The sequence below is a fragment of the Sulfuriferula sp. genome (assembly GCF_054605375.1).
Genome location: NZ_JBTSEG010000014.1, coordinates 1 through 47,935, shown reverse-complemented (window position 1 = coordinate 47,935; position 47,935 = coordinate 1). Strand labels below are relative to the sequence as shown.

The following is a 47,935-nucleotide window of genomic DNA, read 5'->3' as shown; positions in this document are numbered from 1 at the left end:
TTCAAGGCCGAAGCGCTGCAACAAATGAAGCTGAGCCATCCGGATGCTGCGGTGCTGGTGCACCCGGAGTCGCCCGCCACCGTGATTGCGCTGGCCAACGTGGTGGGCTCCACTACGCAGTTGATCCACGCTGCACGAACCTTGCCCAATCAAACCTTCATCGTCGCCACCGATAACGGGATTTTCCATAAAATGCAGGCCGTCGCACCCGGCAAAGTCTTTCTTGAGGCGCCCACGGCGGGGTCAGGTGCAACGTGTATCAGTTGCGCGCATTGCCCATGGATGGCCATGAACGGATTGGAAAAACTGGCGCAGGTGCTGGAATCCGGAGATAACGAAATCCATATTGCCGAACCGGTTCGCACCCGGGCCGTCCACTCCATTCAGCGCATGCTGGACTTTGCCGCACAGCAGCAGATTGCGCCCCAGATGCGCGGGGCGGCCTGATTTGGCACATCACCTCCGGATGCCGCGCTGGCATCTCATCGCCGCGTTGCTGCTGGGCGCGGTCAGCGTGTTTGGTTTTGCGCCGTTTTACATATTTGTCATTCCGCTGTTCAGCCTGGCGGGTTTGATCTGGCTGTGGCGTCATCAACCCACCGCAGGCCAGGCCATCCTGAGCGGGTTTTTATTTGGCCTGGGCTATTTCGGCAGCGGCGTATCCTGGATTTATATCAGCCTGCATACTTACGGCGCCATGGCCTGGCCGTTGGCGCTACTGGCAACGAGTCTGTTCTGTGCGTTTCTCGCCTTGTTTCCCGCCACGGTGGGTGGCCTGCAACATTATTTGCGCAATGCCGGCATGGCGCGCTGGCTCTTGGCTGTCCCTGCATTATGGATGCTGACGGAATGGGTACGCGGCTGGATATTTACCGGATTTCCATGGCTCGCAATCGGTTATTCGCAGGTGCCCGGCAGCCCGCTGGCAGGTTTTGCCCCATTGTTTGGCGTATATGGCGTATCGCTGTTGCTGGCATTGAGTGCGGCGGCATTGGCGCTGGGGCGCATGCGATTTGTACTGATGGCTGCAATACTCTGGCTGGGCGGCTGGGGGTTGGGTCAGATTCACTGGACCCAGCCGATTGGAGCCCCGCTTGCAGTGAGCCTGTTGCAGGGCAATATCCCCCAGGACATGAAATGGCAGCCGGAAAAGGTGGTGGACACGCTACGCGACTACCGTGCAATGGTGGCCGACAGCCCGGGCAGGCTGATCATCCTGCCGGAGACCGCCATTCCGGTATTTTACGATCAGGTACCGGCCAGCTATTTGAATGACCTTGCCGAGACGGCACGCGCCCGTGGCGGGGATGTCCTGGTCGGCATACCGGAGCAACTCCACGATGGCCGCTATTTCAATAGCGTAATGAGCTTCGGGACTGCCTCCACGCACACTTACCGCAAGTTTCATCTGGTGCCATTCGGCGAGTACATCCCGGCGAAATGGTTATTTGGATGGATTATCGATGTGCTGCATATTCCGCTTTCCGACTTCGCACGCGGCGACGCCTATCAGGTGCCGATGCCGGTGGCAGGCCAGCATGTCGCAGTGAATATTTGCTATGAGGACGCGTTCGGGGAAGAAATCATCCATCAGTTGCCACGCGCCACGTTACTGGTCAACGTCAGTAATGATGCATGGTTTGGTGATTCGGTAGCCCCCTGGCAGCATTTACAGATCTCCCAGATGCGCGCCCTGGAAGCCGGCCGCTACATGCTGCGCGCGACCAATACCGGCGCCACCGCCATCATCGATACGCAGGGCCGGGTGCTGCATGAACTACCCTTGTTCAGCCGCGCCACGCTTAATGGTTCTGCACAAGGGTATCAAGGCGAAACCCCTTTTGTAGCGTGGGGAAATCACGCTGCGTTACTGCTGGGTACACTGATGTTGGTTGCCGCCGCAATAGGCGTGTCGCGCAAGAAAACACAGCACCGGGTTACGAGGCCATCTTGACCCTTGTCATATTGCGTCCACCGCGTTTGGCCTCCAGCAAAGCGCCATCCGCACGAATCAGCGCCTGATTTTCAGCCGTATCCTTCGGGCTGTATTCGCTCAAACCACCGCTCCAGTTAAGACGATGCAGCACACCGGGTGTCAGTTCCAGCACTGCGGGCAAATTGCCGCGCAGACGTTCTGCCAGCTCGATTGCACGGGGCAATGGTGTATTCGGGAAAATCACACAAAACTCATCCCCACCCAGGCGAGACACAAAATCACTGCCGCGCAGATGTAATTTGAGCACTTGTCCAAACTGGACAATCAACTGGTCGCCTGCATCATGACCATAGGTATCGTTTACATATTTGAAATTGTCGATGTCGATAATCAACAGGCTATGCACCTGACCTTGCTGTAGCGTTTTGAATAGCTCGCTTTGCCGGGTTTCAAAACTGCGCCGGTTGTATACCTGTGACAAATGATCCAGGCTGGCCTGGGATTCGACTTCCTTTTGTTTGCCTACAGTGAGCTGCGCAAGCCGGACCAGCATCGCCAACGGCTTCTCGAATTCTGTCAGATTGACTTGATAGGCAGAACGCATCCTTTGCCTGCGGATGTCCGACATCAAGCTGACAATTGTGTTGAGATCTTCACTAATCCAGGCGCGCAAACGCAGATAAACCAGCCACACCATGGCTGTCAGCAGTACCGACAATACCAGCCATACCGTGAAATAGGTCAGAAACTCGGCCACAGGCTGGGGGCTGGCTTTCCATAACGCCAGCTTCCACGAAGTTCCGGTCAATGTAATCTCTCGTGCAACCGGCCCGACCTTGAGACTCTCATCACCGCGACGACGCAATACGGTGTAGGTACCTTGATGGTTATACTGACGCAACTCCAGATACCCTCCGGGTAGTGGCAGCGTATCGAACAGATCTTGCAGGCGAGGTACGTCCTGAGTAAAAATGACGTGGCCCAGCAGGCTTGCGCCATCCATCACCGGCTCGGAGACGGTCAGGCTCATGCCGGCAGCGGTGGGTAGCGCTTCAGGCCCCGCCACAAAACGCATGTAAGCTTCCGACAGTACCGACGCACCCGTGGTCTGGCCTGCCACACCTGGCTCGGGCACCAAAAAGATTTGCGCACCTGGATGAAGCGCATAGATATTCTGATTGCGGCACAGGTCTTCAGTACCGCTTTTTAGGCAGACAATGGTCTGCGGCTGGCGAGCGATCAGCTTCGCTGTCTGATGTATGTCCAGCGCCAGGCCTTCGATTTGCTGGGCAATCACCAAACCTTCCGCCTGGGCAGATGCGGGGTGACGTACCGGGCTCGAAACCCAATATACCGACAGCATGGTCAGTATCAGGGTGATCTCCAGCGCAGCAAAAAGCGCTATGCTAAATCGCGCCAAAGAGGGTTTCATAATAAGGGGCCTGCTATCCATCCAAGTTGATGCTAACGGGTTATTGGCTTGTTTTTATGGGCCAGCGGTTAATCTGTCTCCAGAAACAACAGCAATTAACGTGCCTGCAGCTTAAATTTCTGGATAATCCATGTCTCCACGCCCCTCAACGTGAAGATCAGATCATTGACTCAGTGCCGCCCGGTACTCCCAAAACCGCCTGTGCCGCGTTCTGACGCAGCAAATTCTTCCACTATATTAAACGCCACTTGCACCACTGGCACCATCACCAGTTGGGCGATCCGCTCCAGCGGATTCACGACAAACGTCTGACTACCGCGATTCCACATCGAAACAAACAGCTGGCCCTGATAATCCGAGTCAATCAAGCCGACCAGATTGCCCAGTACGATGCCGTGTTTGTGGCCCAGGCCGGAACGCGGCAGGATCATCGCGGCCAGATCGGGCCGTCCAATATGGATTGCCATGCCGGTCGGCACCAATTCCGTCTGGCCGGGAACCAGTTCTATTGCAGCATCAATGCAGGCGCGTAGATCGATACCAGCAGCGCCCGGCGTTGCATAGCCTGGCAAGTCGTTGTTTAATCGCGCGTCGAGAATTTTGACATCAATCTGGTGCGGCATGGCTTCCCCTGGTTTTGTGTGTATACAGCTGAGCTATATGGGTAATAAGCTGACGCGCCAGTGTCAGCTTGTCGGCTTGAGGCAGCAAATGCTGACCCGCATCGTCCAGCAGCAGCAATTCATTGCCGTCGCTACCGAGCGCATCTTGAGCACGATTTACAACCAGCAGAGGCAGGCGTTTGCGTTGCCGCTTGGCCTCGCCATGCTCAAGCAGATTCTCTGTTTCGGCAGCAAAACCGACACAGAACGGGGCGTCTGCACGGCTCGCTATGCGCATCAGAATATCTTCATTGGGTAATAAATCGAGCGTAAGTGTGTGCTCGCTTTTTTTTATTTTCTGGGCCGTGTAGCTAGCCGGACGGTAATCTGCGACTGCCGCCACGCTCACAAAAATATCCGCGTGATGGGCCCTGCTTTCCACTGCCTGCGCCATTTCTCCAGCACTGGTTACTGACAGCCGGGTGACGCCTAAAGGTGTTTCCCGGCAGGTGACGCCGCTCACCAGCGTCACCTCTGCCCCCGCTTCATAGGCTGCGCGCGCAACCGCATAACCCATTTTGCCCGAGCTGATATTGGTAATCGCCCGCACCGGATCGATCATTTCCAGTGTGGGTCCTGCGCTCACCAGCACACGCAGCCCGGCCAGCAGTTTGGGCTGAAAATACGCGCTCAGACCGGCCAGCAATTCAGCCGGTTCCAGCATCCGCCCCAAACCGGTTTCTCCGCATGCCTGTTCTCCAGCGGCAGGCCCCAGTAGCGTCACACCATCGCCACGCAACTGATGAATATTCCGCTGAGTTGCCGGATTTTCCCACATTTTCTGGTTCATCGCGGGAGCCACCAGAAGCGGACAGGCCCGTGCCAGACAAAGTGTGGATAGCAGATCATCCGCAAGGCCATGGACCAGCTTGGCAATAAAATCCGCACTGGCCGGCGCGATCAGCACCGCATCCACGGCTCGCGTCAATTCAATATGCGCCATGCCGTTATCCACATCCGTATCCCACAATTGGGTGAGCACCGGCTTTCCTGACAACGCCTGGAAGGTTAACGGGGTAACAAATTGCGTGGCAGCCGCGCTCATCGCCACGCGCACGTCGGCACCCGCCTTGATCAACAGGCGTGTCAATTCGGCTGCTTTATAGGCAGCGACGCCGCCGGTGATACCCAACAGTATGCGTTTATGTTGCAAATCCGGCATGATAGCTTCGCGCCGATGCGCTGATGGTTTGAACAATAAGCACATTTTACGGGATTAGGAGGTTGAATGGCGATTCGCGACTGGCCTGAGGATGACCGACCCAGGGAAAAACTCTTGCAGCGTGGCGCGCAGGCGCTCAGCGATGCCGAATTACTGGCCATTTTCCTGCGCACCGGCGTGCCCGGCAAAAGCGCTGTGGATATGGCGCGCGACCTGGTGCATCAGTTTGGCAGCCTGACCCGTCTGTTCGCCGCCAGCCGTGGCGAATTCTGCGCCATTCACGGCTTGGGTGACGCCAAATATACCCAACTGCAGGCGGTGCTGGAAATGGCGCGGCGCGCACTGGGTGAGTCCATGCGTCAAACCGATGCGCTTGCCTCCCCCGGCGCGGTGCGCGACTATCTGCGCCTGGCACTCGCGGGCAAAGCCTATGAAGTGTTTTGCGTGGTGTTTCTGGATACGCAAAACCGTGTGCTGGCGGTCGAAGAGCTGTTTCGCGGCACGCTCACTCAAACCAGCGTGTATCCGCGCGAAGTAGTCAAGCGCGCATTGGCGCACAATGCCGCCGCATTGATTCTGGCACATAATCACCCGTCAGGCGTTGCCGAACCCAGCCGGGCCGATGAGGCCCTCACGCTGGCCTTAAAAACCGCATTGGCGCTCGTGGATGTAACAGTTCTTGACCACTTCGTCGTGGGCCATGGCAGCGCGGTGTCGTTTGCGGAACGCGGATTGCTTTGACGGCAGTCAACAGAATATGGTATAAATCGCGTTTTACCGAATTCAGCAGGGAGGTCATTATGGCCCGTGTATGTCAAATTACCGGCAAGGCGCCGATGTCGGGAAACAATGTTTCCCACGCCAACAACAAGACTAAACGTCGTTTTCTGCCAAATCTGCAGTCACGTCGCTTCTGGCTTGAAGAAGAAAACCGTTTCGTACGTCTTCGCGTCTCTACTGCTGCGCTGCGTACCATCGACAAAAAGGGCATTGAAGTCGTGCTCGAAGAATTGCGCGCCAAAGGCGAGAAGGTTTAAGGGGTAAAAACATGGCCAGCAAAATCCGCGAAAAAATCAAACTCGAGTCCACCGCAGGTACCGGGCATTTTTACACCACCAGCAAGAACAAGCGTACCACGCCGGAAAAACTCGAATTCATGAAATTTGATCCGAAGGCACGCAAGCATGTGCTATATAAGGAAATCAAGCTGAAGTAAATTCGGACTTGAGCAATAAAAAACCCGCTCTGGTAGCGGGTTTTTTATTGGCATTAATGCATCAACTCGACAAACTCCCAACAAAAAGCCCGCCATCAGGCGGGCTTTTTGTTCACCCCGGAATTACCGGGAGAACACACCTGGCTCAGGCATAACAGCGCAGTTTGCGCGAGAATTTCTGCAAGGACTCAATGCCGCTTGATTCGGCACGATGACACCAGTCCTGCAATTGAGCCAGCAACTGCTCCTTGGTGGCGCTGGAACGCGCCCACAATGCGGCCAAATCCTGGCGCATGGCATATACCGTAGCCAGCTCCTTGCTCTGGTTCAACACTGCTGACAAACTGGCTTTATCCTGCTCGCGCAGGTCTGCGGCATCCAGGTGCAGCCAGTGTTTGACTTTTTTAACCATGCCGCCTTCATTAAGCTGGGGCAACGACGTCTTGAGTTTAAGCACCTCATCCGCATACATGGTTTTCACCGAGCGCGTAAACCGGGTCAACACATCATAACGATGAGTGATGATGGCCTGTAGCGTATCCTGATCACAAACTGTCTTGCCTTTGGTCATGCGCACCCGAGGTGCGACTTTTTTAACTTTGGCCAGACCAAAAATTTCCATGATGCGAATATACATCCAGCCAATGTCAAACTCGTACCATTTATTAGACAGTTTGGCCGAGCTACCGTAAGCATGGTGATTGTTGTGCAACTCCTCGCCGCCGATCAGTATTCCCCAAGGCACGATGTTGGTGCTGGCGTCTTCACAAGTGAAGTTGCGATAGCCCCAGAAGTGACCAATACCATTGATAATACCGGCAGCGGTAACCGGTATCCAGGCCATCTGAACCGCCCAGATAGTCAACCCGATAGGGCCGAATAACGCCAGGTTAATCAATAGCATCAGCACGATACCCTTACCGCTATAACGCGAGTAGACATTGTGCTCGAGCCAGTCATCCGGCGTACCAGCGCCGTATTTGTCCATGGTTTCCTGATTTTTTGATTCGGCACGGTACAGTTCGGCGCCCTCAAAAAAGACTTTTTTCAGGCCGAGCACTTGCGGACTGTGCGGATCATCCGGCGTCTCGCATTTAGCATGGTGTTTGCGATGAATCGCCGCCCATTGCTTGGTAACCATACCGGTACTGAGCCACAACCAGAACCGGAAAAAGTGACTGACAACAGGATGTAACTCCAGGGCGCGATGCGCCTGATGGCGGTGCAAATAGATTGTCACGCCGGCAATGGTTACATGGGTGAGCGCCAAGGCTACCAAAACATAACCCCACCAAGGGAGATGTCCTACCAGACCGTTTGCTAATAAATCCATAGTTTCACTTACCTCTAAAAATGGCTGCGAATCGCAGTGCGGAAGGCGCTAAGTAATTCAGGCAAAATAAGCTGACCCTAAAGTAAGCCCTCCACCGCACAATATAACAGAAATACGTCTGATACATTCAACGTTTTGTTCCGGCCTTGGACTCAGCTAAATCCCTATCGCGCCGGTGCCATGTTGAACGCTTGGCGGCCAGGGCGTTATTTATCCCCGCATCTGGAAAAATGTCGCCCGGCAGCGCGATTTCAGGTAACCCGGATTGAATCAGGGCTCGAACGCAACCGCATGTTCCCGGTGACGTTGCCAGTTTGCCGCATAGGCCTGGGCAAGCGCAGGGTTGCCTCGTAATACAAGCAGATTTTCCGCGTTGCGGTATTGCGCCGCATGGGTGAAATTGTAACTGCCGGTAATGACCACCGGCGCCGTATCGGCATCGATGACCATGATTTTGCTGTGTGCACTGCGATGTTCGCCATCCAGATATACCGGTACGCTGCCTGCGGCAATATACTTCACCACGCTGGTGGGGATTCGCTCGGCCTGATCGCTATCAACAATCAGCGTCACATCCACACCACGCCGGTGCGCGGCAATCAGCGCATCGGCGATGGCTCGATGCGTAAAGCTGAACGCCTGTACCAGTATCTGACGACGCGCCTGGTGTATTGCAGTAATCACCAGCGCCCCAGCATCGTCCCCCGGCGTAAATGCCACCTGTATGGTGCCTACAGCGGGCAATACAACCGGTATGTGCCCATCCTGGAACGCCCAGCTGGCATGACTGCATGACCATAGCGCCAGCCAGACGATGGCTTTGCGCATATCAGCTCGCCTCCAGCACCGCAGCAAAAAAACCATCGGTGCCGTGATCCGCCGGGTTCAGCCGCAAATAGTCACCGGTATCAATGGCAATGTGTTGTTGCTGAAGGATTTCGGCTGCATTTTTCAGCACAAAACGGGGATTGGCTGCGATGAACGCTTCCACGATCTGTTCATTTTCTTCAGGCAGCAGGCTGCAGGTGGCGTATACCAGCCTGCCGCCCGATTTCACCAGTCGCGCCGCTGCCGTCAGAATTGCCGCCTGCTTGACGCCCAGCTCAACCACGCTGGTGGGTGATTGGCGCCATTTCAGGTCCGGGTTGCGGCGTAGCGTGCCCATGCCGCTACACGGGGCATCTACCAGCACCCGGTCGATCTTGCCGGCCAGACGCTTGATGCGGGTATCATTTTCGCTGCTGATTAATTGCGGCGTAAGGTTGGACAAGCCCGAGCGCTTGAGGCGCGGCTTGAGTTTCGCCAGGCGTTTTTCGGATACGTCAAACGCATACAGCCGTCCCGAGGAATGCATCAGTGCGCCCAGCAGCAGCGTTTTTCCCCCCGCGCCGGCACAAAAATCCACTACCATCTCGCCGCGACGCGGCGCAACCAGGTAGCCCAGCAATTGACTGCCTTCATCCTGGATCTCGATTTTCCCTTCCAGAAACGGTTTGTATTTGGCCAGTACCGGCTTGTCGGCCAACCGGATTCCCATCGGAGAATAAGGCGTTGCGGTGGCAGTGATGCCGGCCGCGTTGAGTACGCCGATCATTTCATCACGCTTGGCAAGCAGCGTGTTGACGCGCAAATCCAGCGGTGCTGGGCGCAACAGCGCCTGGGCCAAGCGTGTCGCCGTCGCTTCGCCATACACTGCCAGCAAGCGTTCCGCCAGCCAGTCCGGCATATCCCACTGCACCGCCAATGGCTGCGCGGTCAGATCCAGCGCCTTGATTTGCGGCACCATGTCCAGCTCCGGGCCGCGCAGATGCGGCTCCAGCTGGCGCATGTTCATGCCCTGCACGCGCACCAGCCAGGCCAGCGCCAACTGCCGGGGCGTACCTTTGCCAGTCGCAGTCTCCAGCGAGCGCTTGCGGCGCAGCACGCCAAACACCAGTTCCGCGATAAAGGCGCGATCCTTGTTGCCCAGCATCGGGTTTTCGCGGAAATATCGACTCAAACTCACATCAGCCGGCGCATCCAGGGGCAGTATTGCGCGCAATGCGATAATGGCTTCTTCGAGTGGGAGATGGGGATAAGACATTGGATATTGAGTGTGCACGCTGTGAAGGCTAGGCAGTTTAGCCGAATCCATCATTGCCGGCCACGCCCAACTCGATAGTCCATTTGCCGGAAAGGCCTAAATATCAGATAATTCCGCAGCTTAATCTTCTGTCTCGCTCTTTAATTAAGCGATTTACCGATACTGAGGTGCCCCCTTGAAAGACCTGCTCGCCTGCAATATCTGGCTGTATAAAGTATTCCCATTCTTGCGCTGGTGGCCAATGGTCAACCGCGATAGCAGCAAGAGCGATCTGACGGCTGGCTTGACCGGGGCGATGATCGTGCTGCCACAGGGCGTCGCATTCGCCACCATTGCCGGCTTGCCACCGGAGTACGGCCTGTATGCGGCGATGGTTCCTGCAGTCATTGCCGCCCTGTTTGGTTCCAGCTGGCACTTGGTATCAGGCCCAACAACGGCCATTTCAATTGCCCTGTTTGCTTCGATCAGTCCTCTGGCAGAGCCAGGCACTCCCCAATTCATCAGCCTGGTTCTCACGCTCACTTTCCTGACGGGTCTTTTTCAGCTGATTATGGGGCTGGCGCGCATGGGCGCACTCGTCAATTTTATCTCGCACACGGTCGTCATCGGCTTTACTGCGGGAGCGGCAGTGTTGATCGGCGCCAGCCAGATCAAAAGTTTTCTCGGGCTCAACATGGCGCGCGGCCTGCCGTTCCATGAAATTTTGATTCAAGTATTCCTGCAACTGGACAAAATCAATCCCTATGTCACTGCGGTAGGCGCCATCACCCTGGTTACCGGTATGGTGGTGCGCAAGTTGATGCCGAAGATGTACATGATCATTGCCATGGTGGTCGGCAGTGTCGCTGCCATCATCATCAATTATCTGGCCGGCGGCGCAGACATTACCAAGATCAAGACCGTCGGCGCGCTGGCGGCACACCTGCCGCCATTTACGTTGCCTGATTTTTCGCCCACCGCCATCAGTCAGGTAATTTTTCCGGCGCTTATCGTGACCATGCTGGCGTTGACGGAAGCTGTCTCGATCTCGCGCGCGATCGCGGTGAAATCCGAACAGCGCATCGACGGCAATCAGGAATTCATCGGCCAGGGCTTGTCCAATATTTTAGGAAGTTTCTTCTCCAGCTATGCCTCCAGTGGCTCGTTCAACCGTAGCGGCGTAAATTATTCTGCCGGGGCCCGGACCCCCTTGGCCGCCGTTTATTCGTCGCTATTCCTGATCCTGATCCTGATGCTGGTAGCGCCCCTGGCGGCCTATCTGCCCACCGCCGCCATGGCCGGCATATTGTTTCTGGTAGCATGGGCGCTGATTGACTTTCATCACATCCATTCCATTTACCATACCAGCCGACAGGAAACCGCCGTTCTGGCCGTGACCATCGTTGGTACGTTGATCGACCTGGAAAAAGGTATTTTCTTCGGCATCATGCTATCACTGATGCTCTATTTATATCGTACCTCTCGTCCGGCATTGATGGATGTGATTCCTGACCCGGAACCGGACAGCTATCATTATGTGCCCGCAGAAGGCCACCCGGAGTGCCCGCAGTTCAAAATGATCCGCTTACAGGGCTCGATATTTTTCGGGGCGGTCAACCATGTGCAGCAGACCCTGCAGCGCATTGACGAAATTAACCCTCAGCAAAAACATGTGTTGCTGGCTGCCAGCGGCATGAACTTCGTTGATGTGGCGGGTGCAGAAATGCTCGTTCAGGAAGCCAAACGCCGCCAAAAAATGGGCGGTGGCCTGTATTTTTACCGGATGCAAAACGGGGTGCGCGATCTGTTGGTAAAAGGCCACTACATGGATGCCATCGGCGAAACCAATATTTTCTCCAGCAGGTCGCGTCCAATTGGAACCATCTATCCCAAACTCGACTCGGAAATTTGCCGCACCTGTACTGCACGCATTTTCACACAATGCAATATTGCGTTACCTAATGGAGAGCCCCTCACATGATCCGCAAAAACCCCAGCGGCGATCTGCCCATCATTCATGAATCCGCATTTGTCGACCCGACCGCAATTATTTGCGGCAAAGTCATCATCGGCGAAAACGTATTTATCGGACCTTATGTGGTCATCCGTGCCGACGAGGTGGATGACAGCGGCAATATGGAACCGATCATCATCGGCGCCAATTCCAACATCCAGGACGGCGTCGTGATCCACTCCAAATCCGGCGCGAAGGTGCAGATCGGCGAGCATACCTCCATCGCGCACCGCTCTATCGTTCACGGCCCATGCGTGGTCGGCGACAACGTATTTATCGGCTTCAACTCAGTGTTGTTCAATTGCGTGGTGGGCAAGCGCTGCGTGGTGCGCCACAACTCCGTGGTAGAAGGCTGCGAACTGCCGGACGGCTTCCATATCCCCTCCACCACCAACATCCATGCCGATTCTGATCTCAGCAAAATCGAACAGGTCGGGTTCCGCGAAGAAGACTTTTCCGAAGATGTGGCGCAGACCAACATCAACCTGGTGAAGGGTTACAAAAAGCTGCAGAACGAATTCTGATCAGCCCCGGTTACGGTCTGCGAATCGACACGCGGATAGTCTGGTTAGCTGTATTCCTTGTCAGTCTACTTGGCTAGCCCCTGCGCGTTGCTGATCCCCGTCAGGATGCCTTGCATGAGCGCAGAAGGGCTGGGCGGACAACCTGGGACGGCAATATCCACCGGGATCACGTTGGATACACGCCCGCAACTCGCATAACTTTCTCCGAATATCCCCCCGGTACAGCCGCAATCGCCGATTGCCACCACCAGTTTCGGCTCCGGCATGGCTGCATAGGTGCGCTGCAGGGCGGTTACCATATGCCGCGACACCGGGCCGGTGACGAGCAGCATGTCCGCATGCCGCGGGCTGGCGACAAAATGAATGCCGAGGCCTTCCAGGTTGTAATACGGGTTGCTGAGGGCTTGGATTTCGAGTTCGCAGCCGTTGCACGAACCGGCATCCACGTGACGAATCGCCAGCGCGCCGCCGAAGCGCCTGAGGATTTCATCCTGCAAGCGCTGGGCAGTGCAGCGCAATGCGTCATCGGTGCCCGGCGGCGCCTCGGTTTTAATGCCCGACTGGATGATCTGTCTAATGATCTTGTACATGATTTCTCACAAATCGTGTCCGCTATAACTCAAGTTGAACGATTTATTGATGAGTGGAAAATCGGGGACGATATTGCCCAACGCGGCGTGCTCAAGCAGCGGCCAGTTCTGCCACGACGGGTCATGCGGATGCAGGCGGCGGATGCGATTGTCCGCTCCCGTTTCGAGCGCGACAAAAACCTCGCCGCGCCAGCCTTCCACCCAGCCCACGCCAATCGCGTTGTCGGGGGCTTTTGGCAGCGCCGTGAAAATCGCGCCGCCCGGCAACCCCTTCAGAATCAGACGGCAAAGGCGTATTGCCTCGTTCACCTCGTCAAAGCGAACCGTCACCCGCGCCGCGACATCGCCGTTGCGGTGCGTCGCCATCTGCACATCCAGCCTGTCATAAGGTACCGTCGGAAACTGCGCACGCAGATCCCAGGCCTGTGCGCTCGCACGCCCTGCCAGTCCGCACAGCCCGAGGCCGACGGCCAGTTCCGGGGCAACCCGGCCGGCACCGATAAAACGATCCTGCAGCCCCGCGTGGTCGTCGTAGATGTTGTGCAAACGGCTGACGGCCTGATCGAGCACGTCGAGCTCGGCCATCAGTCGAGCGCTGCCGCTTTCATCCAGATCGCTTATCACGCCACCGGGAACAATGCTGTCCATCAGGTAGCGGTGTCCGAACAGCGCCGCGTTGCTGCGCAGCAGGTCTTCCTTGAGACAGGAGAACTGTGCCAAGCCAAAGGCCAGACCGGCATCGTTGCCCAGTGCGCCCAGGTCTCCCAGATGGTTGGCCAGCCGCTCGCGTTCCAGCAGCAGGGCGCGCAGCCACAGCGCCCGCTCGGGCGGCGTCCTATCCACCGCGCTTTCCGCCGCCATCGCGTAGGCCCATGCGTAGGCGACGGTAGAATCGCCACTGATCCGCCCCGCGAGCCGCGCCCCGCTCTCCAGCGTCATCGCCTCAAACAGCTTTTCTACGCCCTTGTGGGTATAGCCCAGGCGCGGTTCCAGGCGCAGGGTTTTTTCGCCTATCACCGAAAAGCGGAAATGGCCGGGCTCAATCGTCCCGGCGTGCACCGGCCCGACTGCAATCTCGTGCACGCCGTCGCCTTCCACGGTGACGAACGGGTAATCCTGCACTGTGGCAGGGTGCACGATGCTGCCGTCGAAATCCTTGCGCAACGGATACTGGTCTGCTGGCCAGGCGCTGTGCCGCAGCCATGGACGCGCATCCTGCGGGTTGTGCGGATAAATGCCGAGCAAATCGCCGAGCGCGCGCTGCATGCGGCTCGCCACCGGGAAAATATCGTCAATGCCAGGATACGCTTCATGGTCGGCGGACAGCGTCAACCACACCAGTCCGGAACGGATGACCAACGCCGCGTGCACGACAAAGCCACGCTGCAGTTCGCGTCGATCGCTTCCCCACAGCGCGACCAGACGCCCGCCCTTGTCATGCACCTGCTGGCAGACCTGGCGCCATGCTGCGGCATCCACATCGCCGTGCCACACCGGTGCCGCACCGGGAAGCGGAGACAATGCAAGGTCAAAATCTTCGATGCGCATGTGGCTCCTTCAACCGATCAACCGCGCTGCCTGGCGGTACCAGTCGGCAAGATACGGCGGGATATACAGTCCGAGCAGCAACACCAGGGCAAGATGCACAAATACCGGAATCAGCGCGGGCGGATGCGGCAGACGCTGGCCCGTCGTTTCGCCGAACACCATTTCCTGCACCCGGGTGAAAATTGCCGCGAAGGCGACCCCCAGCGCGACCAGCAGGAACGGCGTGGCCCAGGGATGCTCATGCATGGCAGTGGTAATAATCAGGAATTCACTGGCAAACACGCCGAACGGCGGCATGCCGAGGATGGCCAAGCTGCCCAGCATCAAGCCCCAACCGATGGTGGGATTGGTATCGATCAGGCCGCGGATGTTTTCGATCAGCTGTGAACCCATTTTCTGTGCCGCATGCCCCACTGTAAAGAAGATGGCGGACTTGGTGAGCGAGTGCACCGTCATGTGCAGCAACGCGGCGAAAGTGGCGACCGCGCCACCCATGCCGAACGCGAACGTCATCAGCCCCATGTGCTCGATCGAGGAATAGGCGAACATGCGCTTGACGTCTTTTTGCCGCGACAGGAAAAACGCCGCGACCACCACGCTGAACAGGCCGAACCCCATCATCAGGTTGCCGGCCAGGTGCGAGCCGAGCGCCCCATCCACCAGCACCTTGCTGCGCACCACCGCGTACAGCGCGACGTTGAGCAGCAAACCGGAAAGCACCGCGGACACCGGCGTCGGGCCTTCGGCATGGGCATCCGGCAGCCAGTTGTGCAGCGGCGCCAGGCCGACTTTGGTGCCGTAGCCCACCAGCAGAAAGACAAATGCCAGCGACAGCACGGTAGGTTCCAGATGGCCTTTTACCTCGTTGAGGTGCGTCCACAGTAGTGCGTTGCCGCCGGCGCCGAGTAGTTTTTCCGCCGCGAAATACAGCAGGATGGTGCCGAACAGCGCCTGCGCGATACCCACGCCGCACAGGATGAAGTATTTCCACGCCGCTTCAAGGCTGGCCGGGGTGCGGTACAGGCTGACCAGCAGCACGGTGGTGAGGGTGGCCGCTTCCATCGCCACCCACAGGATGCCCATGTTGTTGGTGGTCAGCGCCAGCAGCATGGTAAAGGTGAACAGCTGGTACATGCTGTGGTAGAGGCGCAGCATGTTCGCCGATAACTTGCCGTGGTGCTGTTCGATGCGCATGTAGGCGCGCGAAAACAGCGCGGTGGTGAATCCCACGAAGGCAGTCAGTGCGACCAGAAAAACGTTGAACGAGTCGATGAAGAACTGTTCGCTGAACGCCGTCATTGGCCCCCGGTTGACGATGCGAACGGTGAGAACGGCAGCGGCAATGAAGGTGGCCAGGCTCATCAGCGTGTTGAGTTCATGCGCCCAGCGCTTGTGGCCGAACAGGGCCAGCAATATCCCGCCGCACAGAGGAACTCCCAATAGCCAAAGAATTTCCACCTCAATCCTCTTTCAGTTTTTCCAGATTTTTAATATCCAGACTGTCGAAGGTTTCCCGGATCTGGAAGAAGAAAATACCGAAAATGAAGGTCCCCACCAGCACGTCGAGCGCGATGCCCAATTCCACCACCATCGGCATGCCGTAAGTGGCGCTGGTGGCGGCGAAGAACAGGCCGTTTTCCATCGCCAGGAAGCCGACCACCTGCGCCACGGCCTTGTGCCGGGTAATCATCATCAGGAACGACAGCAGCACGCTGGCCATGGCGATGCCCAGCGTGCTGCGGGTAATGGTGTCGGCCAGTTGCGAAATCGGCGCCGCCAGATTGAAGGCGAAGATCACCAGGGCGATGCCGACCAGCATGGTCGTCGGGACGTTGATCATGGTTTCCACGTCCCACTTGATATTGAGGCGGATAATCAGCCGGTGCAGTATCCAGGGCAGCAGGAACGCCTTCAGTACCAGGGTCAAAAAGGCCGAATAATACAAATGGGGCTGGTGGGTAGAGTACGCCACTACCGTGGTACTCAGCGCCAGTATGAACCCCTGCCAGGCGAACAAGTGGATCAGGGATAGAATACGCCGCTGCGACAGCATGGCGAAGGCGATCAACAGCAGCAGTGCCGCCAGAAAATTAATCAGTTGTCCGGTAAATGTAGCCATCGTTTACAACTCCAGCATCAGCATCCCCAGAACCGCAAGCAGAAACGCGGTTCCCAGGAATTCCGGTGCGCGAAAAATACGCAGCTTGGCCGACAGGGTCTCCAGCATGGCCAGCCCGGCGCCACCCAGCAGCAGTTTAACGAACAGCACCGCCAAGGCCAGCGGTACGGCGCTCCAGTCACCCGCACTGGCGATACCCCACGGCAGAAACAAGGCGATCCCGATCGCACTGTAATTGCTCAGCTTGATTGCGCTTGCCCATTCGATCAGCGCCAGGTGGCGCGCCGAATATTCGAGGATCATGGCCTCGTGGATCATGGTCAGTTCCAGATGGGTGGCGGGATTATCGACCGGGATGCGGGCGTTTTCGGCCAGCGCCACCATCGCAAAAGCCACGGCGGCGAAGGCGAGACTGGGATAAAGCACGAATTCACGGTGCGCGAGCGCCTCGACGATGGTGGTGAGCGAGGTGGAATGGGCGATCAGCGCAGGCGTAAAAAGTATCATCAGCAGAGCCGGTTCCGCCAGGCTGGCCACCAGCATCTCGCGCCGCGCACCCATGCTGCCGAACGCGGTGCCGATGTCCATGGCCGCAAGCGCCGCGAACAGACGCGCCAGCGCGAACAATCCCACCAGCGCGATGACGTCGGCAGCCGCGGCAAACGGCAGGTCCGTCGCCACCATCGGAACGATGCTCGCGACCAGCACCATGCAAGCGAACTGGATATACGGAGCGGTGCGGAACAGGGACGATGCATTGTCCGCCAGTACCGCGTCTTTATGGAACAGCTTGTGCAAAACCCGATACGGCTGTAGTACCCCGGCACCGCGCTTGTTCTGTAGCCAGGCGCGGCATTGATTGACCCAGCCCAGCAGCAGCGGTGCCAGCACCACGATGAGCAGGGTTTGGAATAGCTGGGAGAAAATGGAAGAGATCATCGGGTAAACAGCAGCAGGAACAGCAGCGTGACGAGGCTGTACAGCAGATAAATGTGGATGCGGCCATGCTGTAATGTGCTCATCTTCAGGGAGATGCGCTCGACCAGCCGCGCGATGGGCAGGTAAAGCGCGTACCACAGCTTGTCCTCCGCCTTGCCCTGATAATGGGGGTGCGCATCGAACGGACTCGGCATCTGGCGCTCGATGCGGAAAAACGGCTCGAAAATCTGTTTGATCGGCTGTCCGAAGCCTTCCGCCGTGTCCTGCATGCGCGCCGTTTGCTGCGGATAACCGCAGTCCCAGGCGGGTCCGCGCCGCATGCGCCCATGGTAGAACTTGCGCACCAGCACGGAAGTCAGCAGCAGCAAGGTCAATATGCCGAGCAGAAACAGCAGCGGACTGTAGCTCGCGTGTTCAGGGGACGTCGCTACCACGAATAGCCAGCCGGATTGAGCCGCTGTAGCACCGACCGTGTGGCCGGTCAGCAGCCGGGTAACCTGATCCAGCTGCATCAGCACGAACACCGGCGCCAGACCGAGCGCAATGCAACCCAGCGCAAGCCAGCCGAGGCCAACTCGCTCCAGCCAATTGGCATCGTGCGCGGTGGCGAGCCTTGCCTCGCGCGGTTGGCCGAGAAAGATCACGCCGTAGAACTTGACCATGACGTAGCCTGCCAGCGCGATGGCGAGCACGACCGCCGCGGCCTCCACCGGCACCAGCATGCTCAGGTAGGAACTGGGCAGGCTCGGGGTCGCCAGGAACGCCTGCAGCAACAGCCATTCCGAGACAAAACCATTGAGCGGCGGCAACCCGGCCATGGCAAGGGTGCCGATCAGCGCCAGCCATGCGACCCAGGGCATGCTGCGGATCAGGCCGCCCAGCTTGCCCAGACTGCGTTCCCTGGTCGAGTGCAGCACCGTACCGGTGACCAGGAACAGGAGGCTTTTGAAAAACGCATGGTTGAGGCAGTGATACAGGGTCGCCGCCAGCGCGAGGGCGGCAAGCGCGCCCAGCGCATAGACATGGAAAATCAGCGTCAGCCCGATGCCCACCAGAATGATGCCGATGTTCTCGATCGAAGAATAAGCGAGCAGGCGTTTCATGTCGGTCTGCACCGCCGCGAACATCACGCCGAACAGCGCAGTCAGCAGGCCCAGCAACAGCGCCAGCACGCCCCACCACAACAGTTGCGTCTGCAACAGGTCGAAAGTCACACGCAGTAATCCATAGATCGCCGTCTTCAGCATCACGCCGCTCATCAGCGCGGACACCGGCGACGGCGCGGCTGGGTGGGCCTCCGGCAGCCAGACATGGAGCGGCAAAATCCCCGCCTTGGCGCCGAAACCGAACAGCGCCAGAAGAAATGTCGCGCTTGCCCAGAATTCGCTCAGATGGCTGGCGCGCATGGTCGCGAAGGTGTAGTCGCCATGCCCGCCTTGCATGACGCCAAAACTCAGCAGAATGCCGATGGCACCGAGATGGGCGATCAGCAAGTAGAGAAAACCCGCGCGGCGGATTTCGGGAACCTTGTGGTTGCTGGTGACCAGGAAGTACGAGGACAGCGCCATCGTTTCCCACGCCACCATGAACAGATACGCATCGTCGGCAAGCATCACCAGCGCCATCGCGGCGAGGAAAAAGTGATACAGGAGGCCGTGCATACCGGGTGACATATCCTCGCCTTTACGGAAATAGCCGGCCGAATAAATCGAAATCCCGGCCGACACGGCTCCGAGCAGCACCAGGAAAAATGCCGACAGGGCGTCCAGCCGCAGGTGAAAAGGCAAGCCGGGCAGCCCCAGCACCAGGACGGCCGTCTCCGGCCGCGCCGCCATGCCGATCAGGCCTGCACCTGCCAGGATCAACCCGCCCACTGCACCCAGCGGAAACAGGACATGCCCTACAAAACGCAGATTCAGCGGGGCGAACAGACCGAGCACTCCCAGCGCGATCCAGAGCACGATGACGCCGAGCATCACATCTATCGGCAAGGGACTAAACAGGATCGCTGTAAGACTGTCCATAATCGGCTTCGACAATAGCACCATCTGCTTGAGCCGTCACCCGGTGCCTGGCGATCAAATCACAGCAGTGTCGCCACATCCCGGCTAGGCGCCAGTCGCTTTCAGCGCGTCCGGATGCCATCCCAACACTGCCAGCAATGCAAAAAACCCCAGTACATATCCGACCGGTATAAACCAACCCTGCTTGACCCATTGCCAGGTGTTTTTAGCCTCCGGGAAACCATTGCTGATCGCCACGCCGGCTGACGAGCCAAACCAGATCATTGAACCGCCATACCCTACCGCGAATGCCAACACACCCCAATCATAGCCGCCCTGTTTTAGCGCCAGCGCGGTGAGTGGAATGTTGTCGAACAGTGCGCTGACAAAACCCAGACCCAAGGTTGTGTGCCAGCTGGGTAACGGCAATGAGGCAACCGGCATGAGCGAAGCCGCCATCACCAATGCAATGAGAAACAACGCACCCTTCCACGCGTTTTTCGCTTCAGCCCAGGGAATCGGATGGAACAAGCCGCCGATCAGCACAGCAATCCATGCGCCCAGCGCAGGAAAATCCACCAGCACATTACCCGCTACCGCCCCGCCGATAATCAGCGCCGCCACCAGTACACGCGTCAGTACGACAACACTTAAAATTCCCAGCTCTTCGACATCAAGATGGGCTTCCGGGCCAGGGTTGGCCTGGATCGGCTGATAACGATGCTGTGCCCGGCTGGCGAAAAAACCAATTATCAGGATTGCCACGCCCGAGGCGATAAACGCATCTGTAACGTGTACTGCGGGCACGCCTGCAATCCACATCATGGTTGTGGTGGTATCGCCCACGACCGAGCCTGCGCCTCCCGCATTACTGGCTGTCACGATCGCCGCCAGATACCCAACGCTGACTCGTCCATTGAATACTTTGCGTGCCACCACACCGCCCAGAATAGCTGCGGCGATGTTGTCGAGAAATGTTGACATGAATGCGACCAGCAGCAGCAGTACGAAACCGCCCTTCCAGTCGTCTGGCAAAATGCGCGGCATCAGATCGGGCACCCCCGAATCTTCGAAATGCTTCGCCAATATGGCAAAGCCCACCAGCAAACCAAGCAGGTTCAACACCAGCTTCCATTCATGCAGAAAATGCGTCGCCAGCGCGTAATCCTGTGCGAACCATTTATACGCGCTGATCGCCACCAAACCTGTCAGCGCAATGGGGAAACTATGCCGGTGAAAAAGCACCACGCCTAACAAGGTGAGCGCGAAGAGGACAAATTCAATCGGAATGTTTGCGAACATGCGGATACCTTGCCGGTTAAAGCTTTATCTATTTACTGGGTGTGGATTGATACAAGAATGCGTCGGCAAAAAACTCTTCGCCGGGTAAGCCATGCAGCAGGAAAGATTTATGCGCCGCATCCACCATGCCGGGTGCGCCACAAGCGTAGACCTGATAGCCGGACAGGTCAGGAAAGTCCTGCAGGATGGCATCAGCAACCAGCCCGGTACGTCCCGGCCACGCATCCTCTTCCGCCGGCTCGGACAGCACCGGGATGAAAGTGAAATTGGGATATTCCTGCTGCCATTGACCGGGTAGCTGCGGCATATATAAATCGCGTAACTGATGCGCGCCCCAGTACAGCACCATTTCACGGTCAATGTGGTGGTGGAAGGCATGTTCGAGCATCGCCTTGACCGGCGCAAAGCCGGTGCCCCCGGCCATGAAAATAATGGGCTTGCCACTATCTTCGCGCAGGAAGAAGCTGCCCAGCGGGCCTTCGAAGCGCAGGATGTCCTTCTCTTTCATGCCGGAGAAAATGTGCTCGGAAAACTTGCCGCCCGGAATGTGGCGCACATGCAATTGCAGGTAATCGTCATTGTGCGGCGCGTTGGCGAGCGAGAAGCTGCGGCGCTTGCCATCCTTTAGCAAAATATCGATATATTGTCCGGCAAGAAATTGCAGACGCTCGTTGGCTGGCAGCTTGAGGTGCAATGCCATCACGTCGTGACCCAGCCGTTCCAGCTTGTGTACACGGCACGGCAGCGTTTTGATCTGGATATCCTTGGCGGCACCGACTTCACGACACTCGATACTGATATCGCTCAGCGGGTGCGCTACACAAAACAACGCTTTACCTGCATCAATATCCGCATCGGACAGCGCGCCAGTCTGGTATTCTCCATAATCAATTTCACCCGACACCAGTGTGCCCTTGCAGCTGCCGCAAGCGCCATTACGGCACCCATAAGGCAACATGTAGCCTTCGCGCAGCGCGGCGGCAAGTATGGTTTCATCGTCGTCTGCGCGAACGATGTGCCCGCTGGGCTGAATGGTAATCTGGTAGGACATGTACTTCCTCTAAAATACGCTAATGGCGAATATCCTGATTATCGGTTGCGGTGATGCAGGCTTGCGTACGGCACGCAGGCTGGCGCCAAGGCATCGCTTGTATGCGCTGGCTCGATCACCGCAATCGGCACAACGTCTGCGTGCTGCTGGAATTACACCGATACCCGGCGATCTCGATGACCATGCCAGCCTGGCACGGCTGGCCGGCATCGCAGACTGGGTGGTGCACTTCGCGCCGCCTACCGCTCACGGCGAGTACGATATGCGCACCCGGCGGCTACTGTCGATATTGGGAAAAGGCCAAATTTTACCACGTCGATTGGTGTACATCAGCACCAGCGGCGTATATGGCGATTGCGCGGGCAAGCCAATTGATGAAACCCGGACGCCCGCTCCGCAAAATGCGCGTGCGCTGCGCCGTGTAGATGCAGAGCAGCAGGTACGCTGCTGGGGGCGTCGCAATGGCATTGCCATCAGCATACTGCGTGCGCCTGGAATTTATGCGATGGAGCGGTTACCGGTCGAACGGCTGCAGCGCCATATCCCGGCGCTATGTGCTGAAGATGACGTGTACACCAATCATATCCATGCAGATGATCTGGCGCAGATTACGGTATATGCATTATTCCGTGGGTGCGGCGGACGTATCTATCATGCCAGCGATGATTGCCCTATGCATATGGGTGAATACTTTACCCGGGTTGCCATGACCTTTGGCCTGCCTGTACCGCCACGCATCACGCGTGCCGAGGCTGAGGCCACCCTGCCTGCAACCCGCCTGTCCTTTATGCGAGAGTCCCGACAACTTCTTAACAACCGCATCAAGATCGAATTGCGCGTGCGCTTGCTCTATGCGGATGTTGACGCGTTTTTAAAACGCGCCAACCTCGCTACTGTACAGGGCACGATGAAATTTTGACTCGGGCTTATTTTTTCAGACTGTCACGAATTTCACGCAATAACAGTACATCCTCCGGTGTTGCTGCTGGCAGCGCAGCGGGTGCCGGTTTTTTTAGTTTGTTGATGACACGTACGACGACAAAAATGGCCAGCGCAATAATCAGGAAATTAACCGTGGCATTAATAAAAATGCCATATTTAATGAGTGGCATCCCCGCTTTTTCTGCTAATTCAAGCGTGGGGTACGCCGTATTGCCAAGGTTAATGTAAAGCTCCTTGAAATCTACACCGCCGACGAGTTGGCCAATAATAGGCATGATAATGTCTTTGACCAGCGAATCGATAATCTTGCCGAATGCGGCACCAATAATGACGGCGACTGCTAAATCGACGACATTGCCTTTGATTGCAAACGCCTTGAACTCACTGATAAAGCTCATTGGGCCCTCCTTGATTAGATTATTTATTATTGGAAACAACTGCCAAAGGCAGCTTAGCTCTTTTTGAGCTTGCCTGTCGACTTTCAAGGTGTGTTCACTTGTTTGTCGCAAAAAAAAAGCAGCCCTTAGGCTGCTTTTACCGCAAACACACAAATTAACTGTGCTTGCGAAGTTTTTGTATTGCCGCGATCTGTGCAACCGCCTCGGCCAGTTCTGCCTGTGCCTTGGCATAATCCATTTCTGAAGCATGATTGCGCATCGCCTCTTCGGCTTCGCGCTTGGCTTCGAGTGCCTTGGCTTCATCCAGATCCTGGCCTCGGATAGCCGTATCGGACAGGATGGTTACGACATTGGGTTGCACTTCAAGCATGCCGCCCGATACATAGATCACTTCTTCTTCGGCGATGTCAGGCCGTTTAATGCGTACCGATCCTGGCTTGATGCGTGTCAGCATTTGGGTATGACGCGGGTAAATACCCACTTCACCCATTTCCGCAGGCACCGTAACGTATTCAGCAGTACCAGAGAACAATGCCGCCTCTGCACTGACAATGTCTACGTGGATAGTCATGGCCATAAATCTCGCTTCCTTGTATTCGCTTATCCGGTACAGGCAATGCCTGCACCATAGTCGCCATTGTTACTGGATGGTCTTGGCCTTCTCGACCGCTTCTTCAATGGTGCCGACCATGTAGAACGCCTGCTCGGGCAGATGGTCGTATTCACCGTTGACGATGGCCTTGAAACCGCTAATGGTGTCCTTCAGCGACACGTACTTGCCGGGTGCGCCAGTAAACACTTCGGCCACGAAGAACGGCTGCGACAGGAAACGCTGGATCTTGCGCGCACGCGCCACGGCCAGCTTGTCTTCGGGAGCCAATTCATCCATACCCAGAATGGCAATAATGTCGCGCAATTCTTTGTAACGCTGCAGCACGGTCTGCACACCACGCGCCACACTGTAATGTTCTTCACCCACCACCAGCGGGTCCAGCTGGCGCGAAGTAGAGTCGAGCGGATCCACCGCAGGGTAGATGCCCAGCTCGGCTACCTGACGTGACAGCACAACGGTTGCATCCAGGTGGGCAAAGGTGGTTGCAGGAGACGGGTCGGTCAAATCGTCGGCAGGTACATACACGGCCTGAATCGACGTGATGGAACCCTTCTTGGTGGAGGTGATGCGTTCCTGCAAGCGGCCCATTTCTTCAGCCAGCGTTGGTTGGTAGCCCACGGCGGATGGCATCCGGCCCAACAGGGCGGATACTTCGGTTCCGGCCAGGGTGTAGCGGTAGATGTTGTCCACGAACAGCAGCACGTCGCGGCCTTCGTCACGAAAGAATTCGGCCATGGTCAGGCCGGTCAGCGCGACGCGCAGACGGTTGCCCGGCGGCTCGTTCATCTGGCCGTACACCAGCGCTACCTTGTCCAGCACGCCGCCATCTTTCATCTCGTGGTAGAAGTCGTTACCTTCACGGGTACGCTCGCCCACACCGGCGAACACCGAGTAACCGCTATGCTCCACGGCGATGTTGCGGATCAGTTCCATCATGTTCACTGTTTTACCCACGCCGGCGCCGCCGAACAGACCGACCTTGCCGCCTTTTGCAAACGGGCAGATCAAATCGATCACTTTAATGCCGGTTTCCAGCAGTTCATTGGATGCGGCCAGTTCATCGAAAGCGGGCGCTTTGCGATGAATACCCCAGCTGGTTTCGTTGCCGATCGGACCCATCTCGTCGATGGGGTTGCCCAGCACATCCATGATACGGCCCAGCGTTTTAATGCCGACCGGGACTTGAATTGCCGCCCCGGTACCGCTCACCAGCATACCGCGACGCAAACCGTCGGTGGTACCCATGGCGATGGCGCGCACGATGCCATCACCAAGCTGTTGCTGAACTTCCAGCGTCAGATCGGGCGTGTCCATTTTCAGTGCGTCATAGACCTTGGGCAGGCTGTCGCGCGGAAACTCCACGTCAACCACCGGGCCAATGATTTGTACGATTTTGCCTTGACTCATCGTCGTTCCTTGAAATAACAAAATTACTTAAACGGCCGCGGCACCAGCCACGATCTCGGAGAGTTCCTTGGTAATCGCAGCCTGGCGGGTCTTGTTGTAGACCAGCTTGAGCTCCTCGATTACACTTTTTGCGTTGTCGGATGCAGCCTTCATCGCGACCATGCGGGCACTTTGCTCACTGGCCATATTTTCGGCAACCGCCTGATAAATCAGCGCCTCGATGTAGCGGGTCAACAGACCATCCACCACCGACTTGGCATCCGGTTCGTAGATGTAGTCCCAATGATGCACGGGTTTATCGTCTGATTCAGCAACCAATGGCAGCAACTGTGTCAGTGTCGGCTCCTGCTTCATGGTGTTGACGAAACGGTTGTACACCACATAGAGGGTATCAATTTTGCCTTCCATGTAGGCATCCAGCATCACCTTGACCGGCCCGATCAGCCGCTCCATATGCGGGGTGTCACCCAGGGTAATCGCATGCGATACCACATTGGCTCCCATGCGCTGCATGAAACCCAACCCCTTGTTGCCGATTGCGGTCACATCCACACCCAGCTTGGCGCTGCCCCATTGCTTCATCTTGCTGACAACCAGACGCAGGACGTTGGTATTGAGGCCACCACACAAACCTTTATCCGTGGTCACTACAATCAGACCAACACGCTTTCCGTTTTCACGCTTGATAACGAAAGGGTGTTTGTATTCCGGGTTGGCCTGGGCGAGGTGGGCGGCCACAATGCCGATTTTCTCGGCGTAAGGGCGCGCGGCGCGCATGCGTTCCTGCGCCCTGCGCATTTTTGCAGCCGCTACCATTTCCATGGCACGGGTGATCTTGCGCGTATTTTCTACGCTTTTGATCTTGGTGCGTATCTCTTTTCCGGCAGCCATGATTGCTTCCCGATCAGTAGACGGCGGAGGACTTGAATGCCTCGATAGCCTGAGCCAATGCGCCTTCCGTATCTGCGGCCATATCCCCGGTGTTCTGGATCTTGTCCAGCAGGTCGCCATGTTTGCCCTTGACGTAGGAAGCCAGTGCCGCTTCAAACGCCAGCGTTTTCTTCACATCCACATCGTCCATGTAGCCTTTGTTCACGGCAAACAGGGTGAGCGCCATTTCCGCGACGTTCATCGGCGCGTACTGGTTCTGCTTCATCAACTCTGTAACCAGTTTGCCGCGCTCCAACTGCTTGCGCGTGGCTTCGTCCAGGTCGGACGCAAACTGCGCAAACGCTGCAAGTTCGCGATACTGGGCCAGCGCCAGACGCGTTCCGCCACCAAGCTTCTTGATCACCTTGGTCTGCGCCGCGCCACCGACGCGGGATACCGATAGACCCGCGTTGATCGCCGGACGGATACCGGCGTTGAACAGGTCGGTTTCCAGGAATATCTGACCGTCAGTAATCGAGATCACGTTGGTCGGCACGAATGCGGATACGTCACCGGCCTGGGTTTCAATCACCGGCAATGCGGTGAGCGAACCGGTTTTGCCTTTGACTGCACCGTTGGTGGCTTTTTCCACATAGTCGGCGTTGACGCGTGCAGCGCGTTCCAGCAGACGCGAGTGCAGGTAGAACACGTCTCCGGGATAGGCTTCGCGGCCCGGTGGACGGCGCAGCAACAGGGAAATCTGGCGATATGCCCAAGCCTGCTTGGTCAGATCGTCGTATACGATCAGCGCGTCTTCGCCGCGGTCACGGAAGTATTCACCCATGGTGCAACCGGCGTAAGGCGCAATGTATTGCATTGCGGCAGAGTCGGAAGCCGTCGCCGCCACCACGATGGTGTGGCCCATGGCGCCGTGCTCTTCCAGCTTGCGCACGACGTTGGCGACGGAGGAAGCCTTCTGGCCGATAGCGACATAAATGCAGATGACGCCAGTGCCCTTCTGGTTGATGATGGCGTCCACGGCCACGGCTGTTTTGCCGGTCTGACGGTCGCCGATGATCAGCTCGCGCTGGCCACGCCCGATGGGTACCATGGCGTCAACTGATTTCAGGCCGGTTTGCAGCGGCTGGGTCACGGATTGGCGCGCGATCACGCCGGGCGCGATTTTTTCGATGGAAGCGCTGAGCTTGGTATTGACCGGACCCTTGCCGTCGATCGGCTGGCCCAGCGAATTCACCACGCGCCCGATCAGCTCGGGGCCGATGGGCACTTCCAGGATACGGCCAGTACACTTGACCGTGTCGCCTTCGGTGATGTGCTCGTATTCACCCAGCACCACGGCTCCGACGGAGTCGCGCTCCAGGTTCAGTGCCATGCCGAATGTATTACCGGGAAATTCCAGCATTTCGCCCTGCATCACGTCCGACAGGCCGTGAACGCGGACAATACCGTCTGTAACCGAAACAACGGTGCCCTGGGTACGCAGCTCTGATGCGGTAGCCAGATTCTGGATTTTGCTCTTGATGAGATCACTGATCTCGGTGGGATTGAGTTGCATTGATGGCTCCTAGACGGAATCTCTTAACGGGTTAGCGCGTACGCCATGCCTTGCAGCTTGCCGCGTACCGAAGCGTCGTACACCTCGTCACCCAAGGCGACAATGACGCCGCCAATCAGGGCAGGATCAACGGTTACACTGGCGTGGATTTTGCGCTTGAAGCGCGCTTCCAGGCGGGCAGACAATTCAGCTAACTGGGTAGCACTCATGGCAAATGCGCTGGTGACGGCTGCATCCAGCACGCCCCCTTCACTCGCCTTAAGCGCTTCAAATTGGGTAACAACTTCAGGCAATACACTGATGCGGCCATTTTCGACAAGCACGCGAATAAAGTTGCCGGCCTCTGCCCCCAGCCTGTCTCCGCACACAGCAAGAAACAGTTCGCTGAATTGCTCCGCGCTAAATTTAGGGTCGGCTGCCAACCGGCCCATTTCGGGGTCGGCAGCCACGGCCTTAGCCTGTGCCAGTTGCTCGGACCAGGCCGTTAGCGCATCCGCCTGTTTGGCCAGACTGAATAACGCTTCGGCATAAGGGCGTGCGATGGTTGCGATTTCAGCCATGATTACAGCTCGTTTTTGATTGCGTCGAGCAAATCAGCATGGGCCTTGGCATCGACTTCGCGGCGCAGGATTTTTTCCGCGCCGGCAACCGCCAGTCCAGCCACCTGTTCACGCAACGCCTCTTTGGCACGCACCGTCTCTTGCGCAATACTGGCTTGCGCACCGACGATCATGCGATCCGCTTCCACCTTGGCTGTGGCCTTGGCTTCTTCAACCAGTTGTGCGGCACGCTTGTCGGCCTGAGCAATAATTTCAGCCGCTTTCTGCTTGGCCTCATGCAGGTTTTCGACGGCACGTTTGGAGGCCAGCTCCAACTCGTGCTTGCCGCGTTCACCAGCGGCAAGGCCGTCAGCTATCTGTTTCCTGCGTTCGGCCAACGCATTCATGATGGGCGGCCACACAAACTGCATGCAGAACCACACAAACACAAAAAATGTGATTGATTGGCCGATCAGGGTAGCATTGATATTCATGCCAGAACCTTTCTACGGTTAGTATCCAGCTTAGCCAGCCACTGCAAACAGCACATACATGGCCAGACCCACAGCGATCATCGGCACCGCGTCAACCAGACCCATGACGATGAAGAACTGGGTGCGCAACATTGGAATCAGCTCAGGCTGACGCGCTGCGCCTTCCAGAAAACGGCCGCCCAGAATACCGATACCGATCGAGGCGCCCAGAGCGCCCAGACCCATCATCAGGGCACCTGCGATGTACAGCACTGCGTGGATCATGTCCATTTGATACTCCTATTTGACTAAAGTTAAAGTGATTAAAGTGAAACCGGTGATTTAATGATGCTCTTGATGCGCCATGTCCAGATAGACAATGGTCAACGTCATGAAAATAAACGCTTGCAAGGTGACAATCAGAATATGGAATATGGCCCAACCCAATTGCAATGCTCCGCCGAATAGGCCGATACTGAGACCACCGCCGAACATCAGTGCGATCAAAATAAAGATCATCTCGCCCGCATACATATTGCCGAATAACCGCAGCGCCAGAGACACCGGCTTGGCGATCAGGTTAACGCCCTCGAGGAAAATGTTGGCCGGGAGACCCAGCTTGCCAAAGGGCTGCAAGGTTAATTCGCCCACGAAACCGCCCAGACCTTTCATTTTTATGCTGTAGAAAATCACCAGGAAAAATACGGCGATCGCCATGCCAAACGTCGCATTGGGGTCGGTACTCGGCACCACCTTGAAAAAAGGCAAGCCAGTCAAGTGCGCAATCTGCGGGATCCAGTCAACCGGCAGCAGATCCATCAGATTCATTAATAGAATCCACACGAATATGGTGAGCGCCAGAGGTGCAACCAAGGGGTTTTTACCCGAAAAGGAACCGCGCACGCTGGTGTCAATAAACTCGACAATCCACTCGACAAAATTCTGCAAGCCGTGCGGCACATTCGTGCTGGCACGTTTCGCCACGAGACGGAAAAAGAATAGAAAAAATACGCCCAGCACCAACGACACGCCCAGCGTGTCCAGGTTAAACGCCCAGAACCCCATGGCCTTGGCTTCCTGCGCACTGTGGGCCAGATGCCAGTGTTCTTCACCCGGCAACCTGCCATAGGTCAGGTTCTGGAGGTGGTGCTTGATATATTCCGAAGAGGTGAGTGCTTCTGTCGACATAGCGCTACTCTAATAATTAATCTTCAATGTGTTCGTCCCGGCTTAATCGCTACACCAATCAGCCAAGCCATTTGTCCCAGCACAAATCCTGCAAACGTGACCGGCGGGTCAAGCTTCAGCACACCCATGCCAAGCGCTAAAAAAAATACTACCAATACAAATCGTTCCAGGCCGGTACGATAAATCATCCGCAAATCCTGTTGCGCATCCGTGGCTTCACGCCGTTTAGCAACGCGCATACGCCAGGCCAGCAATCCGCTATTTGCCAGTGCAACCAAACCACCAAACGCGGTCGCCATGGCGCTTGCCTGCCCGTATACCAAATAAGCCAGCAGCGCTGCCATCAGCACACACCCTCCCTGTACTAGCAGGGCCAGGCGAATGATGAAATCAGGCTTTTGGTGTTGCGGAATTATTGCGCGCATTCAAGCCACAGGTGGGCAAGCCAACCTGTAAATAGACGCGGATGATACCCTAATTAGCGGACCTAATGCAACGATTAGGTGATTTGATATTGCAGCCGGGAAAGCCATCAAGCGTATTGTGAGAGGCAAGATGCTCATAATTATTGCGCTGTTGGCAACCAATTTATTAGAGCTTGCTGAGAATACCCTCCAGTTGCTCATGGCTTGCATACTCTATCGTCAGCTTGCCTGCACCACCCTTGCGCGACAGGATATTGACTCGCGTACCCAAGCGATCCGACAGCGTTTCTTCCAGGCGCCGGATATCGCGGTCTATTTTCTTGACCGTTGCAACCGGAGGATTCAGCATTTGCCCCACCAGACGCTCCGCTTCCCGCACCGACAATTGTTTTTGCACGATGACATGCGCGGCTTCGTTCTGTTTGGGGTGGGTCAGCGCCAATAACGCCCGAGCATGCCCCATATCCAGGCGTTGTTCCAGCACCATGGCCTGCACCGGCTTTGCCAAATTGAGCAGGCGCAGAAGGTTGGTTACTGCGCTACGCGAACGCCCCACCGCTTCGGCAGCGGTCTGGTGTGTCATTTTGAATTCGTCAATCAGGCGCTGAATGCCAGCGGCCTCCTCGAGCGGGTTGAGATCCTCACGCTGGATATTTTCTATTAGCGCCATTGCCAGCGCAGCCTCGTCCGGCACCACCTTGACCACCACCGGCACGCTGCCCATGCCTGCCAATTGCGCAGCTCGCCAACGTCGTTCACCGGCAATGATTTCGTAGCAATCCGCGCGCACTTCCCGCACCAGGATAGGCTGCATCAATCCCTGGGATTTGATCGAATCGGCCAGCTCGCGTAACGAAGTTTCGTCCATCCGGGTACGTGGCTGATACTTGCCCGGCTGGAGTTGCGTTACCTGTAAATTGCGCAATTCGCCCGGCGTGGCTGCGGCATCTTCTCCGCCCAATAGCGCATCCAATCCACGCCCCAAGCCTTTTAATCTTGCCATGTATTCAACCTCATTTAGTTAGCGTGCGCTTACTTTTTCTCCAGGCCGCGCTGCAACATCTCTGTAGCCAGGCTCTGGTATGCAAGTGCGCCTTTGGAATTGCGATCGTACGCCAATACCGGACAACCATAGCTAGGCGCTTCAGCCAACCGGATGTTACGCGGGATGACCGTATCATAAAGCTTGTGGCCAAAATGCTGCTTGAGCTGGTCGGAAACTTGCTGGGCAAGCGTATTACGCGGATCAAACATGGTGCGCAGCAAACCCTCTATTTCCAGCCGGGGATTCAGATTGGTACGTACTTTTTTAATTGTATTGACCAGATCGGACAGCCCTTCCAGCGCATAATACTCGCACTGCATGGGGATCATTACCGCATCAGCAGCCGTCAAGCCGTTTACTGTGAGTAGATTAAGCGCGGGCGGACAATCTATCAATATGTAGTCATATTGTTCGGCAACGACAGATAACGCCTTTTTAAGTCGCGTCTCGCGCTGCGGCTGATCGACCAGCTCCACCTCTGCCCCCGCCAGTTCCCGGTTGGCTGGCAGCAAATCAAACCCGCCTTTCTCCGAATGCTGGCGCACCTCCGACAGCGGCGCCAGTTCAAGCAGCACATGATATACGGTATGCCGTAAACCGCGCTTATCTACGCCGCTGCCCATGGTTGCATTGCCCTGCGGGTCAAGGTCCACCAGTAAAACATGCTGCCCCAGTGCCGCCAGGCTGGCGGCCAGATTAACCGCTGAAGTCGTTTTCCCGACCCCGCCTTTTTGATTGGTTATTGCCAGAATTTTTGTCATTACACCGCTTTCAGGGTAATCAGGTGACGCTGCGCATCGAGCCCGGGGACTACCAATGATGTGATCCGCTCCACTTCAACGCCCTCAGGCAGCCTCTCCAGTTCCGCTTGCGGGTACGTGCCCTTCATGGCATACCAGCGCCCGGCGATTGCCAGCACGCGCGCCGAACAGGCGACGAAATCCGCGATTTCCGAAAATGCGCGGGAAATCACGCCATCAAATTTTTGCTCGCATTGAATATCCTCTACCCGTCCTGAAACTACCCGGACATTGTTCAAGCCCAATTCAATCACGGCCTGAAGCTGAAAACTGGATTTCTTCTGATTACTATCCGATAGCGTAATCGCCCAGTCCGGGCGTGCAATTGCCAAGGGAATACCAGGCAGGCCAGCCCCGCTCCCGACATCCAGCAGGCAATCTGCGTCGAGATGCGGCAACACTGCCAGGCTATCCAGCAGATGATGCGTCAACATCTTTTCCGGGTCGCGCAGCGCCGTGAGATTATGCACCCGATTCCATTTTTGGATCAGCCCAAGGTATTGCAACAACCGCGTTAACTGCATTTCATCCAGCGTGATCCCTAGCGAGCGGGTGCCCGCCTCCAATTGCTGATACGCGGTCATGCGTAGGTTTTATGTTTTATGGAAGCACCGGATCGCTTCAAATGCACCAGCAGCACTGAAATTGCTGCCGGCGTAATACCCGAAATACGCGAAGCGTGGCCGATCGTTTCCGGCTTGTGGCGATTCAGTTTTTGTTGCGCCTCTATGGACAAGCCGCGCACCTCGCTGTAATCCAGGTCCGCAGGCAATAACAATCCTTCCTGCGCGCGCCCGCGCACAATTTCGTCATGCTGCCGATCGATATAGCCCTGGTATTTGGCCTGGATTTCCACTTGCTCGGTTACTTGCGGGTCGTCTGTTATCCCGCTCGCACCCGGCAGGCTTATGATTCCCGCATAACTCACGTCCGGGCGCCGCAACAATTCGTAGAGGCTGTACTCGTGCTCGATCGGCTTGCCCAGTACGCGCAGCGTATCCGCCTCGGACAGGCTTTCCGGGCGCACCCACACGCTGCGCAGGCGCGCCTGTTCTGCCTCAATGGCGTCGTGCTTACGCATGAACGCATTCCAGCGCAAATCATCCACCACACCCAGCTTACGGCCCACTTCCGTCAAGCGCAGGTCGGCGTTATCTTCACGCAGAGACAAGCGATATTCTGCTCGGCTGGTAAACATACGGTAAGGTTCGGTGACGCCGCGCGTAATCAGGTCATCCACGAGTACGCCCAGATACGCTTCATTACGTTGCGGACACCACGTTGCGCGCTCCTGGGTATATAAACCGGCATTCATGCCGGCCAGCAGGCCCTGGGCTGCCGCCTCTTCGTAACCGGTGGTCCCATTGATCTGACCGGCGAAGAACAGGCCCTGGATTGCTTTGGTTTCTAGGGAGCTCTTCAGTGCCGTCGGGTCAAAATAATCATATTCAATGGCATAGCCCGGACGGGTGACATGTGCATTTTCGAAACCCCTGATCGACCGCACCAACGCCATTTGTATATCAAACGGCAAACTTGTCGAAATGCCGTTTGGATAGACCTCGTGGGTGGTCAAGCCTTCCGGTTCAACAAATATCTGGTGCGAAAGTTTTTCGGCAAAGCGTACCACCTTGTCTTCAATAGACGGGCAATAACGTGGGCCAACGCCAGCAATCATGCCCGTATAGAGCGGCGACCGGTCCAGTCCCCCACGGATAATTTCGTGGGTAACTTCCGACGTATGCGTAATCCAGCAAGGCAGCTGCTGCGGATGCTGAGCGGCATTGCCGAGGAAAGAAAATGCCGGCGCAGGATCGTCACCTGGCTGCATTTCCATGAGCGAATAATCCAGACTGCGCCCGTCCAGGCGCGGCGGCGTGCCGGTCTTGAGGCGCCCCGCCGGCAGACTCAGCTCACGCAACCGATGCGCCAAGCTGACGGCCGGCGGATCCCCCGCTCGCCCGGCCTGATAATTGGATTGCCCAACGTGCACCAAACCCGCCAGAAAAGTGCCCGCGGTCAACACCACGGCACGCGCATGAAACACCAGCCCGAGCTGGGTTTTTACCCCGGCGATACGGTCACCGTCCAACAGCAAATCATCCACCGCCTGCTGAAACAGCCATAAATTTTGCTGATTTTCCAAGCGCTTGCGGATTGCCTGACGGTACAGCACGCGGTCAGCCTGCGCGCGCGTCGCCCGCACAGCCGGCCCTTTGGATGAATTCAGGATGCGGAACTGGATACCCGCTTCGTCGGTAGCCGCGGCCATGGCGCCCCCCAGGGCATCCACCTCCTTTACCAAATGACCCTTGCCAATACCGCCGATGGAGGGATTGCAAGACATTTGTCCGAGTGTCTCGATATTGTGCGTGAGCAGTAGCGTTTTTTGACCCATACGCGCCGAGGCAAGTGCCGCTTCGGTGCCGGCATGCCCGCCACCGATCACAATTACATCATAACGCTCAGGGAAATTCATGGGTTTGTCCTGCTCAACACGGCACTCAAGACTCGGAATGATACGCCGAACCCGCCTAAAGGTTAAGTTTGTTTCACGTGAAACATCCGGCAAGCCGATTTCGAAATTTCGGCCAAAAAACGGCCCGCCAAAACCAGCCAGGCCGCACGATCCCGGCCTGACCCATGCCCTGGCCTTGACGCGCCAGCAATTGATCAACCTGGCGTGTTTTGGCGTATTTTGAGTGTTTTCGCTTATTTCCCGATACAAAAACGGCTGAAAATCTCGCCCAGCAAATCATCAGCACTGAATTCGCCTGTGATGGCGGATAAGGCGCTCTGCGCCAAGCGGAGCTCTTCCGACAGAAATTCCAGCCTGTCACCAGACAGCCTGGCTTGTTCTATATGTTGAGATGCCTGGGTCAAAGCAACCAGATGCCGGTCACGCGCCATGAACAAACCTTCGCCTTCCGGTTGCCAGCCCGCAATTTTAAGGAGCTCCATTCGCAAGGCATCCATGCCCTCACCCGTTCTGGCTGACAGATAGAGATCATTACCCTGTTTGCGTGAAGGCTCCTGATGAAGGTCGATTTTATTATGAATGGTTAAACGCGGCAGCGTGTCAGGCAGTGCGGCGATAATGGCCTGTTCTGCCGCAGTAATGCCATGTTGTGCGTCGACCAACAGCAACGCGACTGAAGCCTGGCGTATCGCCTCCCACGCGCGCGCAATGCCGATGCGCTCAACCTCGTCCTCGGTTTCGCGCAACCCGGCCGTGTCGATAATATGTAATGGTACGCCCTGTATCTGTATGGTTTCGCGCACGGTGTCGCGCGTCGTGCCCGCAACTGCGGTCACAATAGCCACCTCCTGTCCGGCAAGTTGATTGAGCAGGCTGGATTTACCTACGTTGGGCTGTCCGATTAAAACCACCCGAATCCCTTCGCGCAACAAACTGCCCTGGCGTGCCTCCTGCCGGGTTTTTTCCAGCGCATCTTGAATTACCGCCAGTTTGCCAAAAGCATCCGCCGCCTCCAAAAAATCGACTTCTTCTTCGGGAAAGTCCAGCGTGGCTTCCACTAACATGCGCAGGTTGATTAGCGCCTCTACCAGTTCGTGGATGCGTCTTGAAAACTCTCCGGTCAGAGAGCGCAGTGCGCAACGCGCCGCCTCTGCTGAAGCGGCGTCTATCAGATCTGCCACACTTTCGGCTTGTGCCAGGTCGATTTTGTCGTTTAAAAAAGCGCGGCGAGTAAACTCTCCGGGCTGCGCCGGACGTGCGCCCAATTCAAAGCATCGTGACAGGATGAGTTGTAATACCGCCGGCCCGCCGTGCCCCTGTAGCTCGAGCACGTCTTCGCCGGTAAATGAGTGTGGCGCAGGAAAATACAAGGCGATGCCTTCATCCAGCACCTCGCCCTGGGCCGCGCGGAAGTAACTCAGCCGCGCGATGCGCGGCGGCGGCACCTGCCCCAGCAGGGCTTGCGCTAATGACGCTAGCCGATTCCCTGAAATGCGCACCACACCAATGCCGCCGCGCCCGGGGGCAGTAGCAACAGCAGCGATGATATCGCCTTCAAGGTTTGGCATGGCCGGCTTTGGCGGCCTCGACACGACGGGTGATATACCATTGTTGAGAAATGGATATCAGGTTATTCACTAACCAGTACAACACCAGTCCTGCCGGGAAGAAAAAGAAAAATATACTGAATGCCACCGGCATGATCATCATGACCTTGGCCTGAATCGGATCGGGTGGGGTCGGATTGAGACGCGTCTGGATCAACATGGTAATCCCCATGATGATCGGCAGTACATAGTAAGGATCCGGTGCGGACAGATCGTGTATCCACAGGATAAACGGCGCCTGGCGCATTTCCACACTACCCAGCAGCGTCCAGTACAGTGATATAAACACCGGAATCTGCACTACCACCGGCAGGCAGCCGCCGAGCGGATTGATTTTTTCTGTTTTGTACAGCTCCATCATGGCCTGATGCAGTTTTTGGCGGTCATCGCCAAACTGCTCTTTAAGGCGTTGCAAACGTGGCGCCAGTCCGCGCATCTGCGCCATGGACTTATAGCTTTTGGCGGAAAGCGGGAAGAACATTAATTTGATCAGTATGGTCAGAATAACAATGGACCAGCCCCAGTTGCCGACAAAGTGGTGGATTTTCTGCAGGGTCCAGAAGATAGGCGCAGCTATCGGCGTCAGCATGCCGTAGTCCACCACGTAATCCAGTCCTGGCGCCAGCGCAGTCAAGGTTTTTTGTATCTGCGGTCCTGCATACAAAGGCGTGGAAAAACTCAAGTTTGTGCCCGGTTGTACGCTGCCTTCCGGCATGATGACGCCGGCACTGTACAAACCACCCCCCGCCGGCTTGGTGTAGAACTCTCGCTTGGGTCCATTCTTGGGCAGCCATGCGGAGACAAAGTGGTGCTGAACCATGCCGATCCAGCCATCATCGGAATAACGCGGATAGTCGTGTTCCCCTTTGTCTATCTGTTTGAACTCAATTTTTTTGAATTTGCTTTGCTCGGTATATAAGGCCGGACCGGTGTAGGTGTGGATAAAGTGTGACTCACCCTCCGGCGCCTTGTCATCCCGAAGAAGCTGGAAATAAGCATAAACGGGGATGGCGAGCTTGCCCGGATTGCTTATTTGATAACCCACGTCTATTTCATAACTATCGCGATGGAAAGTGTAGGTTTTGGTTACTTTTACGCCGGTGGCCGGATCAACCCAAGTCATCGGTACCTGAATCTTATCTTGACCCGACGCCAGGGTGTAATTGCCCGGGGCCAACTGAAACAGGGTCTTATGGGTAGGCAGGTCGCTCCCGATCAGCCCGGATTGCGCGATATATTCATGCCCGGGGGCTTGTTCCAGCAACCGCATGGTTTTCTTTTTATCGACCGCATCCTGATAACGCGTCAAATCCAGGCTGCGCAAATCCCCGCCGTTTGCATCTATTTCCGCACGCAGCACGTCCGTGGTGACCACTGCACGGGGGCCGTTGACCAGGCCTGGCGCGGACGCTATTGGCGTTGATACCGGCGCTGCTTGTTGACCCAACGTCGGTACGGGCGCTACGCCTGCCGAGGTCGCCTGTGTGGGAGCGCTCACCGCCGCTACGGGCTGATCATGTTTCTGCCAGTTCTCCCATAACATCAGCAAGGAGAAGGAAAATACAACAAACAGAATTAGTCTTTGGGTATCCATTTTGGCTTTGGTAATTTAAGGTACGGGATCATAACCACCCGGATGACGCGGGTGACAGCGGGATAGACGGCGCATCGATAGCCAAGATCCCTTGGCCGCACCATGCTTGGTGATCGCCTCGACAGCATATTGAGAACATGTCGGCGTAAAACGACAATGCGAGCCTAACAGCGGGCTGATCGCATATTGGTAAGCTTTGACAAGGTATATCAGGAGCCGAGACATCGTTTGGATTTCTGCAGTAATCGAAGTAATTCTTCGCGTACTAGCAAGACATTGGTCCTGTCGAACGGTTTCATAATGCGCACAATAATATCCAGCGTCTGGATACCTTGCTGGTTTGTACGAAAAACTTCGCGCACGGTACGTTTGGCTAGATTGCGCGCCACCGCCGTGCGCAATTCTTTTTTCCCCACAACAATACCCAAACGCGCATGGGACAGTTGGTTGGGTTTGGCGTAAACACGAACAAATTTCCCGTTCTGCCCACAACGGAAATTAAAAACGGATGAATACTCATCCGTTTTCAACAGCCGATATTGCCTAGGAAAACGCCAATTCTGCTTTCCGCTTACGCTCGCAACATTGGCTATAATACGCTCCTCAAACTGCGAGACGGGCACGGCCTTTGGCACGACGAGCGCGGATAACCGCCCGCCCGCCCTTGGTCCTCATGCGAACCAGAAAACCGTGGGTACGTTTACGGCGAATTACTGAAGGTTGATAAGTGCGCTTCATGGCAAATCCTAGGGAAAATGATTCTGTAAAACACATGATTAGACTATTTTATGGTGTCTTTTGTCAACCTGTAATTATCTCGGCAATCTGTGGATAAGTTTTACTTTGAGGGTTAAAATCGGCGTTCTGTAGTTTTCAGGCATGCGCATCCCGCGCCACAACGCTTCTATGTATCATCAATCAACCCCAGCTTTGTATTTATGAACGAGTTTTGGCAGAGCTGCCTAAACCATCTAGCCGAAGACTTGCCGCCACAGCAATTCAATACGTGGATCAAACCCCTCAAGCCGGCTCTAGATGAAGATTCTTTTCGATTGCTCGCGCCGAACCGGTTCGTACTTGACTGGGTTAAGGAAAAATTTTTGGCGCGCATAGAAGTGTTGGCGCTCGCTTATTTTGGTGAGCCGACCGAAATCAATCTGGGCCTGAGTGAGCCGACGGCTACTGCACTCCGCTCAGAACCCTCTGCACCCCCAATAAGCGCTCCCCACGTACCCCCTCCCGAATCGCCTAAACGTCTAAACCCAACATTCACCTTCGACAGCTTCGTCACGGGAAAAGCCAATCAACTCGCTCGGGCAGCGGCCATCCAGGTCGCGGAAAATCCCGGCACCGCTTATAACCCATTATTTATTTATGGGGGCGTCGGGCTGGGCAAAACCCACCTGATCCAGGCTATCGGAAACGTGGTACACACCTATAATCCATCTGCACGAATAAGCTATATTCATGCAGAAAACTATGTTTCCGATGTTGTGCGCGCCTATCGACACAAAACATTTGATGAATTTAAGCGCCACTATCACTCACTGGATTTATTATTGATCGACGATATTCAGTTTTTCAACGGTAAAGGCCGGACCCAGGAAGAGTTTTTTTACGCATTTAATGCCCTGATTGAAGCGCGTAAACAAGTCATCATCACCTGCGACACCTACCCTAAAGAAATCGCCGGCATGGAAGATCGGCTGAAATCCCGTTTCGGTTGGGGCCTGACCGTCGCCATCGAGCCCCCGGAGCTGGAAATGCGTGTCGCTATCCTGCTTAAAAAAGCGGCTGCGGAAGGTGTCGTGCTGGAGGAAAATATTGCTTTTTTCATCGCCAAACAGATACGCTCCAATGTACGTGAACTGGAAGGTGCGCTAAAGCGCGTATTCGCCTATGCTCGATTTTCGGCACGCAGTATTACCCTGGATTTGGTAAAAGAATCTCTCAAGGATTTGCTTGCTGTGCAAAGCCGTCAGGTATCTATTGAGAACATTCAAAAAACCGTAGCTGATTTCTACAAAATAAAAGTAGTGGAAATGTATTCAAAAAAGCGCACTCGGTCGCTGGTTCGTCCACGTCAAATGGCCATGTCTCTGGCGAAGGAGTTAACTTCGCTCAGCCTGCCTGATATTGGAGAGGCATTCGGCGGACGTGACCACACCACCGTTTTGCACGCATGCCGAAAAATTGTGCAACTCAAGGAACAGGATGCAGCAATGAGCAGGGAATACGCCCTGTTGCTACAGGTGTTAACAAGTTAGTGGGTAAATTGTGCACACTTTGTGGATAACCCGGGTTTCAAACCTTTACGGAAACTTATCCACAATTTGTCCGTGTGTCATACTAACTTTAAACGCAAGATTAAATTATTGTTAAGACTTTGATAATCAATAAAAAATTGATGTTATTCGGAATATACGCCACCCTTAACTATTACTATTAAGGTTATATATGTTATTACTAGAAGCAGAACGTGATTCATTGCTTTTCCCATTACAGACGGTCACTGGCGTTGTTGAAAAACGACATACGCTCCCAATCCTGTCAAATGTATTAATCGAGAAAAATGCGGGTGTACTGGCTATGACGGCTACCGATCTGGAGATTCAGATACGTACGTCAACTCAGGCAAATGCAACAGAAGATAATTTTGCAATTACCGTATCGGCAAAAAAATTACAGGATATTTGCCGGGCTCTTCCTGACAAAGCGAATCTTCGTCTGGAGGTCAACGATGAACAAATACAAATCAGGGCGGGCAAGAGCCGGTTTAATTTGCAGACATTACCCGCTGCGGATTTCCCTGTAATTGAATCCAGCGGCGAAACCGAGAGTCGTGCGAGCCTCAGCCAGAAAACCCTCAAGCATTTGATTTCGAGAGTCCAATATGCAATGGCGCAACAGGATATCCGTTATTATTTAAACGGTATGTTGTTGGTATTGAATGGAAAAACGATTATGGTCATTGCGACGGATGGTCATCGATTGAGCTTTGCCTCAGCAGAAATGGAACAGGAAAGCGCACCCCAGGAAATCATTGTTCCCCGCAAAACGGTGCAGGAGTTAGGTAAGCAATTAGCCGATAGCGACGACCTGATTCATATTGAAGTCCGCAGAAACCAGGTGGCATTCAATTTTGCCCGTATAGAACTGGTTTCCAAGATCATTGAAGGGAAATTTCCAGACTACAACCGGGTAATCCCAAGCAACCATGCCAATGTGCTAAAGGTTGCGAGACTAGCCCTACTGCAAGCCCTGCAACGCGTGGCGATTCTCTCCAACGAAAAATTCAGAGGGGTGCGCCTGGTATTAAACCCGGGTGAATTACGCATCATCTGCAATAACAACGAGCAGGAAGAAGCGCAAGAAGAACTTGAGGTGGAGTATCAGGGGGCGGCGCTGGATATCGGGTTCAATGTTTCCTATCTACTGGATGCCTTGAACAATCTGACCTGTGATTCGATTCACTGCTTGTTTGGGGATGCAAACAGCAGCATGTTGTTGGTTCAACCGGATGATGCCAGTTTCAAATACGTTGTAATGCCAATGCGCATCTGATTGCGATGTTCCACGTGAAACACTGCCAAATATTAAGGAAGTAGCCGTCATGAGCAATGAGTATGATTCAAGCAGCATTAAAATCCTGAAAGGATTGGACGCCGTACGCAAACGCCCGGGTATGTACATTGGTGATACTTCTGACGGGGCGGGTTTGCACCATATGGTGTTTGAGGTGCTTGATAACGCAATCGACGAAGCGCTAGGCGGGTATTGTGATGACATCAAGGTCATTATTCATACAGACAATTCTGTTTCCGTAGCAGATAACGGACGGGGCATTCCCACCGACGAAAAACAGGATGACGAGTTCAAGCGATCCGCCGCAGAAATTGTAATGACGGAACTACACGCGGGAGGAAAATTTGACCAGAACTCCTACAAGGTCTCGGGAGGATTGCATGGTGTAGGTGTTTCCGTCGTCAATGCGTTGTCAGACTGGCTTAAGCTGCGTATCTGGCGTAACGGCAAGGCCCATCAGATGGAATTCCGGCAGGGCGTGGCCGTTGCGCCTTTGGCCGAGATGGGCCCATCCGAGCGGCATGGTACCGAAGTGCATTTTATGGCCTCGATAGAAACGTTTGGACTGGTTGAATACCACTACGATATTCTCGCCAAGCGCATTCGAGAGTTGTCGTTCCTGAATAACGGGGTAAAGATAGAACTTATCGATCAGCGGGATGGCAAAAGCGAAAACTTCGCCTTTTCCGGTGGGGTGATGGGTTTCGTGCAGTATATGAATCGCTCCAAAACCGTGCTGCACCCTCATATTTTTCATGCGGTAGGCGAAAAAGACGGCATGATCGTGGAAGTTTCCATGCAATGGAATGATTCCTACGCGGAAACTGTGCAATGCTTTACCAATAATATTCCGCAACGCGATGGCGGGAGCCATCTGACAGGCTTGCGCACCGCAATGACACGCACGCTCAATCAGTATATCGAGCAAAGCGAACAGGCAAAAAAAGCCAAGGTGGAAACCGGTGGTGACGATATGCGTGAAGGTTTGACTTGCGTGCTTTCGGTAAAAATACCCGAACCCAAGTTTTCGTCACAAACCAAGGACAAACTGGTGTCATCTGAGGTGCAGCCAGTGGTATCGGAAATCGTCAGTCAGAAATTGAGTGAGTTTCTACTGGAAAACCCGATCGACGCGAAAATCATCTGCGGAAAAATTGTGGATGCCGCCCGGGCGCGCGAGGCCGCCAGAAAGGCTCGCGAGATGACGCGCCGCAAGGGTGTTCTGGATGGCATGGGTCTGCCCGGCAAACTCGCCGATTGCCAGGAAAAAGATCCTGCGCAATCAGAAATCTATCTGGTCGAGGGTGATTCCGCCGGCGGTTCAGCCAAGCAGGGCCGCGACCGCAAGTTCCAGGCGATCCTGCCGCTCAAAGGCAAGATTTTGAACGTTGAAAAGGCACGTTTCGATAAGCTGATCTCCAGTCAGGAAATTGCCACGCTGATCACCGCACTCGGTACCGGTATCGGCAAGGATGAATATAACGCCGATAAGTTGCGTTATCACCGTATCATCATCATGACCGACGCGGACGTGGACGGCTCACATATCCGTACCTTGTTACTGACTTTTTTCTACCGGCAGATGCCGGAACTGGTAGAGCGCGGTCATATTTACATTGCTCAACCGCCGCTTTACAAGGTCAAGCATGGTAAGACCGAGCGTTATCTCAAGGACGAGCATGAACTGAAGGAATTTTTACTGTCGGAGGCGATCAAGGACGCCCGGCTGATAACCGCTGAACAGAACAGCACCGAAATCGATGGCGAGGCCCTTGGAAAAATTGCCAAATCCTACTTGCTGGCAGAGGCAGTTATTGAACGCATGAGCCGCTTGATTGATGGGGCGGTCATGCACGCATTGATGGAGATTGCGCCGGTCAGTCTTGATAATGTGGACGAGGCACAGCGCGCCTCAGCAGCACTGACAGGCGCGGTGAAGGATCCGTCTGTCGAAATCCTTGCGGAATACGATAGTGAATCCGAGCAACATACGCTCAAGATACTGCGTCGCCATCATGGCAACATCCAGGCGACTCGCCTGGATGCCGACTTCATTGCCAGTGGCGACTATGCGCAAATACGCGATACCAGCCAGGTGCTACAGCATCTACTGGGAACAGGCGCCCGCGTGATGCGTGGTGAAAAGGTACAACCGGTATCCAGCTTCAAGCAGGCGTTGGAATGGCTGCTCAACGAAGTGAAACGGGGTCTCGCAATTCAGCGCTACAAAGGCTTGGGCGAGATGAATCCTGGCCAGTTATGGGAAACCACCATGGATCCCACCGTGCGCCGTTTGATGCGCGTGCAAATTGAAGATGCCATTACTGCCGACGAGATTTTCATTACGCTAATGGGTGATCAGGTAGAGCCGCGCCGTGCTTTCATCGAGACCAACGCGCTGGGCGTACGAAATCTGGATGTTTAAGCGGGTTGCTGTAGCAACGCGTTAACACCTGATCGTGTTCGATAATCCTGCCCCCGCTGCGATCAAGGCACTGTTGCAGCGCGCACGTACGATTGCCATGGTAGGGTTATCGCCCCAGCCAAAGCGGCCCAGTCATGGTGTGGCGCGCCACCTGCAACAGCAGGGTTATCGCGTGGTGCCGGTGCGGCCCATGGTAACGGAGGTGCTGGGAGAGAAGGCTTATGCAAATTTGTTGGAACTGCCTTTTCCGGTTGACATCGTTAACGTGTTTCGCGCGGCGGAACATATCCCGGCGCTAGTTGAAGAGTGTCTTCAAATAAAATGTCCGGCAATCTGGATACAACAGGGCATTATTCACGAGCAGGCCGCCGATCGGGCCAGGGAAGCGGGCCTCACCGTGGTCATGGATCGCTGTATTTACCGGGATTACCTCGAGTTAATGATTTGAGAAAATAACCGAATGAAGCTTCGCTTTAGCAAAATGCATGGCGCGGGCAATGATTTTGTCGTGTTCGATGCGATTAACCAGGCAATTGAGTTGAGTACCGAACAGGTGCGATTCATTGCCGACCGCCATTTTGGGGTGGGTTGCGATCAATTGTTGCTGGTGGAACGCCCTACTCGCTCCGACGCCGATTTTCGTTACCGTATCTTCAATGCGGATGGCGGTGAGGTTGAACAATGCGGCAATGGCGCGCGCTGCTTTATGCGTTTTGTGCACGATAAAAAGCTTTCCGGGGAAAGTGAAATACGTGTCGAGACAGCCGGTGGAATAATCCGACCGCGTCTGGAAGCGGACGGGAGAGTCTCGGTTAATATGGGCGAACCGGTATTTGACCCTGGCCAAATACCGTTCGTCGTAAGTGAGCAAGCGCTCACTTACAAACTTATGCTGGAAGACGAGATGGTCGAAATGAGCGTATTGTCGATGGGCAATCCCCATGCAGTGCAATATGTAGATAATGTCGACACCGCAGCCGTAACAAGTCAGGGGCCGCGCGTCGAGTCGCACCCATCCTTTCCCAACAAAGTGAATGCGGGCTTTGTGCAGATCATGGATCGCCAGGCCATTCGTCTGCGTGTGTTTGAGCGCGGAGCGGGAGAAACACTGGCGTGCGGTACCGGCGCTTGTGCCGCCGTAGTCGCAGGTATCAGCCGCGACTTGCTGGATGCGACAGTGCAAGTGGCTACGCGAGGTGGAGAGCTTACTATTCACTGGGCTGGCGTGGGAACACCCGTCTGGATGATCGGACCCGCCGAGAATGTATTCGAAGGCGTAATAGAATTAGGATAAATATATGCAGACAGAAGATGTCGCCCGCTATCTGGCAGGCCACCCCGAGTTTTTTGACCAACATCCTCATTTGTTGACGGATGTGCGCGTGAGCCACCCGTTCGAGGGGCGTACTGTGTCCATTGCCGAACGGCAAATACTCAACTTGCGGGAAAAGCACAAACTACTGGAAGCCAAGCTGGCAGAGCTGATTGAATTCGGTGAAGAGAATGATGCGATAGCAGAAAAAATGCATCATTTATCACGAGCCTTAATGTCGGTGCGCGAATTGCCTGCGCTATTGCAGGCACTCAAGCTCAACTTGCACGACAATTTCGGTATTCCACATGCTGTATTGCGCATATGGGATGGTGCGGCGCCGCTGGCGGAATTCTCCGCGGTTTCCGAAGCCATCAAAAACTGGGCGGAACAGACCAGCGCTCCACAGTGCGGCGCCCTGCCCATGAACGAAATGGCAGATTGGTTTGAAGGCGCCGGTCATTCGCGCTCATTTGCGGCGGTACCTTTAAAAGCCGATCGCAGTATTGGCGTTCTGGTATTGGCCTCGGAAGATGTGCAGCGGTTTTACCCGCAAATGGGCACGCTTTACCTGCACCGCCTCGGTGAATTGCTCGCAGCCGCCCTGCAGCGCTTTTTACCGTGACCCCAACCGCCCTGCTCGAAGCCTATATAGCCTACTTGGGCAGTGAGCGCGGGTTGTCTCATCACACGCTGGAAAACTACGCGCGCGATTTACGCGTACTGTTCATAAAAATGGATAATGTTGGTCTGGATGCCATACAAATCCAGGATATCCGCCGTATTCTCGCGGGACTCCATGCGCAAGGCTTGTCAGGCAAAAGCCTGGCGCGCACGCTTTCCGCCTGGCGCGGTTTTTATCATTACCTGGTGAAGCGTCACGGCTACACCCACAACCCTTGCGAGGGTCTGCATGCGCCAAAATCGCCGCGGGCGCTCCCTAAAGCGCTATCGCCCGACCAAACCCGGCAACTTCTGGAAACACCACCGGATGCAACACTCCAAGCGCGCGATCAGGCAATGCTGGAATTGTTTTATTCTTCAGGGCTGCGCCTTTCAGAGCTGGCTGAACTCAAGCTAGCCCAGCTTGATTTGGCAGGTGGCGAAGTTACGGTGACCGGCAAGGGTAATAAAACCCGTATTGTGCCGGTGGGTAGCCGTGCTGCTCTTGCGCTGTCCGAATGGCTAACTGCGCGTCCGGCAGGCACCGATTATGTGTTTCCGGGCCGCGGTATCAGCCATCTGGGACAGCGTGCCATAGAGTTACGGTTGAAAAAATGGGCCGCGCGCGCCGGGCTGGAAGCGAATGTTCATCCTCACGTGTTGCGACATTCATTTGCTTCACATCTGCTGCAATCCTCCGGTGATCTACGGGCGGTGCAGGAAATGCTCGGGCATGCCAGCATCAGTACTACACAGATATATACCCGACTGGATTTTCAGCATTTGGCCAAAGCCTACGACGCCGCCCATCCGCGTGCCAAGCGTAAAAGCTGAGCGCGTAACAAACGCAGACAAGAAAACCAAATGAGCACGAACCGCTAAACCACCCTGGAAAATCAGGAAATAATCTTCATGTTCTCCTCCCCCATACCCGTAACACTGTTGACCGGATTTCTCGGCAGCGGCAAAACCACCCTGCTCAACCAGCTAATTCAGCAGCAGCCACGTACCGCCATTATCATGAACGAGTTTGGTGAAATCGGATTGGACCACCAGTTGCTGCAAAAAACCGATGGGCCGCTAGCGTTGCTTTCCGGGGGCTGTATTTGCTGTACGGTAGTCGGTTCACTATCCCCGACATTGAAAAACCTGTTCATGGCGGCGAGCCGTGGAGATATCCCTCGCTTCGAGCGCGTGATCATCGAGACCACAGGGATTGCCGATCCGGTGCCGATTATGGATACCCTGATTAACGAACGCTGGCTGGCTGCGCGTTTTCAGCTCACTGGGGTGGTGACGACCGTGGATGCCGTGCTCGGCGAGCAGCAATTGGATAGCTACTTCGAAGCAGTTAAACAGGTGGTGGTCGCGGATTACCTGCTCCTGACCAAGACGGATCTTTCGGATCCACGAGCAGTGGATGATCTGCGGACGCGCCTGGCAGAGCTCAATTCGTCTGCACCGATCCTTACGGTAGAGCATGGGCAGCTCGATTCAGCACTTATCCTGAATGCCGGGCTCTATGATTTGACCAATAAAAGCGTTGAGGTAAATAAGTGGCTGGGCGCAAATCAGTATCGCCCGGCGGTAAGCATGCCCATGACCGGCAGACCCGCAAAGGAAATGCCGGTACATGATGAGCGCATTCGATCGTTCAGTGCGACATTCGATGAGCCGCTGGAATGGACCGGTATATATGCAGCGTTGCAAAGGCTGCTGGGCGCGCATGTCAAATCGCTGTTGCGCATGAAGGCCATAGTCAATCTAAAAGGCAACGACAACCCCACTGTCCTGCATGTCGTACAGCACATTTTGCATACGCCGACAGAATTACCGGAATGGCCGGACGAAAACCGGCAAAGCCGCTTCGTGTTTATTGTCGCGGACCTGGATATGGAGCAAGTGCAGCAAATCCTGCGCGAGTTTAATGATGTTTATGCGAACGAGCGGTTGACCGTGCCAGCGTGTCCTGCATAATTCCGTGAAGTAAACCCCCGGCTTTGCCGGGGGACTCCAAAAGGTTTGACCGATACGACGGTCAATTGGACGCTCCTGATCTCGACCAAGAGAGAAGGAGAGCACCATGAAGGAGTACCAAAGT

The 47,935-nt window shown here is 55.6% G+C and carries 49 protein-coding genes; 16 read left to right on the top strand and 33 right to left on the bottom strand.

The window, feature by feature from the left end:
- A partial coding sequence (locus ACYCZJ_RS09575; RefSeq protein WP_461553992.1) for a quinolinate synthase NadA occupies positions 1-447 on the top strand: 447 nt, incomplete at its 5' end.
- Between the two features lie 19 nt (positions 448-466).
- The gene (gene lnt, locus ACYCZJ_RS09570; protein ID WP_461553991.1) at positions 467-1,954 is read left to right on the top strand and encodes an apolipoprotein N-acyltransferase; all 1,488 of its coding nucleotides are present in this window, start codon (positions 467-469) and stop codon (positions 1,952-1,954) included.
- Here lnt and ACYCZJ_RS09565 read toward each other — a convergent pair.
- The 3 genes from ACYCZJ_RS09565 to coaBC form a co-directional block, all read right to left on the bottom strand.
- The gene (locus ACYCZJ_RS09565; RefSeq protein ID WP_461553990.1) at positions 1,938-3,368 is read right to left on the bottom strand and encodes a GGDEF domain-containing protein; all 1,431 of its coding nucleotides are present in this window, start codon (positions 3,366-3,368) and stop codon (positions 1,938-1,940) included. The genes lnt and ACYCZJ_RS09565 overlap by 17 nt on opposite strands.
- A gap of 170 nt (positions 3,369-3,538) precedes the next feature.
- Complete coding sequence (gene dut / locus ACYCZJ_RS09560) at positions 3,539-3,991, bottom strand: dUTP diphosphatase (RefSeq protein ID WP_461553989.1); 453 nt, start codon at positions 3,989-3,991, stop codon at positions 3,539-3,541.
- On the bottom strand, positions 3,975-5,192 hold the full coding sequence (gene coaBC / locus ACYCZJ_RS09555; RefSeq protein ID WP_461553988.1) for a bifunctional phosphopantothenoylcysteine decarboxylase/phosphopantothenate--cysteine ligase CoaBC: 1,218 nt from the start codon (positions 5,190-5,192) through the stop codon (positions 3,975-3,977). Before coaBC ends, dut begins: the two co-directional genes overlap by 17 nt.
- 66 nt (positions 5,193-5,258) lie before the next feature.
- Here coaBC and radC point away from each other — a divergent pair, with 66 nt between their 5' ends.
- Genes radC through rpmG form a run of 3 tightly spaced genes read left to right on the top strand, consistent with a single transcriptional unit; the run spans position 5,259 to position 6,408 of the window.
- Entirely contained in the window at positions 5,259-5,933 is a 675-nt protein-coding gene (radC, locus tag ACYCZJ_RS09550; protein WP_461553987.1) for a RadC family protein, read from the top strand.
- Positions 5,934-5,992: 59 nt separating this feature from the next.
- Entirely contained in the window at positions 5,993-6,229 is a 237-nt protein-coding gene (gene rpmB / locus ACYCZJ_RS09545) for a 50S ribosomal protein L28 (protein WP_461553986.1), read from the top strand.
- A gap of 11 nt (positions 6,230-6,240) precedes the next feature.
- A complete protein-coding gene (rpmG, locus tag ACYCZJ_RS09540; RefSeq protein ID WP_087445827.1) occupies positions 6,241-6,408 on the top strand; it encodes a 50S ribosomal protein L33 in 168 nt (55 codons plus the stop codon).
- 145 nt (positions 6,409-6,553) lie between these two features.
- Here rpmG and ACYCZJ_RS09535 read toward each other — a convergent pair whose 3' ends face one another.
- From ACYCZJ_RS09535 to ACYCZJ_RS09525, 3 genes are all read right to left on the bottom strand, one after another.
- A complete protein-coding gene (locus tag ACYCZJ_RS09535) occupies positions 6,554-7,741 on the bottom strand; it encodes a DesA family fatty acid desaturase (RefSeq protein WP_461553985.1) in 1,188 nt (395 codons plus the stop codon).
- Between the two features lie 270 nt (positions 7,742-8,011).
- Complete coding sequence (locus tag ACYCZJ_RS09530; RefSeq protein WP_461553984.1) at positions 8,012-8,569, bottom strand: phospholipase D family nuclease; 558 nt, start codon at positions 8,567-8,569, stop codon at positions 8,012-8,014.
- Position 8,570: 1 nt separating this feature from the next.
- The gene (locus ACYCZJ_RS09525) at positions 8,571-9,824 is read right to left on the bottom strand and encodes an RsmB/NOP family class I SAM-dependent RNA methyltransferase (RefSeq protein ID WP_461553983.1); all 1,254 of its coding nucleotides are present in this window, start codon (positions 9,822-9,824) and stop codon (positions 8,571-8,573) included.
- Between the two features lie 175 nt (positions 9,825-9,999).
- Here ACYCZJ_RS09525 and ACYCZJ_RS09520 point away from each other — a divergent pair, with 175 nt between their 5' ends.
- Both ACYCZJ_RS09520 and ACYCZJ_RS09515 read left to right on the top strand, forming a co-directional pair.
- Positions 10,000-11,784, top strand: a complete 1,785-nt coding sequence (locus ACYCZJ_RS09520) for a SulP family inorganic anion transporter (RefSeq protein ID WP_461553982.1) — start codon at positions 10,000-10,002, stop codon at positions 11,782-11,784.
- Positions 11,781-12,341 carry a gamma carbonic anhydrase family protein gene (locus ACYCZJ_RS09515; RefSeq protein ID WP_461553981.1) on the top strand — a complete coding sequence of 187 codons (561 nt, stop codon included), beginning with the start codon at positions 11,781-11,783 and terminating at the stop codon, positions 12,339-12,341. The genes ACYCZJ_RS09520 and ACYCZJ_RS09515 overlap by 4 nt, the downstream gene beginning before the upstream one ends.
- 65 nt (positions 12,342-12,406) lie before the next feature.
- Here ACYCZJ_RS09515 and ACYCZJ_RS09510 read toward each other — a convergent pair whose 3' ends face one another.
- The 8 genes from ACYCZJ_RS09510 to ACYCZJ_RS09475 all read right to left on the bottom strand — a co-directional run bounded on the left by ACYCZJ_RS09510 (position 12,407) and on the right by ACYCZJ_RS09475 (position 21,893).
- A complete protein-coding gene (locus ACYCZJ_RS09510; RefSeq protein WP_461553980.1) occupies positions 12,407-12,931 on the bottom strand; it encodes an NADH-quinone oxidoreductase subunit B family protein in 525 nt (174 codons plus the stop codon).
- 6 nt (positions 12,932-12,937) lie between these two features.
- Positions 12,938-14,479 carry a hydrogenase large subunit gene (locus ACYCZJ_RS09505; RefSeq protein ID WP_461553979.1) on the bottom strand — a complete coding sequence of 514 codons (1,542 nt, stop codon included), beginning with the start codon at positions 14,477-14,479 and terminating at the stop codon, positions 12,938-12,940.
- 9 nt (positions 14,480-14,488) lie between these two features.
- A complete protein-coding gene (locus ACYCZJ_RS09500) occupies positions 14,489-15,937 on the bottom strand; it encodes a hydrogenase 4 subunit F (protein WP_461553978.1) in 1,449 nt (482 codons plus the stop codon).
- Position 15,938: 1 nt separating this feature from the next.
- Entirely contained in the window at positions 15,939-16,598 is a 660-nt protein-coding gene (locus tag ACYCZJ_RS09495) for a formate hydrogenlyase (protein ID WP_124703744.1), read from the bottom strand.
- Between the two features lie 3 nt (positions 16,599-16,601).
- Positions 16,602-17,537, bottom strand: a complete 936-nt coding sequence (locus ACYCZJ_RS09490; protein WP_461553977.1) for a respiratory chain complex I subunit 1 family protein — start codon at positions 17,535-17,537, stop codon at positions 16,602-16,604.
- Positions 17,534-19,561 (bottom strand): hydrogenase 4 subunit B, encoded by a 2,028-nt coding sequence (gene hyfB, locus ACYCZJ_RS09485; RefSeq protein ID WP_461553976.1) that lies wholly within the window; start codon positions 19,559-19,561, stop codon positions 17,534-17,536. The genes ACYCZJ_RS09490 and hyfB overlap by 4 nt, the downstream gene beginning before the upstream one ends.
- Before the next feature lie 84 nt (positions 19,562-19,645).
- A complete protein-coding gene (locus ACYCZJ_RS09480; RefSeq protein WP_461553975.1) occupies positions 19,646-20,842 on the bottom strand; it encodes a citrate transporter in 1,197 nt (398 codons plus the stop codon).
- Between the two features lie 28 nt (positions 20,843-20,870).
- Positions 20,871-21,893, bottom strand: coding sequence for a CDP-6-deoxy-delta-3,4-glucoseen reductase (locus ACYCZJ_RS09475; protein WP_461553974.1), 1,023 nt, complete (start codon positions 21,891-21,893; stop codon positions 20,871-20,873).
- A gap of 22 nt (positions 21,894-21,915) precedes the next feature.
- On the opposite strand from ACYCZJ_RS09475, the gene ACYCZJ_RS09470 reads away from it, so the two are divergent.
- Positions 21,916-22,812, top strand: a complete 897-nt coding sequence (locus ACYCZJ_RS09470; protein ID WP_461553973.1) for an SDR family oxidoreductase — start codon at positions 21,916-21,918, stop codon at positions 22,810-22,812.
- 7 nt (positions 22,813-22,819) lie between these two features.
- Here the strand turns inward: ACYCZJ_RS09470 and mscL are convergent, their stop codons facing one another.
- The 19 genes from mscL to rpmH all read right to left on the bottom strand — a co-directional run bounded on the left by mscL (position 22,820) and on the right by rpmH (position 38,587).
- Entirely contained in the window at positions 22,820-23,233 is a 414-nt protein-coding gene (gene mscL / locus ACYCZJ_RS09465; RefSeq protein ID WP_461553972.1) for a large conductance mechanosensitive channel protein MscL, read from the bottom strand.
- A 154-nt stretch (positions 23,234-23,387) separates the two neighbouring features.
- Complete coding sequence (locus ACYCZJ_RS09460; protein ID WP_461553971.1) at positions 23,388-23,810, bottom strand: F0F1 ATP synthase subunit epsilon; 423 nt, start codon at positions 23,808-23,810, stop codon at positions 23,388-23,390.
- Between the two features lie 63 nt (positions 23,811-23,873).
- Positions 23,874-25,253, bottom strand: a complete 1,380-nt coding sequence (gene atpD, locus ACYCZJ_RS09455; protein ID WP_461553970.1) for a F0F1 ATP synthase subunit beta — start codon at positions 25,251-25,253, stop codon at positions 23,874-23,876.
- Positions 25,254-25,280: 27 nt separating this feature from the next.
- A complete protein-coding gene (atpG, locus tag ACYCZJ_RS09450; RefSeq protein ID WP_461553969.1) occupies positions 25,281-26,144 on the bottom strand; it encodes a F0F1 ATP synthase subunit gamma in 864 nt (287 codons plus the stop codon).
- Positions 26,145-26,157: 13 nt separating this feature from the next.
- Positions 26,158-27,699, bottom strand: a complete 1,542-nt coding sequence (gene atpA, locus ACYCZJ_RS09445) for a F0F1 ATP synthase subunit alpha (protein WP_461553968.1) — start codon at positions 27,697-27,699, stop codon at positions 26,158-26,160.
- A 23-nt stretch (positions 27,700-27,722) separates the two neighbouring features.
- Positions 27,723-28,259: a F0F1 ATP synthase subunit delta gene (locus ACYCZJ_RS09440; protein WP_461553967.1), complete on the bottom strand. Its 537-nt coding sequence runs from the start codon at positions 28,257-28,259 to the stop codon at positions 27,723-27,725.
- A 2-nt stretch (positions 28,260-28,261) separates the two neighbouring features.
- Positions 28,262-28,732, bottom strand: a complete 471-nt coding sequence (locus ACYCZJ_RS09435) for a F0F1 ATP synthase subunit B (RefSeq protein WP_461553966.1) — start codon at positions 28,730-28,732, stop codon at positions 28,262-28,264.
- Positions 28,733-28,762: 30 nt separating this feature from the next.
- Positions 28,763-29,002 carry a F0F1 ATP synthase subunit C gene (gene atpE, locus ACYCZJ_RS09430; protein WP_124703731.1) on the bottom strand — a complete coding sequence of 80 codons (240 nt, stop codon included), beginning with the start codon at positions 29,000-29,002 and terminating at the stop codon, positions 28,763-28,765.
- Positions 29,003-29,053: 51 nt separating this feature from the next.
- Positions 29,054-29,899: a F0F1 ATP synthase subunit A gene (gene atpB, locus ACYCZJ_RS09425; protein WP_461553965.1), complete on the bottom strand. Its 846-nt coding sequence runs from the start codon at positions 29,897-29,899 to the stop codon at positions 29,054-29,056.
- A 23-nt stretch (positions 29,900-29,922) separates the two neighbouring features.
- On the bottom strand, positions 29,923-30,324 hold the full coding sequence (locus ACYCZJ_RS09420) for an ATP synthase subunit I (RefSeq protein ID WP_461553964.1): 402 nt from the start codon (positions 30,322-30,324) through the stop codon (positions 29,923-29,925).
- Positions 30,325-30,490: 166 nt separating this feature from the next.
- The gene (locus ACYCZJ_RS09415) at positions 30,491-31,327 is read right to left on the bottom strand and encodes a ParB/RepB/Spo0J family partition protein (RefSeq protein ID WP_461553963.1); all 837 of its coding nucleotides are present in this window, start codon (positions 31,325-31,327) and stop codon (positions 30,491-30,493) included.
- Positions 31,328-31,356: 29 nt separating this feature from the next.
- The gene (locus ACYCZJ_RS09410) at positions 31,357-32,130 is read right to left on the bottom strand and encodes a ParA family protein (protein ID WP_461553962.1); all 774 of its coding nucleotides are present in this window, start codon (positions 32,128-32,130) and stop codon (positions 31,357-31,359) included.
- Positions 32,130-32,753 (bottom strand): 16S rRNA (guanine(527)-N(7))-methyltransferase RsmG, encoded by a 624-nt coding sequence (gene rsmG, locus ACYCZJ_RS09405; RefSeq protein ID WP_461553961.1) that lies wholly within the window; start codon positions 32,751-32,753, stop codon positions 32,130-32,132. Before rsmG ends, ACYCZJ_RS09410 begins: the two co-directional genes overlap by 1 nt.
- The gene (gene mnmG / locus ACYCZJ_RS09400; RefSeq protein WP_461553960.1) at positions 32,750-34,648 is read right to left on the bottom strand and encodes a tRNA uridine-5-carboxymethylaminomethyl(34) synthesis enzyme MnmG; all 1,899 of its coding nucleotides are present in this window, start codon (positions 34,646-34,648) and stop codon (positions 32,750-32,752) included. The genes rsmG and mnmG overlap by 4 nt, the downstream gene beginning before the upstream one ends.
- Before the next feature lie 233 nt (positions 34,649-34,881).
- On the bottom strand, positions 34,882-36,216 hold the full coding sequence (mnmE, locus tag ACYCZJ_RS09395) for a tRNA uridine-5-carboxymethylaminomethyl(34) synthesis GTPase MnmE (RefSeq protein WP_461553959.1): 1,335 nt from the start codon (positions 36,214-36,216) through the stop codon (positions 34,882-34,884).
- Positions 36,203-37,849 (bottom strand): membrane protein insertase YidC, encoded by a 1,647-nt coding sequence (yidC, locus tag ACYCZJ_RS09390; RefSeq protein ID WP_461553958.1) that lies wholly within the window; start codon positions 37,847-37,849, stop codon positions 36,203-36,205. Before yidC ends, mnmE begins: the two co-directional genes overlap by 14 nt.
- A gap of 15 nt (positions 37,850-37,864) precedes the next feature.
- Complete coding sequence (gene yidD, locus ACYCZJ_RS09385) at positions 37,865-38,074, bottom strand: membrane protein insertion efficiency factor YidD (protein ID WP_461553957.1); 210 nt, start codon at positions 38,072-38,074, stop codon at positions 37,865-37,867.
- Positions 38,059-38,484, bottom strand: a complete 426-nt coding sequence (rnpA, locus tag ACYCZJ_RS09380) for a ribonuclease P protein component (protein WP_461553956.1) — start codon at positions 38,482-38,484, stop codon at positions 38,059-38,061. Before rnpA ends, yidD begins: the two co-directional genes overlap by 16 nt.
- On the bottom strand, positions 38,453-38,587 hold the full coding sequence (gene rpmH, locus ACYCZJ_RS09375; protein WP_124703720.1) for a 50S ribosomal protein L34: 135 nt from the start codon (positions 38,585-38,587) through the stop codon (positions 38,453-38,455). Before rpmH ends, rnpA begins: the two co-directional genes overlap by 32 nt.
- A gap of 200 nt (positions 38,588-38,787) precedes the next feature.
- Here rpmH and dnaA point away from each other — a divergent pair, with 200 nt between their 5' ends.
- The 8 genes from dnaA (at position 38,788) to ACYCZJ_RS09335 (ending at position 47,811) form a co-directional block, all read left to right on the top strand.
- Complete coding sequence (gene dnaA, locus ACYCZJ_RS09370; RefSeq protein ID WP_461553955.1) at positions 38,788-40,116, top strand: chromosomal replication initiator protein DnaA; 1,329 nt, start codon at positions 38,788-38,790, stop codon at positions 40,114-40,116.
- A gap of 190 nt (positions 40,117-40,306) precedes the next feature.
- Positions 40,307-41,413, top strand: a complete 1,107-nt coding sequence (gene dnaN, locus ACYCZJ_RS09365; RefSeq protein WP_461553954.1) for a DNA polymerase III subunit beta — start codon at positions 40,307-40,309, stop codon at positions 41,411-41,413.
- Between the two features lie 49 nt (positions 41,414-41,462).
- Positions 41,463-43,859, top strand: coding sequence for a DNA topoisomerase (ATP-hydrolyzing) subunit B (gyrB, locus tag ACYCZJ_RS09360; RefSeq protein WP_461553953.1), 2,397 nt, complete (start codon positions 41,463-41,465; stop codon positions 43,857-43,859).
- 34 nt (positions 43,860-43,893) lie between these two features.
- Entirely contained in the window at positions 43,894-44,307 is a 414-nt protein-coding gene (locus ACYCZJ_RS09355) for a CoA-binding protein (RefSeq protein ID WP_461553952.1), read from the top strand.
- 12 nt (positions 44,308-44,319) lie between these two features.
- Positions 44,320-45,153: a diaminopimelate epimerase gene (gene dapF / locus ACYCZJ_RS09350; protein WP_461553951.1), complete on the top strand. Its 834-nt coding sequence runs from the start codon at positions 44,320-44,322 to the stop codon at positions 45,151-45,153.
- A 4-nt stretch (positions 45,154-45,157) separates the two neighbouring features.
- A complete protein-coding gene (locus tag ACYCZJ_RS09345) occupies positions 45,158-45,796 on the top strand; it encodes a DUF484 family protein (protein ID WP_461553950.1) in 639 nt (212 codons plus the stop codon).
- Positions 45,793-46,668 carry a tyrosine recombinase XerC gene (gene xerC, locus ACYCZJ_RS09340; RefSeq protein ID WP_461553949.1) on the top strand — a complete coding sequence of 292 codons (876 nt, stop codon included), beginning with the start codon at positions 45,793-45,795 and terminating at the stop codon, positions 46,666-46,668. The genes ACYCZJ_RS09345 and xerC overlap by 4 nt, the downstream gene beginning before the upstream one ends.
- A gap of 78 nt (positions 46,669-46,746) precedes the next feature.
- Complete coding sequence (locus tag ACYCZJ_RS09335; RefSeq protein WP_461553948.1) at positions 46,747-47,811, top strand: CobW family GTP-binding protein; 1,065 nt, start codon at positions 46,747-46,749, stop codon at positions 47,809-47,811.
- Positions 47,812-47,935 lie beyond the last annotated feature (124 nt).

What these genes read in the sequence shown, in the direction of transcription:
- lnt (WP_461553991.1), top strand. Translation starts at nt 467, where the DNA reads ATGCCGCGCTGGCATCTCATCGCCGCGTTGCTGCTGGGCGCGGTCAGC.
- ACYCZJ_RS09565 (WP_461553990.1), bottom strand. Translation starts at nt 3,368, where the DNA reads ATGAAACCCTCTTTGGCGCGATTTAGCATAGCGCTTTTTGCTGCGCTG.
- dut (WP_461553989.1), bottom strand. Translation starts at nt 3,991, where the DNA reads ATGCCGCACCAGATTGATGTCAAAATTCTCGACGCGCGATTAAACAAC.
- coaBC (WP_461553988.1), bottom strand. Translation starts at nt 5,192, where the DNA reads ATGCCGGATTTGCAACATAAACGCATACTGTTGGGTATCACCGGCGGC.
- radC (WP_461553987.1), top strand. Translation starts at nt 5,259, where the DNA reads ATGGCGATTCGCGACTGGCCTGAGGATGACCGACCCAGGGAAAAACTC.
- rpmB (WP_461553986.1), top strand. Translation starts at nt 5,993, where the DNA reads ATGGCCCGTGTATGTCAAATTACCGGCAAGGCGCCGATGTCGGGAAAC.
- rpmG (WP_087445827.1), top strand. Translation starts at nt 6,241, where the DNA reads ATGGCCAGCAAAATCCGCGAAAAAATCAAACTCGAGTCCACCGCAGGT.
- ACYCZJ_RS09535 (WP_461553985.1), bottom strand. Translation starts at nt 7,741, where the DNA reads ATGGATTTATTAGCAAACGGTCTGGTAGGACATCTCCCTTGGTGGGGT.
- ACYCZJ_RS09530 (WP_461553984.1), bottom strand. Translation starts at nt 8,569, where the DNA reads ATGCGCAAAGCCATCGTCTGGCTGGCGCTATGGTCATGCAGTCATGCC.
- ACYCZJ_RS09525 (WP_461553983.1), bottom strand. Translation starts at nt 9,824, where the DNA reads ATGTCTTATCCCCATCTCCCACTCGAAGAAGCCATTATCGCATTGCGC.
- ACYCZJ_RS09515 (WP_461553981.1), top strand. Translation starts at nt 11,781, where the DNA reads ATGATCCGCAAAAACCCCAGCGGCGATCTGCCCATCATTCATGAATCC.
- ACYCZJ_RS09510 (WP_461553980.1), bottom strand. Translation starts at nt 12,931, where the DNA reads ATGTACAAGATCATTAGACAGATCATCCAGTCGGGCATTAAAACCGAG.
- ACYCZJ_RS09505 (WP_461553979.1), bottom strand. Translation starts at nt 14,479, where the DNA reads ATGCGCATCGAAGATTTTGACCTTGCATTGTCTCCGCTTCCCGGTGCG.
- ACYCZJ_RS09495 (WP_124703744.1), bottom strand. Translation starts at nt 16,598, where the DNA reads ATGGCTACATTTACCGGACAACTGATTAATTTTCTGGCGGCACTGCTG.
- ACYCZJ_RS09490 (WP_461553977.1), bottom strand. Translation starts at nt 17,537, where the DNA reads ATGATCTCTTCCATTTTCTCCCAGCTATTCCAAACCCTGCTCATCGTG.
- hyfB (WP_461553976.1), bottom strand. Translation starts at nt 19,561, where the DNA reads ATGGACAGTCTTACAGCGATCCTGTTTAGTCCCTTGCCGATAGATGTG.
- ACYCZJ_RS09480 (WP_461553975.1), bottom strand. Translation starts at nt 20,842, where the DNA reads ATGTTCGCAAACATTCCGATTGAATTTGTCCTCTTCGCGCTCACCTTG.
- ACYCZJ_RS09475 (WP_461553974.1), bottom strand. Translation starts at nt 21,893, where the DNA reads ATGTCCTACCAGATTACCATTCAGCCCAGCGGGCACATCGTTCGCGCA.
- ACYCZJ_RS09470 (WP_461553973.1), top strand. Translation starts at nt 21,916, where the DNA reads ATGGCGAATATCCTGATTATCGGTTGCGGTGATGCAGGCTTGCGTACG.
- mscL (WP_461553972.1), bottom strand. Translation starts at nt 23,233, where the DNA reads ATGAGCTTTATCAGTGAGTTCAAGGCGTTTGCAATCAAAGGCAATGTC.
- ACYCZJ_RS09460 (WP_461553971.1), bottom strand. Translation starts at nt 23,810, where the DNA reads ATGGCCATGACTATCCACGTAGACATTGTCAGTGCAGAGGCGGCATTG.
- atpD (WP_461553970.1), bottom strand. Translation starts at nt 25,253, where the DNA reads ATGAGTCAAGGCAAAATCGTACAAATCATTGGCCCGGTGGTTGACGTG.
- atpG (WP_461553969.1), bottom strand. Translation starts at nt 26,144, where the DNA reads ATGGCTGCCGGAAAAGAGATACGCACCAAGATCAAAAGCGTAGAAAAT.
- atpA (WP_461553968.1), bottom strand. Translation starts at nt 27,699, where the DNA reads ATGCAACTCAATCCCACCGAGATCAGTGATCTCATCAAGAGCAAAATC.
- ACYCZJ_RS09440 (WP_461553967.1), bottom strand. Translation starts at nt 28,259, where the DNA reads ATGGCTGAAATCGCAACCATCGCACGCCCTTATGCCGAAGCGTTATTC.
- ACYCZJ_RS09435 (WP_461553966.1), bottom strand. Translation starts at nt 28,732, where the DNA reads ATGAATATCAATGCTACCCTGATCGGCCAATCAATCACATTTTTTGTG.
- atpE (WP_124703731.1), bottom strand. Translation starts at nt 29,002, where the DNA reads ATGGACATGATCCACGCAGTGCTGTACATCGCAGGTGCCCTGATGATG.
- atpB (WP_461553965.1), bottom strand. Translation starts at nt 29,899, where the DNA reads ATGTCGACAGAAGCACTCACCTCTTCGGAATATATCAAGCACCACCTC.
- ACYCZJ_RS09420 (WP_461553964.1), bottom strand. Translation starts at nt 30,324, where the DNA reads ATGCGCGCAATAATTCCGCAACACCAAAAGCCTGATTTCATCATTCGC.
- ACYCZJ_RS09415 (WP_461553963.1), bottom strand. Translation starts at nt 31,327, where the DNA reads ATGGCAAGATTAAAAGGCTTGGGGCGTGGATTGGATGCGCTATTGGGC.
- ACYCZJ_RS09410 (WP_461553962.1), bottom strand. Translation starts at nt 32,130, where the DNA reads ATGACAAAAATTCTGGCAATAACCAATCAAAAAGGCGGGGTCGGGAAA.
- rsmG (WP_461553961.1), bottom strand. Translation starts at nt 32,753, where the DNA reads ATGACCGCGTATCAGCAATTGGAGGCGGGCACCCGCTCGCTAGGGATC.
- mnmG (WP_461553960.1), bottom strand. Translation starts at nt 34,648, where the DNA reads ATGAATTTCCCTGAGCGTTATGATGTAATTGTGATCGGTGGCGGGCAT.
- mnmE (WP_461553959.1), bottom strand. Translation starts at nt 36,216, where the DNA reads ATGCCAAACCTTGAAGGCGATATCATCGCTGCTGTTGCTACTGCCCCC.
- yidC (WP_461553958.1), bottom strand. Translation starts at nt 37,849, where the DNA reads ATGGATACCCAAAGACTAATTCTGTTTGTTGTATTTTCCTTCTCCTTG.
- yidD (WP_461553957.1), bottom strand. Translation starts at nt 38,074, where the DNA reads ATGTCTCGGCTCCTGATATACCTTGTCAAAGCTTACCAATATGCGATC.
- rpmH (WP_124703720.1), bottom strand. Translation starts at nt 38,587, where the DNA reads ATGAAGCGCACTTATCAACCTTCAGTAATTCGCCGTAAACGTACCCAC.
- dnaA (WP_461553955.1), top strand. Translation starts at nt 38,788, where the DNA reads ATGAACGAGTTTTGGCAGAGCTGCCTAAACCATCTAGCCGAAGACTTG.
- dnaN (WP_461553954.1), top strand. Translation starts at nt 40,307, where the DNA reads ATGTTATTACTAGAAGCAGAACGTGATTCATTGCTTTTCCCATTACAG.
- gyrB (WP_461553953.1), top strand. Translation starts at nt 41,463, where the DNA reads ATGAGCAATGAGTATGATTCAAGCAGCATTAAAATCCTGAAAGGATTG.
- dapF (WP_461553951.1), top strand. Translation starts at nt 44,320, where the DNA reads ATGAAGCTTCGCTTTAGCAAAATGCATGGCGCGGGCAATGATTTTGTC.
- ACYCZJ_RS09345 (WP_461553950.1), top strand. Translation starts at nt 45,158, where the DNA reads ATGCAGACAGAAGATGTCGCCCGCTATCTGGCAGGCCACCCCGAGTTT.
- ACYCZJ_RS09335 (WP_461553948.1), top strand. Translation starts at nt 46,747, where the DNA reads ATGTTCTCCTCCCCCATACCCGTAACACTGTTGACCGGATTTCTCGGC.